This window comes from Aggregatibacter sp. HMT-949 (assembly GCF_041734645.1).
Classification (GTDB): domain Bacteria; phylum Pseudomonadota; class Gammaproteobacteria; order Enterobacterales; family Pasteurellaceae; genus Rodentibacter.
This window is the reverse complement of sequence record NZ_CP162010.1, coordinates 1,780,509-1,838,179: the sequence shown is the minus strand read 5'-3', so window position 1 is coordinate 1,838,179 and position 57,671 is coordinate 1,780,509. Positions and strand designations below refer to the sequence as shown.

The 57,671-nt window shown below is 44.6% G+C and carries 58 protein-coding genes and 1 pseudogene (2 of these 59 cut by a window edge); 21 read left to right on the top strand and 38 right to left on the bottom strand.

All coding sequences use genetic code 11. The annotated features are described in order from the left end of the window. The 10 genes from AB3F25_RS08735 to hslR all read right to left on the bottom strand — a co-directional run. A protein-coding gene (locus AB3F25_RS08735) for an acyl carrier protein (RefSeq protein WP_373603438.1) crosses the window boundary here: on the bottom strand, positions 1–254 show its 5' portion. The gene continues 37 nt to the left of window position 1, outside the view; 254 of the gene's 291 nt are visible here — the first part of the coding sequence; its start codon is at positions 252–254; its stop codon lies off the left edge, out of view. Then, positions 254–1,495 (bottom strand): ABC transporter permease, encoded by a 1,242-nt coding sequence (locus AB3F25_RS08730; RefSeq protein WP_373603437.1) that lies wholly within the window; start codon positions 1,493–1,495, stop codon positions 254–256. Before AB3F25_RS08730 ends, AB3F25_RS08735 begins: the two co-directional genes overlap by 1 nt. Next, positions 1,489–2,211, bottom strand: a complete 723-nt coding sequence (locus AB3F25_RS08725) for an ABC transporter ATP-binding protein (RefSeq protein ID WP_373603436.1) — start codon at positions 2,209–2,211, stop codon at positions 1,489–1,491. The genes AB3F25_RS08730 and AB3F25_RS08725 overlap by 7 nt, the downstream gene beginning before the upstream one ends. Positions 2,212–2,306: 95 nt before the next feature. Then, complete coding sequence (locus tag AB3F25_RS08720) at positions 2,307–2,834, bottom strand: transposase (protein WP_373603435.1); 528 nt, start codon at positions 2,832–2,834, stop codon at positions 2,307–2,309. After that, the gene (locus tag AB3F25_RS08715; protein WP_373603434.1) at positions 2,816–3,802 is read right to left on the bottom strand and encodes a BtrH N-terminal domain-containing protein; all 987 of its coding nucleotides are present in this window, start codon (positions 3,800–3,802) and stop codon (positions 2,816–2,818) included. The genes AB3F25_RS08720 and AB3F25_RS08715 overlap by 19 nt, the downstream gene beginning before the upstream one ends. 7 nt (positions 3,803–3,809) lie before the next feature. Continuing rightward, positions 3,810–4,802, bottom strand: coding sequence for a virulence RhuM family protein (locus AB3F25_RS08710; RefSeq protein ID WP_373603433.1), 993 nt, complete (start codon positions 4,800–4,802; stop codon positions 3,810–3,812). Further along, the gene (locus tag AB3F25_RS08705; protein WP_373603432.1) at positions 4,792–5,184 is read right to left on the bottom strand and encodes a hypothetical protein; all 393 of its coding nucleotides are present in this window, start codon (positions 5,182–5,184) and stop codon (positions 4,792–4,794) included. Before AB3F25_RS08705 ends, AB3F25_RS08710 begins: the two co-directional genes overlap by 11 nt. Then, a complete protein-coding gene (locus AB3F25_RS08700) occupies positions 5,174–6,334 on the bottom strand; it encodes a beta-ketoacyl-ACP synthase III (protein ID WP_373603431.1) in 1,161 nt (386 codons plus the stop codon). The genes AB3F25_RS08705 and AB3F25_RS08700 overlap by 11 nt, the downstream gene beginning before the upstream one ends. 2 nt (positions 6,335–6,336) lie before the next feature. Further along, positions 6,337–7,254, bottom strand: coding sequence for a dialkylrecorsinol condensing enzyme (locus AB3F25_RS08695; protein ID WP_373603430.1), 918 nt, complete (start codon positions 7,252–7,254; stop codon positions 6,337–6,339). A gap of 88 nt (positions 7,255–7,342) precedes the next feature. Next, the gene (hslR, locus tag AB3F25_RS08690) at positions 7,343–7,729 is read right to left on the bottom strand and encodes a ribosome-associated heat shock protein Hsp15 (protein WP_373603429.1); all 387 of its coding nucleotides are present in this window, start codon (positions 7,727–7,729) and stop codon (positions 7,343–7,345) included. Positions 7,730–7,795: 66 nt separating this feature from the next. Here hslR and nudE point away from each other — a divergent pair, with 66 nt between their 5' ends. Continuing rightward, entirely contained in the window at positions 7,796–8,347 is a 552-nt protein-coding gene (gene nudE / locus AB3F25_RS08685; protein ID WP_373603428.1) for an ADP compounds hydrolase NudE, read from the top strand. Positions 8,348–8,636: 289 nt separating this feature from the next. Here nudE and gpt read toward each other — a convergent pair whose 3' ends face one another. Next, the gene (gpt, locus tag AB3F25_RS08680; protein WP_373603427.1) at positions 8,637–9,104 is read right to left on the bottom strand and encodes a xanthine phosphoribosyltransferase; all 468 of its coding nucleotides are present in this window, start codon (positions 9,102–9,104) and stop codon (positions 8,637–8,639) included. 102 nt (positions 9,105–9,206) lie between these two features. On the opposite strand from gpt, the gene AB3F25_RS08675 reads away from it, so the two are divergent. Next, entirely contained in the window at positions 9,207–10,661 is a 1,455-nt protein-coding gene (locus tag AB3F25_RS08675; RefSeq protein ID WP_373603426.1) for an aminoacyl-histidine dipeptidase, read from the top strand. Between the two features lie 99 nt (positions 10,662–10,760). Here AB3F25_RS08675 and rpoC read toward each other — a convergent pair whose 3' ends face one another. The 16 genes from rpoC to AB3F25_RS08595 form a co-directional block, all read right to left on the bottom strand. Next, positions 10,761–15,029: a DNA-directed RNA polymerase subunit beta' gene (gene rpoC, locus AB3F25_RS08670; protein ID WP_373603425.1), complete on the bottom strand. Its 4,269-nt coding sequence runs from the start codon at positions 15,027–15,029 to the stop codon at positions 10,761–10,763. A gap of 152 nt (positions 15,030–15,181) precedes the next feature. Beyond that, on the bottom strand, positions 15,182–19,210 hold the full coding sequence (rpoB, locus tag AB3F25_RS08665) for a DNA-directed RNA polymerase subunit beta (protein WP_373603424.1): 4,029 nt from the start codon (positions 19,208–19,210) through the stop codon (positions 15,182–15,184). A gap of 325 nt (positions 19,211–19,535) precedes the next feature. Beyond that, positions 19,536–19,907, bottom strand: a complete 372-nt coding sequence (gene rplL / locus AB3F25_RS08660; RefSeq protein WP_373603423.1) for a 50S ribosomal protein L7/L12 — start codon at positions 19,905–19,907, stop codon at positions 19,536–19,538. Positions 19,908–19,961: 54 nt separating this feature from the next. Next, positions 19,962–20,453: a 50S ribosomal protein L10 gene (rplJ, locus tag AB3F25_RS08655; protein ID WP_373603422.1), complete on the bottom strand. Its 492-nt coding sequence runs from the start codon at positions 20,451–20,453 to the stop codon at positions 19,962–19,964. Positions 20,454–20,741: 288 nt separating this feature from the next. Then, positions 20,742–21,131: a RidA family protein gene (locus AB3F25_RS08650; protein ID WP_373603421.1), complete on the bottom strand. Its 390-nt coding sequence runs from the start codon at positions 21,129–21,131 to the stop codon at positions 20,742–20,744. 52 nt (positions 21,132–21,183) lie between these two features. Next, on the bottom strand, positions 21,184–21,930 hold the full coding sequence (locus tag AB3F25_RS08645) for a VacJ family lipoprotein (protein ID WP_373603420.1): 747 nt from the start codon (positions 21,928–21,930) through the stop codon (positions 21,184–21,186). 299 nt (positions 21,931–22,229) lie between these two features. Next, positions 22,230–23,870 (bottom strand): ABC transporter substrate-binding protein, encoded by a 1,641-nt coding sequence (locus AB3F25_RS08640; protein WP_373603419.1) that lies wholly within the window; start codon positions 23,868–23,870, stop codon positions 22,230–22,232. Between the two features lie 259 nt (positions 23,871–24,129). Next, positions 24,130–25,131, bottom strand: coding sequence for a TerC/Alx family metal homeostasis membrane protein (locus tag AB3F25_RS08635; RefSeq protein ID WP_373603418.1), 1,002 nt, complete (start codon positions 25,129–25,131; stop codon positions 24,130–24,132). 176 nt (positions 25,132–25,307) lie between these two features. Continuing rightward, the gene (locus AB3F25_RS08630; RefSeq protein WP_373603417.1) at positions 25,308–26,711 is read right to left on the bottom strand and encodes an MFS transporter; all 1,404 of its coding nucleotides are present in this window, start codon (positions 26,709–26,711) and stop codon (positions 25,308–25,310) included. Continuing rightward, positions 26,695–27,207 carry a molybdopterin-guanine dinucleotide biosynthesis protein MobB gene (mobB, locus tag AB3F25_RS08625; protein WP_373604360.1) on the bottom strand — a complete coding sequence of 171 codons (513 nt, stop codon included), beginning with the start codon at positions 27,205–27,207 and terminating at the stop codon, positions 26,695–26,697. Before mobB ends, AB3F25_RS08630 begins: the two co-directional genes overlap by 17 nt. A 70-nt stretch (positions 27,208–27,277) precedes the next feature. After that, positions 27,278–27,712 (bottom strand): SoxR reducing system RseC family protein, encoded by a 435-nt coding sequence (locus AB3F25_RS08620; protein ID WP_373603416.1) that lies wholly within the window; start codon positions 27,710–27,712, stop codon positions 27,278–27,280. Next, positions 27,713–28,480, bottom strand: coding sequence for a class I SAM-dependent methyltransferase (locus AB3F25_RS08615; protein WP_373603415.1), 768 nt, complete (start codon positions 28,478–28,480; stop codon positions 27,713–27,715). Then, positions 28,462–29,553, bottom strand: coding sequence for a tRNA (uridine(54)-C5)-methyltransferase TrmA (gene trmA, locus AB3F25_RS08610; RefSeq protein WP_373603414.1), 1,092 nt, complete (start codon positions 29,551–29,553; stop codon positions 28,462–28,464). The genes AB3F25_RS08615 and trmA overlap by 19 nt, the downstream gene beginning before the upstream one ends. A 223-nt stretch (positions 29,554–29,776) precedes the next feature. After that, on the bottom strand, positions 29,777–30,109 hold the full coding sequence (locus AB3F25_RS08605) for a DUF413 domain-containing protein (protein WP_373603413.1): 333 nt from the start codon (positions 30,107–30,109) through the stop codon (positions 29,777–29,779). Between the two features lie 54 nt (positions 30,110–30,163). Continuing rightward, entirely contained in the window at positions 30,164–30,781 is a 618-nt protein-coding gene (locus tag AB3F25_RS08600; protein ID WP_373603412.1) for a DsbA family protein, read from the bottom strand. A 15-nt stretch (positions 30,782–30,796) separates the two neighbouring features. Beyond that, the gene (locus tag AB3F25_RS08595) at positions 30,797–31,063 is read right to left on the bottom strand and encodes a YihD family protein (protein WP_373603411.1); all 267 of its coding nucleotides are present in this window, start codon (positions 31,061–31,063) and stop codon (positions 30,797–30,799) included. A gap of 64 nt (positions 31,064–31,127) precedes the next feature. Here AB3F25_RS08595 and mobA point away from each other — a divergent pair, with 64 nt between their 5' ends. The 3 genes from mobA to AB3F25_RS08580 are packed head-to-tail and all read left to right on the top strand — an operon-like array spanning position 31,128 to position 33,096. Next, positions 31,128–31,694 carry a molybdenum cofactor guanylyltransferase MobA gene (gene mobA, locus AB3F25_RS08590; protein ID WP_373603410.1) on the top strand — a complete coding sequence of 189 codons (567 nt, stop codon included), beginning with the start codon at positions 31,128–31,130 and terminating at the stop codon, positions 31,692–31,694. Positions 31,695–31,736: 42 nt separating this feature from the next. After that, positions 31,737–32,315, top strand: a complete 579-nt coding sequence (locus AB3F25_RS08585; protein WP_373603409.1) for a rhomboid family intramembrane serine protease — start codon at positions 31,737–31,739, stop codon at positions 32,313–32,315. Positions 32,316–32,340: 25 nt separating this feature from the next. Then, positions 32,341–33,096, top strand: coding sequence for a DeoR/GlpR family transcriptional regulator (locus AB3F25_RS08580; RefSeq protein ID WP_373603408.1), 756 nt, complete (start codon positions 32,341–32,343; stop codon positions 33,094–33,096). A gap of 216 nt (positions 33,097–33,312) precedes the next feature. On the opposite strand, the gene lptD is transcribed toward AB3F25_RS08580, so the two are convergent. The 7 genes from lptD to AB3F25_RS08545 form a co-directional block, all read right to left on the bottom strand. Beyond that, complete coding sequence (gene lptD, locus AB3F25_RS08575) at positions 33,313–35,661, bottom strand: LPS assembly protein LptD (protein WP_373603407.1); 2,349 nt, start codon at positions 35,659–35,661, stop codon at positions 33,313–33,315. Between the two features lie 48 nt (positions 35,662–35,709). Then, on the bottom strand, positions 35,710–36,258 hold the full coding sequence (locus AB3F25_RS08570) for a DNA-3-methyladenine glycosylase I (protein ID WP_373603406.1): 549 nt from the start codon (positions 36,256–36,258) through the stop codon (positions 35,710–35,712). After that, positions 36,255–37,085 carry a shikimate dehydrogenase gene (gene aroE, locus AB3F25_RS08565; protein WP_373603405.1) on the bottom strand — a complete coding sequence of 277 codons (831 nt, stop codon included), beginning with the start codon at positions 37,083–37,085 and terminating at the stop codon, positions 36,255–36,257. The genes AB3F25_RS08570 and aroE overlap by 4 nt, the downstream gene beginning before the upstream one ends. 3 nt (positions 37,086–37,088) lie before the next feature. Next, on the bottom strand, positions 37,089–37,640 hold the full coding sequence (locus AB3F25_RS08560; RefSeq protein WP_373603404.1) for a Sua5/YciO/YrdC/YwlC family protein: 552 nt from the start codon (positions 37,638–37,640) through the stop codon (positions 37,089–37,091). After that, complete coding sequence (locus AB3F25_RS08555; protein WP_373604359.1) at positions 37,640–38,179, bottom strand: topoisomerase DNA-binding C4 zinc finger domain-containing protein; 540 nt, start codon at positions 38,177–38,179, stop codon at positions 37,640–37,642. Before AB3F25_RS08555 ends, AB3F25_RS08560 begins: the two co-directional genes overlap by 1 nt. Before the next feature lie 11 nt (positions 38,180–38,190). Continuing rightward, the gene (locus AB3F25_RS08550) at positions 38,191–40,110 is read right to left on the bottom strand and encodes an ABC transporter ATP-binding protein (RefSeq protein WP_373603403.1); all 1,920 of its coding nucleotides are present in this window, start codon (positions 40,108–40,110) and stop codon (positions 38,191–38,193) included. Positions 40,111–40,210: 100 nt separating this feature from the next. Continuing rightward, a complete protein-coding gene (locus AB3F25_RS08545) occupies positions 40,211–40,576 on the bottom strand; it encodes a hypothetical protein (RefSeq protein ID WP_373603402.1) in 366 nt (121 codons plus the stop codon). Between the two features lie 146 nt (positions 40,577–40,722). Between AB3F25_RS08545 and AB3F25_RS08540 the strand changes: the two are divergent. The 3 genes and pseudogenes from AB3F25_RS08540 to dusA all read left to right on the top strand — a co-directional run. Beyond that, positions 40,723–40,875: pseudogene (locus AB3F25_RS08540) on the top strand (ATP-binding protein); the annotation flags it as partial. A 750-nt stretch (positions 40,876–41,625) separates the two neighbouring features. After that, positions 41,626–41,748 (top strand): hypothetical protein, encoded by a 123-nt coding sequence (locus AB3F25_RS08535; RefSeq protein ID WP_373603401.1) that lies wholly within the window; start codon positions 41,626–41,628, stop codon positions 41,746–41,748. A gap of 196 nt (positions 41,749–41,944) precedes the next feature. Further along, positions 41,945–42,931 (top strand): tRNA dihydrouridine(20/20a) synthase DusA, encoded by a 987-nt coding sequence (gene dusA, locus AB3F25_RS08530; protein WP_373603400.1) that lies wholly within the window; start codon positions 41,945–41,947, stop codon positions 42,929–42,931. 147 nt (positions 42,932–43,078) lie between these two features. On the opposite strand, the gene trmL is transcribed toward dusA, so the two are convergent. Together trmL and rsmD are read right to left on the bottom strand one after the other, a co-directional pair. Next, positions 43,079–43,561, bottom strand: coding sequence for a tRNA (uridine(34)/cytosine(34)/5-carboxymethylaminomethyluridine(34)-2'-O)-methyltransferase TrmL (gene trmL / locus AB3F25_RS08525; protein WP_373603399.1), 483 nt, complete (start codon positions 43,559–43,561; stop codon positions 43,079–43,081). A gap of 8 nt (positions 43,562–43,569) precedes the next feature. Continuing rightward, positions 43,570–44,151 (bottom strand): 16S rRNA (guanine(966)-N(2))-methyltransferase RsmD, encoded by a 582-nt coding sequence (gene rsmD / locus AB3F25_RS08520; RefSeq protein ID WP_373603398.1) that lies wholly within the window; start codon positions 44,149–44,151, stop codon positions 43,570–43,572. 98 nt (positions 44,152–44,249) lie between these two features. Between rsmD and ftsY the strand changes: the two genes are divergently transcribed. From ftsY to rplA, 10 genes are all read left to right on the top strand, one after another. Further along, the gene (gene ftsY, locus AB3F25_RS08515) at positions 44,250–45,458 is read left to right on the top strand and encodes a signal recognition particle-docking protein FtsY (RefSeq protein WP_373603397.1); all 1,209 of its coding nucleotides are present in this window, start codon (positions 44,250–44,252) and stop codon (positions 45,456–45,458) included. A gap of 9 nt (positions 45,459–45,467) precedes the next feature. Further along, the gene (ftsE, locus tag AB3F25_RS08510; RefSeq protein ID WP_373603396.1) at positions 45,468–46,124 is read left to right on the top strand and encodes a cell division ATP-binding protein FtsE; all 657 of its coding nucleotides are present in this window, start codon (positions 45,468–45,470) and stop codon (positions 46,122–46,124) included. Positions 46,125–46,134: 10 nt separating this feature from the next. Beyond that, a complete protein-coding gene (gene ftsX, locus AB3F25_RS08505; RefSeq protein ID WP_373603395.1) occupies positions 46,135–47,067 on the top strand; it encodes a permease-like cell division protein FtsX in 933 nt (310 codons plus the stop codon). Positions 47,068–47,249: 182 nt separating this feature from the next. Continuing rightward, the gene (gene tig / locus AB3F25_RS08500) at positions 47,250–48,548 is read left to right on the top strand and encodes a trigger factor (protein WP_373603394.1); all 1,299 of its coding nucleotides are present in this window, start codon (positions 47,250–47,252) and stop codon (positions 48,546–48,548) included. A gap of 110 nt (positions 48,549–48,658) precedes the next feature. Continuing rightward, the gene (clpP, locus tag AB3F25_RS08495; protein ID WP_373603393.1) at positions 48,659–49,240 is read left to right on the top strand and encodes an ATP-dependent Clp endopeptidase proteolytic subunit ClpP; all 582 of its coding nucleotides are present in this window, start codon (positions 48,659–48,661) and stop codon (positions 49,238–49,240) included. Positions 49,241–49,249: 9 nt separating this feature from the next. Further along, positions 49,250–50,500 carry an ATP-dependent protease ATP-binding subunit ClpX gene (gene clpX / locus AB3F25_RS08490; RefSeq protein ID WP_373603392.1) on the top strand — a complete coding sequence of 417 codons (1,251 nt, stop codon included), beginning with the start codon at positions 49,250–49,252 and terminating at the stop codon, positions 50,498–50,500. 140 nt (positions 50,501–50,640) lie between these two features. Then, positions 50,641–51,054, top strand: a complete 414-nt coding sequence (secE, locus tag AB3F25_RS08485; protein WP_373603391.1) for a preprotein translocase subunit SecE — start codon at positions 50,641–50,643, stop codon at positions 51,052–51,054. Between the two features lies 1 nt (position 51,055). Then, positions 51,056–51,613, top strand: a complete 558-nt coding sequence (gene nusG, locus AB3F25_RS08480; protein ID WP_373603390.1) for a transcription termination/antitermination protein NusG — start codon at positions 51,056–51,058, stop codon at positions 51,611–51,613. A 382-nt stretch (positions 51,614–51,995) separates the two neighbouring features. Continuing rightward, on the top strand, positions 51,996–52,424 hold the full coding sequence (rplK, locus tag AB3F25_RS08475) for a 50S ribosomal protein L11 (RefSeq protein ID WP_373603389.1): 429 nt from the start codon (positions 51,996–51,998) through the stop codon (positions 52,422–52,424). Positions 52,425–52,428: 4 nt separating this feature from the next. Then, positions 52,429–53,118 (top strand): 50S ribosomal protein L1, encoded by a 690-nt coding sequence (gene rplA, locus AB3F25_RS08470; RefSeq protein WP_373603388.1) that lies wholly within the window; start codon positions 52,429–52,431, stop codon positions 53,116–53,118. A gap of 69 nt (positions 53,119–53,187) precedes the next feature. On the opposite strand, the gene AB3F25_RS08465 is transcribed toward rplA, so the two are convergent. Further along, the gene (locus AB3F25_RS08465) at positions 53,188–53,994 is read right to left on the bottom strand and encodes a sulfite exporter TauE/SafE family protein (RefSeq protein ID WP_373604358.1); all 807 of its coding nucleotides are present in this window, start codon (positions 53,992–53,994) and stop codon (positions 53,188–53,190) included. 124 nt (positions 53,995–54,118) lie between these two features. On the opposite strand from AB3F25_RS08465, the gene AB3F25_RS08460 reads away from it, so the two are divergent. Then, the gene (locus AB3F25_RS08460; RefSeq protein ID WP_373603387.1) at positions 54,119–55,195 is read left to right on the top strand and encodes an anaerobic sulfatase maturase; all 1,077 of its coding nucleotides are present in this window, start codon (positions 54,119–54,121) and stop codon (positions 55,193–55,195) included. A 59-nt stretch (positions 55,196–55,254) separates the two neighbouring features. Here AB3F25_RS08460 and aspA read toward each other — a convergent pair whose 3' ends face one another. Further along, positions 55,255–56,673 carry an aspartate ammonia-lyase gene (gene aspA / locus AB3F25_RS08455; protein ID WP_373603386.1) on the bottom strand — a complete coding sequence of 473 codons (1,419 nt, stop codon included), beginning with the start codon at positions 56,671–56,673 and terminating at the stop codon, positions 55,255–55,257. Positions 56,674–56,898: 225 nt separating this feature from the next. Here aspA and AB3F25_RS08450 point away from each other — a divergent pair, with 225 nt between their 5' ends. Continuing rightward, positions 56,899–57,189 carry a co-chaperone GroES gene (locus AB3F25_RS08450; RefSeq protein ID WP_373603385.1) on the top strand — a complete coding sequence of 97 codons (291 nt, stop codon included), beginning with the start codon at positions 56,899–56,901 and terminating at the stop codon, positions 57,187–57,189. Between the two features lie 124 nt (positions 57,190–57,313). Beyond that, positions 57,314–57,671 carry the 5' portion of a chaperonin GroEL gene (groL, locus tag AB3F25_RS08445; protein ID WP_373603384.1) on the top strand. The gene runs 1,286 nt beyond the window's last position, so the window shows 358 of its 1,644 coding nt (coding positions 1–358); it begins with the start codon at positions 57,314–57,316; its stop codon lies off the right edge, out of view.

The following is a 57,671-nucleotide window of genomic DNA, read 5'->3' as shown; positions in this document are numbered from 1 at the left end:
AGATCGCGCACGTTCATCATGTGTTTACGCACCATGCGATCGCCCTGCAAACGCACGCCGAAATGGGCTTGCAACGCCACGACAATTTGCAAAGCATCTAAAGAATCCAACTGAATGCGGCTTTGTTCGCCAAATAACGGTTCTTCGTCGCTGATTTCTGTCGGGTCAAATTCATCTTTTTCCGTTTCTTGGATAATCAGTTTTTTGAGTTCCTGTTCTAATGCCGGATACTCCAGCGTGAAAAGATAAGCCATTAGAATCTCGCTTGTGTTGTCAATTGTCGTTGATAAATTAATGTGGCTAAAAGTAGCGTAACAATGCCGAAACCGCTTAACAAATAGAGCGGTTGCTGAATTTGGCTAAGCGCGTAATGATTCAGCAATAAATTCTGAAAACCGCTTAATGCCCAGCCCATCGGGGAAAATTGCGCTACAGTTTGCATGATCTCCGGCATGACATAAACGGGCACCATAATCCCCCCGATTGCTGCCATAATAATAATGCCGCCACCGCCTAATACTACGGCATGCTCGGTGGTACGCGCCAGCACGCTTACCAGCAAACCATAACCCAACGCGGCAAGGCTAACGGCGCCGGATAGCACAAAATAAGGCAACCAATCGCCCGTTAACCCAAATGCCGGCATATCCAGTGCAGGCAATACAAAATAACCGAGCGCCACCATGCCGACAAATTGCAGTTGGTTGATGAGGAAATACGGAATCAATTTAGCAACAATCTGACTCCATGCGGAGGCGCGCGCCATGCGCAGACGGGTAAGTGTGTTGGTTTGCCGTTCCATCGCCATCACATTGGACAGGGGAATCATGATAAAGAACATACCGAAAATCAGCCAGGCGGGCACACTGTGTTGCACGGAATTTGGCTTGGAAACTGCTTTCCCCTGCCGATTCACATAAATTTCCTGCCATAAATCTTTTGCCAGATAATCGTTAATTTGGGCGAATTTGTTATCCAGTTCTTTATTGACTTTATTTTGAATCTCTTTGATTGGCTTGCGTTTGTTATTTTCTAACGTAATGTGATTATCCGCCAAATAATCGTTTAAACGCAGTTGCGAATAATGTTTTTGCAACACGCCTTTCACACCCAACAACCAACTGCGATCTACGCTCGGATTGAGCCAAAGTTGCAGATTTTGTTCTTCGGAAAGTGCGGTCTGTTTTTTATTCGGATTGAAAATCAGCAAATCGAATTTCCCTGCTTGTAGCGCTTCTTGGTATTGCGCCAGCTCTTCCGGTGGCGCTTGACGAACGGCAAGTTTTTCATTTTTGAGCGCATCTAAAAAGGCATCGTTAAGCGCATTTTTTTCACTCAGTAGCACAATTTCCGAGCGATTGCTTAAGGCATTATCATTGCTCAACGCGGCCGACATAATCAGCATGAACAAAATCGGCATGATAAATAATACGGCGACACCGTGCAGATCGCGGCTTAATAGACGCATTTCTTTGGCAATCGAAGCAATTAGCACGTTTTTCCCGCCTTATTTAAAAAATCCAAATAAAAACGTTCAAGACTTTGCCCCTCTTTTAAAATGCCCTGCACCGATCCCTGATAAATTAATTCGCCTTCGTTCAGCAGCACCAATTTATCGCATAATTGTTCGATTTCCTGTAAATAATGGGAGGTATAAATTACGGTGACACCTTGCTGTTTCAACGCTGCTACGCTATCCAAAATAAACTGGCGGGATTGTGGGTCGATGCCTACCGTAATTTCATCTAAAAAAATCACTTTCGGGCGATTAATTAGACCGATGGCAAAATTCAAGCGGCGCTTTAAACCGCCGGATAAATGTTTAGCGAGTTTATTTTTATGCGCCGTTAAATCCACCTGTTCCAGCAAGGCTTGCAGATAATTTTTGTCTTTCACCTCATAAAGTGCGGCGAAAAATTTCAGATTTCCCCACACCGTCAGCAACGGATAAAAAGCAAAATCCTGTGGCACTAAGGAAATTTGATGGCGCTGTTTTTTGGTCAACTGTCCAAATGGCACCGCATTGAAATAAATCTGTCCCTGCTGCACGGACTGCAACCCGGCAAGCAGCGACATAAGTGTCGTTTTGCCCGCGCCGTTAGGGCCAAGCAAACCAATGGTGGATGCCGATTGAATATCAAAATTGACCGTATTTAAAGCATTCTTTTCGGCGTTGGGATAGCGGTGTTGGATGTTTTGGATTTTTATCATTATTTATTATTTTTCGGTTGGGCATAGGACCCGAGCATACGCATTATTTTAATCATTTTGTAGGGGACGGTCCTGTGCCGTCCCGTCTCTATCTATTATGGTTGAAATAATGTATCTTTCTGCCAATTATAAGGATTAAATTCAATATATTCTGCAATATTTAAATAATCTTTCTCATCTCGAATAATGTGTTCATAATAACTTCTTTGCCATAATTTTCTGTTAAATGGCCTCCAATCATTCATCTTTACATTCTTAATATATTCAACATTTGTAATAGACTTGAACCGTTGTATCACATCAAACAAAGAAAGAGACAGCTCACCATTATTCTCAATTTGTACTATAAAATGTACGTGATTTGGCATAATGACATAATCTAAACACTTTACAGAAGCATAGAAATTCTCTAATTCTAAATATATTTTTTCAATCATCTTTCCTGCATCATTAAGATGCATTTGGTTATCTAAAATTTGCCCTAATAAACATAGACGATCTTGAATACAAATTGTAACGAAATATAACCCATCTTGACTGTAATCATAATATTGCAGATGAATTCTCTTCCGTTTAGGATAACGGTCGGGCACAGGACCCGACCCTACAAAAGATTTTTCCATAAATGCTTTTCTTTACTGGAAATATCTCTAAGATAATCCGCCACCATTTTATAACCTTCCGCCGATGGCTTTTTGCATTGTTTTACACATAAGCCTGCAAATTGACGCCACATATCGCCGATTTCCGTCATCTGTTCGGATGCCTGTTTGTACTTCGGTTGTTGGCAAATATCAGCAGCTTGTTCGAGGAAATAGGCATACAAATAACGGAAACCTGCGCCGCCGGTGCCGATTTCTTCCTGCATACGCACGATATGCCCTAGGTATAGGCGTTTGTATTTTTCCGAAGGATGATTTGCCAGCTTCTCAATTTGTTTGGCGACGGTACGAATGCCTTTGATGCCGACGAAAAATAGAGGCGCCAGCATGTGCTTGGCATTCTTGCGAATGGCTTTATGAATTAAGGCAGGCAAATCTATTTGGGCTAAATTCGGTTGATTTTCAAAGTAATACATCAATCCTTTCGGCGCCAGTACACCTTTCACAAAACGCGCCCGTTGCAAATCTTCCGTTGCGCAACGTTGCACGCTTTCAAACACGGGATCACTAATCAGATAATCGTTTTGCTCTTTGCCATACACGATTAAATTATGCGCATTAAAATGAAAACGCATTTCCGGCGGAAAATAAGGTAACCAGAAAACGGACGTTTGCAAGCCCACTAATTTATTTTCAGCCAACGCCTTGTCAAGTGCTTGCTGCCCGATTTCCGGCGAGCGAAACTTCTGTATTTTTAACCGCACTTTCAGCCGTTTTGAGACTTTTTTGATAATCGAACGCGGCGGCATTCGATAAGAAATCAGCGGCATTCCGTTAATTTTCACTAACGGAATATAAACAAAGGTCAACGCCGATGCCAAGCCAAAAACCATGGCTTCGTTAAAATCCACGCCGTGCGATTTTAGCAAGGTGGACATGACGCCGCTTTCGCAGTGGGCAGTGTGTTGGTGGTGGAAGTTGTTGTTCATCGTTAAGTTATTTTTTTAATTTAAATAATTTTTCAACGTAAATTTCGCCTAACCGCTCTTTTTCTTGCCGACGATTTTTGGCAAATTTATCGTATTCTAAATAGGCTTTTTCGTCCGCTTGTTGTTTACTGATTGAGCCGGCGTTTTGTAATACTTGACGATCATTGAAAGCGAGAAATTCATCTAGCTTTTGCGTCCAATCTTTTAAGAAAAATTGTTTTTTGCGGGAAGCCTGATCTTCGGCGAAATCCAACCACATTGATATGATTCGGTTTAATGCGGTGATTTCTTTTTCATTCAAATAATTTTTCGCCACGGTTACATCTTTTTTTACCACATCTGTACCACGAAAATTTGTCAGCCCCATATTGGGCAAACTTGCGTTGGCTCTCTGAAATATGATTTCCGATGCGGTGCTGTTCGTGCAAGCAAAATGTAATTTGTTCTGGATTTTTTGGAAAAATTGCGTCGTTTCTTTAAGTGAAGGTTGATAGTCTGCTGCTAAAGTAAAAATTTCACGAACGCGTAAATACATTCTGCGCTCGCTTGCTCGAATATCCCGAATTTTTTCTAATAAAAGATCGAAATAATCCTCTGCTTGATTTGTTCCGATAGGTGGATTTTTTAAGCGTTCTTCATCTAACACAAAGCCTTTTTGAATATATTCCGTTAATGTTCGCGTTGCCCATTGTCGAAATTGCGTGCCTCGAGCAGAGCGGACGCGATAACCGATGGCTAAAATCATCGGTAACGCATAAATTTGAGTATTATATCGCTTGCCATCAGTGGCAGTTGTCAACTGAAAGTTGACAACTGAAGCTTCATCTAATTCATTTTCTGCCAAAATCGCTTTAATATGCTTGCTAATATTTTGCTTTGAGGTTTGATAAAGCTCTGCCAACTCTAGTTGATTCAACCAAAGTTGCTGCCCCAGTTCGCGCAAAGTAAATTGCGAAAGCCCATCATCGGTGGTGTAAATAATAATGTCATTATCTGCCATTTTTTATTTTCTCAAGACTTATCCCAAACACTTCCGCATATCTCTCCAACACTTTATCCGACAACTTCGCAAACACACTTGGTTTAAAGTGGCGTTTGATTTGCCATTGCCAGAAGCCGGTAGCTTGGGCGAGGCTGGGGAGGTCAAAGCGGTTGCGGTACATCAGGTAAAAGAGCGGTGACTTTTCGCCGAGTTTTACGGCGGTTAACGCTTCGGTGGTGAGTCGGTTGAGTTCTTCCACCGCCTGTTCGGTAGCGAATTCTTCCATTTCCCAACCGTTAGTGGTGGCGGTTTGGTAGTTGCCGTTTTGGGTGGCGTAGATGACTTTACGCTGTCCTTTGAAGATTTTGCTGTCGTCTTGCGGGATATCGTTAACGTCCATCGACGACCTCAAGCAGCATAAAACAAGAAGAAAAACGACCGCTTTCAGGAATATAACAGAGCACTTTTTGTCCGTTCACAAGCGGGTATTTTTCGAGAAACTCTTGCAAAATAATATAGATGGAAGCTGACCCCGTATTTCCTTTACTTTCAAGGTTGGTAAACCATTTTTCCTGCGGGATAACGAAATTGATGTTTTTCAATCCTTCCAATAATTTATCGCGGAAAAAGCCCGAAGAATAATGCGGCAGGAAATAATCAATTTCATCGACTTTTAAAGCGTATTTATCAATTAAACGCAACAATGCCTTTTCCACCGTGCAACGCACAATGTTTTCATTCAGCAATTTCACATCTTGTTTCACTGCCATAAAACTACGTGCATCGCGGGTCTGTTTATCCACATTTTTCCAACCGACAAATTTTCCTTGCTGTAACTCGGCACCGGCATACATACAAACCGGCATTTCGTTGGCGTAAGAAATCAGATCAATCCAATGAATTTTGAAACTAATTCCTTGCGGATTGGGCTTATTGCTTAAATGCACTGCGCCTGCACCATCGGAAAGCATCCAACGAAGAAAATCTTTTTCAAAACCGATTTCCGGGCGCGCATCCTCTAATTTTTTCTGATCGATTTCCGCTTCAAAATGTTCGCTACGCATAACGGCGGATGCACTTTCCGAAGCCACGGCAATGGCATCTTTATGTTCGCCGGTGAGAATCGCATTGTAAGCGTGTTTCATCGCCGCCATGCCGGCAACACAGACACCGGCGGTGGTGAGCACTTCATAAGGTGGCGCGTCAGGAATTAAACCGTGCACCATCACACCTTGCCCCGGCATAATTTGATCGGGGTAAGAAGTGCCGCACGCTAAACAGCTCACGTCATCTGCTTTTAAGCCTTGGGCAAATAAGCCTTTGATTGCTTCTACTGCAAGCTCCGTACCGCTGTGTGTGGTTTCTCGTGTGATCGGATCAATCGCATAATGGCGGGTTTTGATTGCGTTAGAACGCAAAATCATTTTTCGTACGCGGGACGGCAACTCGCCGATCTGCCCTAAAATCTGTTCGATTTGGTCATTTTCTACCGGTGCATTAGGCAAAAAAGCGGCAATGCGATTGATATAAACTGGATTTAAAACAGTCAAAATTATTCCCCTGAAGGTTCGGCAAAATAGCGTTTTTGGCGCGTTAATTTTTCTTTTAACAATGGCTTAAGTAAGCGTTTGATGAGCGCGGAAAGCGGCACTACGGTGAGAATTAACGCAATTAAAAAGAGAATGTAAAAATAGAGGACGACGCGACGAAAACGCGGTGAAATTTGACCGCACTTTAACAGCAATTTGCCCCATAAATAGAAACTGCGATGACCGACTTTTTCGCTCATCATCAATTTTTCATCAATTTTTACCGCGCCCATATTCTGAAATAGGGTTTGATCAAGCGGTATATTCTGTTTGAAAGTGTGCGAAAGTTTTTCACCGAAGCGTTGCATATCCTGTATTTCGACATCGCTGATACCCGCGCTCGGTAGCCATGAAAAATAACGTTTTTTTCCGCTAAACATCCACGCCGGCGTGGTAATAAAACTCACCCATGAATTGGATTGATCGGTTTTGACAATATTGCCGATTAAATTCGCGCCAAGTGCGGTCAACATTTTCTTCATTTTTTCCTGTGCCATCAGCCACATATTGCGGCAACCGATCAGCGTAATCACCGGCGTGTCTTTCAGGATATGTGCTTGTTCCGACTGTAAAAATGCGGTGATTGGTTGTGATGGTGAGAGAAACCAGACGCTGTAGGCGATGATTACCAGATCATAGTTTTTCCATTGTAATTGCAGGGGTTCAATAGGCGCCGGTCTTAAATGTACAGATTCCGGAAATTGGTTAAAAAACGTTGTGAATTTCCAAGGGAAGAGATAGGGTTTTTGCGGTTTGATAACACAATGTTCTACACAAATATTGGATTGATTTTGCAACGGTACGAGAAAATTTTCCGTCAAACGGGAGAGTTGCCCGGTTTGGGAGTAGGAAACAACGAGAATGTTTTTGGTTTTAAGCATGGTCGTTTTGAATACGAATTCGTTAAAAATAGAGCAATAGCTATCAAGCGCATCATAATCTTTATATGATTGAAAAGATAGATTCAATTTATTCTTGATGCTTAAATTTCAACAAATCCCGTCGTTCTTTTTTGTTAGGCCGGCGATCCGGATGCGGCATGGAAAGCATGTTATTTTTACGCGCCCAAGCTGTTTCTTCGCGTTTTTTTACGCTTTGTTCAGTTTCGCGATAAAGTAATTGAGCTTCCGGCGCGCCGCGTCGTTGATCACTGAGCGCCAATACTTCCACTTCCTTTTCCTCATTACCTTGACGCAGTTTTAGCACCGCACCCACATCGACAATTTTGCTGACTTTGGCGCGTTGTCCGTTGTAATGTACTTTACCGCCTTCAATCATTGCTTTGGCGATACTGCGGGTTTTATAAAAACGCGCGGCCCAAAGCCATTTGTCGAGTCTGACTTCTTTTTTGTCCATGTTAAATTTCTCAGTGTCATTTGTGATAGATTATGTGCGATGGTATCACAGAATAAAGGAAAGGTTATGTCGCAAAATCAACCGGAAATTTTGGCCGTTCGTACAGCCGCGAAATCCCGCTTGTTGGAAATCCAATCTGTCGATTTACGATTTTCTAACGGTGAACGGCGCACTTATGAACGCCTTAAACCTAGCGGGTATCAGGCCGTTATGATGCTGCCTATTGACGGCGATTGGCTTTTGCTAGTTCGCGAATATGCAGTCGGCACGGAGCGCTATGAACTAGGCTTTCCTAAAGGCGGCGTGGATGCGGGCGAAAAGCCGGAAGACGCGGCTAATCGTGAGCTGAAGGAAGAACTCGGTCTAGGCGCCAAACAAATTCATTTTCTTCGTACGGTCAATACAAATCCGAGTTATATGAGCAACATAATGCATATTTTCATTGCACGGGATTTCTATTCTTGCCGACTGGAAGGCGACGAACCGGAGCCGTTAGAAATCGTGCGTTTTCCATTGGCAAATATTGATGAGTTACTCGCCGATCCGAATTTTACAGAAGCGCGGAATTTAACTGCACTTTATGCGTTAAGGGATTATCTGAACAACTTAGCAAAATAAAAAACGGTTTAATTTTTAATAAATTCTAAAACTTGAAAAATTACTTATAAACATAGAACACACTTGTATCGCTTAGATTTTCACTACATTAATATCGGCGCGCAAAGGTTGTAATAATCTCGTGGGCTACTGAATATGCAAAACGACGCAGGAATTTTGTACTTAACAAACAGCACCGCATTGGAAGCGGCTCCAATGCGGTGCTATTTTGTGAGGCAATTTCCGTTTTGCGTAACTGCAATATCAGTTCAAAAATTCACCGCACTTTTCTGTAACTCTACAACTTGAATTATTTTCTGGCGAGAGGCGGCACAAAGGTTAAACCTAAATCCCAAGGCTGTTCGATCCAAGTGTTTTGCGGAATATCGACAATGTAATCATCTACTAATTGTGCACCGGCCGGTTTGGCGAATACGGTAACGAATTTCGCGTTCGGGTACATTTCGCGAATTGCACGCGCGGTATTGCCGGTGTCCACTAAATCGTCCACCACGATAAAACCTTCACCGCCGTTCGGCACTTCGGCAGCATGTAATACCTGCAACTCGCCCTGATTTTTGTGATCGTGATAACTGGCGATACAAACGGTTTGTACGTGGCGAATGCTTAATTCGCGCGCCAATACCGCGGCCGGAAATAGACCGCCGCGGCTCACCGCGATGATGCCTTTCCATTGAGAGGCCGGAAGTAAACGTTCTGATAATTTGCGGGCGTGCATTTGGAACATATCCCAAGTCACCACATATTTTTCGCTCATTTTGATACCTTATTTTGTCGATAAATAAAAATGGCGTAAGGATAACGCGAAACAGGGTTTTATGCTATTATTTCGTGCGATTTTACGCAAAAAGGAGCGAATATGTCTGAAATTACGACATTGCAACCGCAATTATTATGGCAATGGTTTGAGCAAATTTGTGCGATTCCCCACCCATCTCATCACGAAGACAAATTGGCGAATTTTATTGTGAATTGGGCGCAAGAAAAACGGTTTTTTGTGGAACGCGATGAAGTCGGTAACGTACTGATTCGTAAGCCGGCAAGTACCGGTATGGAGCACTGCATTCCGGTAGCGTTGCAGGCGCACTTGGATATGGTGCCGCAAGCCAATGAGGGCAATTCGCACGATTTCACCAAAGATCCGATTCGTCCTTACATTGACGGTGATTGGGTGAAAGCGCAAGGTACTACCTTGGGCGCCGACAACGGCATCGGTTTGGCCTCTTGCTTGGCGGTGTTGGAAAGTGACGATATCGCCCATCCGCCGCTCGAAGTATTACTCACTATGACAGAAGAAACCGGCATGGATGGTGCCTTAAATTTGCGTCGTAATTGGTTGCAATCAGAAATCTTGATTAATACGGATACCGAAGAAATCGGTGAAATTTATATCGGTTGCGCTGGCGGTATTAATGCTGAATTAGAGATTCCCGTACAACGCGAAGCCAATACATTTGCGCATAGCTTTCAGCTTGTGTTAAAAGGCTTGCGCGGTGGCCATTCCGGCGTGGATATTCATACCGGACGCGCCAATGCGATTAAAATGTTAGCCCGCGTGTTAGCCAAACTTTCACAGCATCAATCGCACTTCCGGCTTGCGGAAATCCGTGGCGGCTCCATTCGTAACGCGATTCCGCGCGAAGCAGCAGCGATTTTGGCGTTTGACGGCGAAGTAAACGCCTTTGCAAGTACAGTTCAAAATTTGCAGGTTTTATTAAAAGAAGAATTAGCGATTGCCGAGCCGAATTTGACCTTATTCTTAGAACCGATTGCCAAACCGCAAAGCGTGTTTGATGCGCAAAGCACACAAACCGTGATTAATTTATTGAACGCCTTACCAAACGGCGTGATTCGCAACAGCGATGTGATTAAAAACGTGGTAGAAAGCTCGCTCAGTATCGGCGTGTTAAAAACTGACAGCGCTCATGTGCAGGGTACAATTTTGGTGCGTTCATTAATTGAAAGCGGCAAGGCCTATGTCACCGAATTATTGGATTCGGTCGCTTCCCTCGCCGGCGCTAAAACCGAATTTTCTGCACCTTATCCGGGCTGGAAACCGGTAAACGACTCCGCAATTTTAAAACTTTCCATGAAACATTATGCCGATGTGTTAGGCAAGCAGCCGGACATTAAGGTCATCCACGCCGGTCTTGAATGCGGTCTTCTCAAAGAACATTATCCGAATATCGAAATGGTGTCTTTCGGTCCAACTATCCGCAACGCCCACTCGCCGGATGAAAAAGTTCAAATTTCCACGGTAGAAACCTATTGGGATTTGTTGACGAGAGTATTAGGGGATATTTCAACTAAGTAAAAATAAAAAAATAATCTATAAAAGTATTTTTACATTAATTGATTTCTGTTTAACAAAAAAGCCCCTTTCGGGGCTTTTTTATTTATCTATTTCACAATATTAATCTTCCATTTCGGAGTTTAATAATGCTGCTAAACTTTGCGTTGCGTCATCTGCAATGAATTCAAATTCTGCTTCAATATCAGCATCGTTTGCGAAGGTGGAGATTGGTTCTTCGATCGCTTCTACCGCTAATTCTGCTGCTTTTTGGCGGCTTTTAATGCGGTTTTGGTGATACGCGAAACCGGTACCGGCCGGAATTAAACGACCCACGATGACATTCTCTTTCAAGCCGCGTAATTCGTCACGTTTACCTGCCACTGCAGCTTCGGTAAGAACACGTGTAGTTTCTTGGAACGATGCCGCCGAGATGAAGGATTCAGTTGCAAGAGACGCTTTGGTGATCCCCAATAATTCACGCTCGAATTCAACCGGTGGTTTGCCTTCCGCTTCACGTTTACGGTTCACGATTTTCACGCGAGCCACTTCCACTTGTTCCCCTTCGAGGAATTCGGAGTCGTAAGCTTTGGTGATAATCGCTTTACGCAACATTTGACGTACGATAACTTCGATGTGCTTGTCGTTGATTTTTACCCCTTGTAAGCGGTAAACATCTTGCACTTCGTTGACGATGTACTCGGTGACTGCGCGCACGCCGCGTAAACGTAAGATATCGTGTGGCGTTTCCGCACCGTCAGAGATGATGTCACCACGTTGTACCATTTCACCTTCAAATACGTTGAGCTGACGCCATTTTGGAATCATTTCTTCGTAAGTTTCACCTTCAGTTGGGGTGATTAATAAACGACGTTTACCTTTAGTTTCTTTGCCGAAGGACACGATACCGGAGATTTCTGCCAAGATTGCAGGTTCTTTCGGTTTACGAGCTTCGAATAAGTCTGCTACGCGTGGAAGACCACCGGTAATATCTTTGGTACCCACGGATTCTTGTGGAATACGGGCTAATGGTTCACCCACTTTCACTGCCGCGCCATCGTCTAAACTGACGATTGCTTTACCCGGTAGGAAGTATTGGGCTAATACATCCGTTTCAGGTAAGAAAATATCGTTACCGTTTGCATCCACCAATTTGATGGTTGGACGTAAATCTTTACCTGCGGTTGCACGTTCACCCACGTCTTGTACCACGATAGATGAAAGACCGGTTAATTCATCGGTTTGACGTGTGACGGTTAAGCCGTCCACGATGTCGATGAATTTCACGAAACCCGCCACTTCAGACACAACCGGCATAGTATGCGGATCCCAGTTTGCTACGGTTTCGCCAGCAGTCACTTCTTGACCGTCACCTTTGCTTAACACCGCACCGTAAGGCACTTTATAGTGTTCTTTAGTACGACCGAATGCGTCGGTAATGGTTAATTCTGTGTTACGAGAAGTTAAAACTAATTTGCCTTCGTCATTAGTTACAAATTTCGCGTTCATTAAGTGTAATGTACCGGTATTTTTCACCTGTACGCTAGACTCTTTAGCTGCTGCAGATGCCGCACCACCAATGTGGAACGTACGCATGGTTAACTGTGTACCCGGTTCACCGATAGATTGTGCCGCGATAACGCCCACTGCTTCACCTTGGTTGATAAGGTGACCACGTGCAAGGTCACGACCGTAACATTTCGCACACACACCGAAGTCGGTATCACAGGTTACAACAGAACGTACTTTCACGCTGTCCACGGAGTTTTCATCTAACACATCACAGAGTTTTTCATCTAATAAGGTGTTACGTGGAATTAAAACTTCTTCTGTCCCCGGTTTTAAGATGTCTTCCGCTACCACACGACCTAACACCAATTCGCGAAGTGGTACTTTTTCATCACCACCTTCGATTAATGGGGTCATCACTAAGCCTTCGTGTGTACCACAGTCGTCTTCGATGATCACTAAGTCTTGCGCCACGTCAACTAAACGACGGGTTAAGTAACCGGAGTTTGCTGTTTTCAATGCGGTGTCCGCCAGACCTTTACGCGCACCATGGGTTGAAATAAAGTACTGTAATACGTTCAAACCTTCACGGAAGTTCGCGGTGATTGGGGTTTCGATGATTGAACCATCCGGACGCGCCATCAAACCACGCATACCCGCTAGCTGACGAATCTGTGCCGCGGAACCACGCGCACCGGAATCCGCCATCATAAAGATGCTGTTGAAAGACGCTTGTTTCTCCGGTTTACCTTCACGGTTGATCACTTCTTCTTGAGACAAGTTTTCCATCATGGCTTTCGCAACGCGTTCGTTCGCGGCCGCCCAGATATCGATCACTTTGTTATAGCGTTCGCCTGCAGTTACAAGACCGGATTGGAATTGTTCCTGAATTTCAGCCACTTCTTCTTCTGCTGCAGAAATAATTTCGTATTTCTTCGCCGGGATCACCATATCGTCGATACCAACAGATGAGCCGGAACGTGCCGCGTAAGCAAAACCGGTGTACATAATATGGTCAGCAAACATGACCGCTTCTTTCAAACCTAAACGACGATAGGCTTCGTTAATCAGTTTTGAAATGGCTTTTTTGCCTAATGTTTGGTTGAACAAGGAATATGGCATACCTTTTGGTGCGATCATCCATAAAATTGCACGACCGATTGTGGTATCGGTAAGTGTGGTTTTCGCATCAAATTCGCCGGCTTCATTTTTCACATATTCGGTAATACGCACTTTTACGCGAGAATGTAATTCTGCTTCACCGGTGCGATAGGCTTTTTCCGCTTCGCGTGGATCTTGCAATAACATGCCTTCGCCTTTACCGTTCACTTTTTCACGGGTCATATAGTAAAGACCCAACACCACGTCTTGTGATGGCACGATAATCGGATCACCGTTCGCCGGTGAAAGTACGTTGTTGGTAGACATCATCAACGCACGCGCTTCTAATTGCGCTTCTAACGTTAATGGAACGTGTACCGCCATTTGGTCACCATCGAAGTCCGCGTTAAACGCCGCACAAACGAGTGGGTGTAATTGAATTGCTTTACCTTCAATTAAGATTGGTTCAAAGGCTTGAATACCCAAACGGTGAAGTGTTGGCGCACGGTTCAACAGAATTGGGTGCTCGCGAATCACTTCTGCAAGAATATCCCAAACGATAGCGTCTTCACGTTCAACCATTTTCTTCGCGGCTTTAATGGTGGTGGCATAACCACGGCTTTCTAATTTTGCGTAGATAAACGGACGGAATAATTCCAATGCCATTTTCTTTGGCAAACCGCATTGGTGTAAGTGAAGGTATGGACCTACGGTGATTACAGAACGACCGGAGTAATCCACACGTTTACCAAGTAAGTTTTGACGGAAACGACCTTGTTTACCTTTAATCATATCCGCTAATGATTTTAACGGACGACGATTAGAACCGGTGATAGCACGACCGCGACGACCGTTATCTAATAAGGCATCCACGGATTCTTGTAACATCCGTTTTTCGTTACGTACGATAATATCCGGCGCAATTAAATCTAATAAACGTTTTAAACGGTTGTTACGGTTGATGACACGACGATATAAATCGTTCAAATCTGAAGTCGCAAAACGACCGCCATCAAGTGGTACTAATGGACGTAAATCCGGTGGAAGAACCGGTAATACGGTCATTACCATCCATTCAGGTTTATTGCCTGATTGAACGAATGCTTCTAATAATTTTAAGCGTTTAGTGATTTTTTTACGTTTGGTTTCAGAATTGGTTTCTTGTAATTCTTCACGTAATTTTTCGCATTCCACTTCAAGATCCATACCTTTTAATAAATCTTGAATGGCTTCCGCACCCATTTTCGCTTCAAATTCATCTTGCCAACGATCTTCAGCGTCAAGGTATTGTTCTTCAGTTAATAATTGACCGCGTTCTAAATCTGTCATACCCGGTTCGGTCACGATGTACATTTCAAAATAAAGTACACGTTCGATATCGCGCAATGGCATATCTAAAAGTAAACCGATACGGGATGGCAATGATTTTAAGAACCAAATGTGCGCCACAGGGGAAGCAAGTTCGATATGCCCCATACGTTCACGACGAACTTTAGTTTGGGTGACTTCAACGCCACATTTTTCACAAATCACACCACGGTGTTTCAAACGTTTATATTTACCACATAAACATTCGTAATCTTTTACCGGCCCGAAAATACGTGCACAGAAAAGACCGTCACGTTCAGGTTTGAACGTACGGTAGTTAATGGTTTCAGGTTTTTTCACTTCACCAAATGACCAAGAACGGATCATATCCGGTGAGGCTAACCCAATTTTAATCACATCAAAATCTTCACTGGTTTTTGACTGTGCTTTTAAAAACTTAACTAAGTCTTTCACAAATGTTCTCCTGTCGGAGTTAAAGGTTTAAAGTGCGGTTGAAAATCTCAGAGAATTTTGACCGCACTTCGGCGAATTTTATGTAGGGTGGGTATTCTTGCCCGCCTTAAATTTCAAACTCATTGGTGGGCAAGAATGCCCACCCTACGGTTTTACTCTTCATCTAACTCGATATTTAAACCAAGTGAACGGATTTCTTTCATAATTACGTTGAAAGATTCCGGCGTGCCCGGATCCATATGTTGGTTGCCGCTGACGATGTTTTTATACATCTTCGTACGACCATTCACATCATCGGATTTCACGGTTAACATTTCTTGTAAGGTATAAGCTGCACCATAAGCTTCAAGTGCCCAAACTTCCATCTCACCGAAACGTTGACCACCGAATTGCGCTTTACCGCCCAACGGTTGTTGGGTAACAAGGCTATAAGAACCGGTTGAACGTGCGTGCATTTTGTCATCCACCAAGTGGTTCAATTTGAGCATATACATATAACCTACGGTTACCGGACGCTCGAATTTCTCACCGGTACGGCCGTCATATAAGGTGATTTGACCGGAAGTCGGTAAGCCGCCGAGTTTTAATAACTCTTTGATTTCCGCTTCGTCCGCACCGTCGAACACCGGCGTTGCCACCGGTAAACCTTTGCGCAAGTTTTCCGCTAAACGTAAGATTTCTTCGTTGGTGAAAGTGCTTAAATCCACTTTTTGTGAACCGTTACCCAAGTCATACGCTTTTTGCATATAGCTGCGAAGTTTTTCCACTTCTTGTTTTTGTTTGAGCATCGCATTGATCTGATCACCAATACCTTTCGCCGCTAAACCTAAGTGGGTTTCTAAGATCTGGCCGATGTTCATACGAGACGGCACGCCCAACGGGTTCAATACGATTTCAACCGGCTGGCCATTTTCATCGTATGGCATATCTTCAACCGGGTTGATTTTCGAGATAACACCTTTGTTACCGTGACGACCCGCCATTTTATCACCCGGTTGGATTTGACGTTTCACCGCAAGATAAACTTTCACCACTTTCAACACGCCCGGCGCAAGATCATCGCCTTTGATGATTTTCTTACGTTTTACTTCAAGTTTGTGTTCAAACTCTTTGCGAAGTTCTTCGTATTGCTCGGCAAGTTGTTCTAATTGGTTTTGTTTTTCTTCGTCTGCGATGGTTTGTTCTAACCATTTGGTGCGCTCGAGGTTGTCCAACAGCACCGCATCCACGCCACTGTTGACAAGGAGATTGCGAACACGCGCGAATAAACCCGCTTCTAAGATTTCTAATTCGTCAGAAAGGTCTTTCTTCGCTTGTTTTAATTGCATTTCTTCAATTTCTAACGCACGTTTGTCTTTTTCCACGCCGTCGCGAGTGAAGACTTGTACGTCAATGACCGTACCGGTTACGCTGTTTGGCACACGTAATGAGGAATCTTTCACGTCTGATGCTTTTTCACCGAAGATGGCACGTAACAATTTTTCTTCCGGTGTTAATTGGGTTTCGCCTTTAGGGGTCACTTTACCCACTAAGATGTCACCACCTTTCACTTCCGCACCCACATAAACAATACCGGACTCATCAAGTTTGCTTAAGGCAGATTCACCCACGTTTGGAATATCCGCCGTGATTTCTTCCGCACCTAACTTGGTATCACGCGCCACACAAGATAATTCTTGAATGTGGATAGTGGTGAAACGATCTTGTTGAACGACGCGCTCAGACACTAACATGGAGTCTTCGAAGTTATAACCATTCCAAGGCATGAACGCTACGCGAATGTTTTGACCTAACGCCAATTCACCTAAATCCGTTGAAGGGCCATCTGCCAATACTTCACCACGATTAATCGGATCACCCAAGTTCACACAAGGAATTTGGTTGATACAGGTGTTTTGGTTGGAACGGGTGTATTTGATTAAATTATAGATATCAATACCCGCTTCGCCGGCTATGGTTTCGTCTTCGTTTACTTTAATCACGATACGTGACGCATCCACATATTGAACGGTACCACCACGTTTTGCGACCACCGCAACACCGGAGTCTAACGCGATTGGTTTTTCCATACCGGTACCGACTAATGGTTTATCCGCACGTAAAGTCGGCACGGCTTGACGTTGCATGTTCGCTCCCATCAATGCACGGTTCGCATCGTCGTGCTCAAGGAACGGAATTAACGCTGCCGCCACAGATACCACTTGTTGGGTTGAAACGTCCATATAGTGAATATCTTCAGGTTTGTATAAGCCTGATTCACCACGCTCACCACGTGCCGTTACGAAGGCATCAGTAAAGCGATTGTTTTCATCAAGATTTGAGTTTGCCTGTGCGATGATATAGTTGGCTTCATCGATGGCAGATAAGTATTCAATTTCTTCGGTTACTTGACCATCCACCACTTTACGATATGGGGTTTCTAAGAAACCGTAATCGTTTGTACGCGCGAACGCAGAAAGAGAGTTGATCAAACCGATGTTTGGACCTTCAGGGGTTTCGATTGGACACAAACGACCATAGTGGGTGTTGTGTACGTCACGCACTTCAAAGCCTGCACGTTCTCGTGTTAAACCGCCCGGACCTAATGCAGAAATACGACGCTTGTGCGTCACTTCTGACAATGGGTTGTTTTGGTCCATAAATTGCGAAAGTTGTGAAGAACCAAAGAATTCTTTCACTGCCGCAGAAATTGGTTTTGGGTTAATTAAATCTTGTGGGGTAATCGTATCTAAATCGCCTAAAGATAAGCGTTCTTTGACCGCTCTTTCTACTCGCACCAAACCGATGCGGAATTGGTTTTCCGCCATTTCGCCCACAGAACGGATACGACGGTTGCCCAAGTGGTCGATATCGTCCACTTCACCACGACCGTTACGGATATCGATAAGTTTACGCATGACCGCAATGATGTCTTCATTGCTTAAAATGCCGCTACCGACACCTTCCGGAATGTTTAAAGAGCGGTTGAATTTCATACGACCTACCGCAGATAAATCATAACGCTCCGGAGAGAAGAACAAGTTATGGAACAAGGCTTCGGAAGATTCCGGTGTCGGTGGTTCGCCTGGGCGCATCATGCGATAAATTTCATATAATGCGCTGACTTTATCGTAAGTCGGGTCAACCCGTAAGGTTTCAGAAATATACGGGCCGTAATCCAAGTCATTGGTAAAGAGGGTTTCAACGGTGGTGTAACCGGCTTGTGCAAGTTTCGCTAAGGTTTCCAAAGAAATCTCACCGTTTGCCGGGCAAACGATTTCGCCGGATTCTAAATCCACGTAATCTTTTGCCGCTACTTTGCCCACGATATATTCGGTAGGTACAACCACTTGAGTGATTTTATCTTTTTCTAACGCCTTGATGTGACGCGCAGTAATACGACGACCGCGTTCAACATACACTTTACCGTTTGCTTCAATATCAAAAATTGCTGTTTCGCCACGTAAACGTTCCGGTATTAGTGTCATTAACAATTTATTGTCGGTAATTTCAAAAGTGACTTTATCGAAGAATAAATTCAAGATTTCTTCGGTTGTGTAACCTAGTGCGCGAAGAATAATGGTTGCCGGCAATTTACGGCGGCGGTCGATACGTGCATACAAGTTATCTTTTGGGTCAAATTCAAAATCTAACCATGAACCGCGGTAAGGAATAATACGTGCGTTATAAAGCACTTTACCTGAAGAATGGGTTTTACCTTTGTCAGAATCAAAGAATACACCTGGGCTACGATGTAATTGTGAAACGATAACGCGCTCGGTACCGTTAATGACAAAAGTACCGTTGTTCGTCATTAACGGGATTTCGCCCATGTAAACTTCATTTTCTTTGATATCTTTAACGACGCGTGAGGAGGATTCTTTATCGTATGTCACTAGACGTAATTTCACGCGTAAACCCGCTGCGTAGGTTGAGCCGCGGATTTGACACTCACGTACATCAAATTCCGGCTCTTCAAGACGGTAATCTACGTACTGGAGTTCGGTGTAACCGTTGTTACTAACGATTGGAAATACTGAACGGAAAGCTGCTTCTAAACCTTGTTGGCCTTCCGGATCTTTCTGAATAAATTTGTCAAAAGAATCTAATTGAATGGTTAATAAATAAGGTACGTTTAAAACTTGCGGGCGTTTGCCGAAGTCTTTACGAATTCGTTTTTTCTCAGAATAGGAGAGACCCATTGGTTGGTTTTCCTCTATCAATTTTAGTGAGACCGAGTTGATACAAGCAAAAAAGAGCCGTCGAATTTTTTCGAGTTTTAACTTATACCAAAGTATGGACACCGTTTTCAGAAACCGCACTCTGAACCTTACTTCTGTAGCGGGCTACTCAAATTAACATGATTGGCGATTAATTCGAGTGGAAACAGATATTATTAAACGGAAAATAACTATCTGTTTTTATGGCTATCTTGAATTATTTTTATAAGACTTTGATAGCACAAAATGGCTGATGGAAAAACCACCAGCCATTGAGCCTGAAGAACAGGGCATAAAGAAATTAAAATTATTTAATTTCTACTTCTGCACCGGCTTCTTCTAATTCTTTCTTAAGTGCTTCAGCTTCTTCTTTAGAAACGCCTTCTTTTAAGTTAGCCGGAGCGGATTCAACTAAATCTTTAGCTTCTTTTAAGCCTAAACCTGTTGCGCCGCGCACTGCTTTGATTACTGCTACTTTGTTAGCACCTGCAGATTTAAGAACTACGTCGAATTCAGTTTTTTCTTCTGCTGCCGCTGCACCACCTGCTGCTGGAGCTGCCGCTACTGCTGCCGCTGCTGATACACCGAATTTCTCTTCCATCGCTGCGATTAATTCAACGATTTCTGTTACAGTTTTAGAAGCAATCGCTTCAATGATTTGTTCGTTAGTTAATGACATAACAATCAATTCCTAAAATAAATAAAGTTAAATGAAGTAAGAAACGCTTAATTATTAAGCTGCTTCTTGTAATTTGTCGCGTAATGCCGCAAAAGTGCGTACAAGTTTGCCTGCCGCTGCTTCTTTCATTGTGCCCATTAAACGTGCAATCGCTTCTTCGTAAGTTGGTAATGTTGCCAAGAATTCAACATCTTGGATTTTACCTTCAAAGGCTGCACCTTTAATTTCAAACTTATCGTTCGCTTTAGCAAACTCTTTGAATAAACGAGCTGCTGCACCCGGATGTTCGTTAGAGAATGCGATAAGTGTTGGACCTACAAACGTATCTTTCAAGCATTCGTAATCTGTGCCTTCAACTGCACGACGTAACAAGGTGTTACGTACAACGCGCATTGTCACGCCAGCTTCACGTGCTGATTTACGTAATTCAGTCATTTTTTCAACAGTTACGCCGCGTGAATCCGCGATAACTGCTGAAAGTGCACCTTTGGCTGCTTCATTTACTTCAGCAACAATTGCTTGTTTGTCTTGAAGATTTAATGCCATTGGCTTTTAGCTCCTGAATACACTCCGATTTCTCGGAATTAATTTACCTAATCCTAAGACCAGGACGACTTCGGTGCCCAGAAGCAAGAAAAATTCTTATTCTGTACACCATCTACGTAGGCTTATTAAGATTGCTCCCCTACGGTCTTGGACGGGGCTTGAATAGGTCAAGCACCAACCAGAAATTGGGTTATGGCTTAAAGCCATAACAAAGACGCGCAATTATAGAGTGAATCGATTTTCTTGTAAAGCCGCTTGTCTAAAAAAGATTCGAAAACAATGCTTTGGTTATTTTCGGCGTGCAATCGCTTCGATTTCTAATCCCACATCTTTCGGCAAACGCGCAACTTCCACACAAGAGCGCGCCGGGAAGTTCGGGTGATGGTTTTCTTTGAAGAAGCGCTCATATTCCGTATTCACTGCCGCAAAATCGTTCAAGTCTTTCACAAAAACCGTGGTTTTTACAATATCCGCCGCAGTCAAGCCCGCTTGCTCAATAATTGCTTTCACATTTTCCAATGACTGGCGCGTTTGCGCGACGATGCCTGACGGCACCGCATTGGTGGCAGGATTTACTGGAATTTGGCCGGAGGTGAAGACTAAATCGTCTAAATCCACCGCTTGCACGTAAGGACCGATCGCCGCCGGCGCCTTTTCGGTATGAATAACTTTTGTCATAGTAATTTCCTTGAGTAGTAAGAAATACGGCTATTTTTCCCGTACTTTTTCGTTAATCAATTTCTTTTAGCACATCGTCGGACAATTCCTTTTGCGAGTTGTCGGTTGCTTTACCGTCGTTTACTTTAAATTCTAAGTTTTGGAGATATGCTTCACGGAAGGTGACGTAAGGATCTTGCGCTTGGCGTAATAACTCGGTGTTATTCAAGTTTTTCGCACGCGTATCCAATGTTTGAACGCCGTATTTGACTAACGACCAAGGGCCGCCTACCCATTCCCAAAACGGATACATATAAGCCGCATCCACCACTGCACCGGTTAATTGGCGCGGTGTGGTCGCATTATAAATCGGCAACACCATGTAAGCGCCGGGTTCTAGGCCGTAACTCCCCAAGGTTTCGCCAAAACCGCGTTGGTCATACACTTGGAGTTCCTTGCTGGCAGCGGCGAAATCAAATAAACCGCCTATACCGAACACCGTATTAATCCAAAAGCGGTTAAAATGGACGAACGCCTTTTTCGGCTCGCCTTCAATTAAACGGTTCACGAAACTGACCGGCTCGTCCAAATTGTTCGCCATATTGGACAAGCCGCCACTTATCGGAGCCGGCACATAATCGTGCCAACCCTTTGCCGCCGGTTCCAATACATAGCGATCCATCACGTTATAATTGAATTTCCACATGGTGCGGTTAAAACCTTCTAGCGAATCTTTGCGTTCGCCCTCCGCTTGCTTATTTGCGCAACCGGTTAATATCATCGCCCCTAAAAGGGCGGTTAATATCGCTATTTTTTTCATTTGTATTTATCCGTAAGAAAAATCGGACGTATTCTAACGCGTAAAATCTATAACTCAAACGTAATCTAATAGATAAAACAATGTCGATTCTATTGTTTGCTTTTCGGTTTTAAATTTTGTCTGAGTTGCGCCGTCGGAAATTAGGTTCTCGGCGGATTAAGCCGATTCCACGCTTTTCAATGCGGTGCTGTTGAAGCAAGTGAAAAAAGTCGAGACAAAATAAAAAGGACAGCTCTTAAAAGTCTATCCTTTTCATGTAATGCATTATCTTTTAGCCGTAAAAATGTGGCAGATTTCGGTTATTTCCCATCGACGCTCACACCATAGAAGGCATCGTAGCCGAACGGACTTTGTACGTAACCTTTCACGCGTGGGCTTAATGGCGCGAAGCCGACGGAGTGCGCCACCGGAATCCAAGGCGCTTGCTCATGAACGATCACTTGCGCTTGCTTGTAAAGCTCAGTACGCGCTTGTTTGTCGGTTAAACCGATGGCTTTGTCTAACAAGGCGTCAAATTGTGCGTTTTTGAAACGCGCCAAGTTTGAGTTGCCTGCGTTAGCGCTCGCTAATAATGGGGATAAGAAGTTATCCGGGTCACCGTTATCGCCTGACCAACCGAAAATCCCCGCAGTGAGTTCGCCGGCTTTCGCGCGTTTTTGGTAATCCGCCCATTCATAGGTGACCGGATTGGCTTTCACACCGATTTTTGCCCAGTCCGCCATTATCAACTCCGCCATCCGTTTCGGATTTGGATTGGAGGCGCGAATCACCGGTTGAATCCAGAAATCCGTTTCAAAACCGTTCGGATAACCCGCTTCGGCTAACAGTTGTTTGGCTTTTTGCGGATCATAAGGATAATCTTGGATGTCGTCGTTATAGCTCCAAATGGTCGGTGGTAACGGATTTTTCGCCGGTGTACCGGCGCCTTGGTAAACGGCATCGATAATCGCTTTTTTATCCACCGCGTAGTTTAACGCTTGGCGTACTTTTACATTATCAAACGGTGCTTTTTCTGTATTGAATGCGATATAGGCTACATTCAAGCCTTTTTGTTCCAAAAGTTGGACTTTCGGATCCGTTTTCATTTTGGCTAAGTCCGCCACATTCGGGAATAGAATCAAATCGCAGGTACCCGCTTGTAATTTTGCGTAACGCGTAGTGGCGTCCGGTACGATGCTGATCACTAAGCGATCAAGCGGCGTTCTGCCTTTCCAGTAATTTTCGTTCGCCACATATTGTGCCGCTTGATCGGTTTTGTAATCCACGAAAATGAACGGGCCGGTACCTACCGGGCGATTGTCAACGGTTTCAGGCTTGCCCGCTTTCATCATCGCATCGGCATATTCCGCTGAATAAATGGAAATAAAGTCCATTCCCAAACTTGCCAAGAAAGTTGCATCTTTTTTGTTTAAAGTGATGCGAACCGTGTTGTCATCGATTTTTTCCACGGATTTCAATAACTCGGGAAATTTCATCGCGTTGAAATACGGATAAGTGCCTTTGGAGACGTTGTGATACGGGTGATTCGGATCAAGCTGACGTTGGAAGGAGAACAGCACATCATCCGCATTGAAATCGCGCGTCGGGGTAAATTCTTTAGTGCTGTGGAATTTCACGCCTTTGCGTAAATGAAAGGTGTAAGTTAAACCGTCATTGCTGATTTCCCAGCTTTCCGCCAAGGCCGGCTCAATTTCCGTCGAACCTTTTTTAAACTCCACCAAACGGTTATAAACCTGTTGTGAACTGGCGTTATAAGACGTGCCCTCCATCACTAATGCCGGGCTGAAGCCTAACGGCGCTTTAGCCGTACAGTAAACGAAAGTATTATTTGATGCAGTTTTATTGTCCGCGGGAGCTGCCGCTTTGTTTGCTGAGCCGGATTGATCGCAAGCGGCTAAAAATAGCGTAGCGGCAAGCGTTAAGGTGGCTTTTAATGTCATACGCGTTCCTCATTGTGATGGTTAAACGGCGGTGGATCCCGCCGACAGGAAAATGCTATTAAGATATAAGCAGGTTGGCTTTTTCTTAAATAAAAAAATCGTCTTGATTATAACAAATCGAACTAAGAGAACGCGATTTGTACCTCGACTTCGCGCCTTTTCAAATGTACTCGAAGCCCGCCGGAAGCGGCTTCAATGCGGTGCTCGTAGCAGAGTTCAAGATGTCGATGTGAAAGCGTAGCAAGCCGCTCTCGTTCAATTATTGCGTCGCTTTGGACGGAAAAATAAAAGACGCGACAATGCCGATGAATAACACGCCTAGCACGATAAATAAGCTTGCATTGGCGGAAATATGAATGCCTGTATCAAAAACGGCATGGTTCCAAGCTTGAATGCCCATTTTGATGCCGATAAAAAATAATAGAGCGATCACGGATTTTTCCAAGTGCGCTAAATATTTCGTTAAGGCCGCCAAAATAAAATAAAGGCTACGCAAGCCCAAAATAGCAAAAATCATTGCCGCATAAACCAATAGCGGCTCTTGCGTGACGGCAATAACCGCCGGTACGGAATCGAAAGCGAAAGCGAGATCGGAGGTTTCGATTGCGATTAGACATAAAAAGGCCGGCGTGGCGTAACGCAACCCTTGACGTGTGACGGAGGAAATTTGTTCGGCATTTAATTCGGCGTGGCGAACGAAAAATTTTTCTTGCAGCAATTTAGGGAAAATCGGCATGGCTTTACCGGCTAAGCGTATGCTCCAGTGGTGCGTATAGTCTTCGATTTCCGGATTGTCCTTGCCGCGGGCGGTTAACATTTTCCAACCGCTCCATAAAACGAAGGCGGCAAAAGCAAAGCCGACCCAAGGACTGGCGGCGAATAAACCGGTGCCCAATAACACGAAAACAGCACGGAAAATCAATGCACCTAAAATTCCCCAATAGAGAATGCGGTGCTGTAACCGCGCTTTAATACCGAAAGAGGCGAAAATAGCGACGAAAACCATTAAGTTATCGATAGATAAACTTTTTTCCAATACATAGCCTGCTAAGTAAAGATTCGCCCATTCCGGTTCGAAACGAAGATAAAGATAGACATAAAAAGCCAGTGCTAGGGATATCCAAAAAAGCGACCATGCCGCCGCATTTTTTACCGTAATTTCTTTCGTGTGGCGATGGGAAATTAAATCAATATAGATCGAAAATAAGACAACGCCGAAGAAAACGATAATGGTTTCTAGGGGAAAGCCGAAATGCTGCATAAATAAACCTTAAATAAAAAATGGGGCCGCTATTCTATAACAAGCGGGGTGATTGACAAACGCTATTTTCTTTCTTTTTTAGGGATTTATTTTTCGTCGTATAAGCCTGTTTGTTGGATGTTAATTGGCTGATTTAGAAGTGATTTTTTTATTAATGTTAAGCGACAGAGGTAAATTTATCTATTTTTACGTAAATTATCTCCGTCGCCGTTTTTTAAGCGCAATAGAATCCAAATTAATAGTAGAGCGAAGGCGGAAGAGGTGAGAAAAGTATAACTAAAGGCAGTTTGTAATGCGCCTTCTTGATTGCCGAGACGATGGCGATAAAACGCTAAAATAATGGATGACACCGCAATACCGAAACCGATGCCTACTTGTTGTACTATGCTTAACAGCGTTGAACCTGCGCCGGATTGGGCGCGGGACAAATCGCCCACCGTCAGGGTGTTAATCGCGGTGAAAATCATCGACATACAAGCACCGTACCACATTAAATTGAATAATATCCAGGCCGTCGCCGTAGATCGCTCTAAAAATGCCAGGCAGACAATCGATCCGGTCATGAAAAACGACGCGGCAATTAATGTATTTTTATAGCCGAAACGGTTCAAAATACGCCCGATAAAGGTTTTGAAGATGATCGACATTAAGGCAATCGGTGCCAGTAACCAACCTGAAAGTTCGGCGCTATAACCAAATGAAAGCTGGAACATTAACGGCAACAAAAAAGGTACGGCGGAGCTCGACAGACGAATGAGTAAATTGGCGGAAATGCCAAGGCGGAAGGTACGAGTATCAAATAAGGATAAGGGCAAAATCGCGTACGTGTTTTTTTTCGCGTAGCGATAGTAGCCGAGTAGTAATGCGGTGCCGATCAGCAATGCGCCGTAAGCGATAGCGGGATAACCGCGACTTTCTCCCATTAAATCCAGCCCGAGAGTGAGTCCGCTTAGACCGAGGGCAAACAGTAAAAAACCGCTCCAATCTAATTTACCGATGCTTGGATTTAAAAAATTACGCATCACTTTGCCGGCAAAGAACATACCCGCTATGCTAATCGGTAAATTGATCAAGAAAATCCAATGCCACGAGGCGTTAGTCACTAACCAACCGCCTAGAATCGGGCCGATGATTGGGCCGATTAAGCCGGCGGTTGCCATTAAATTCCATGCATTGACCAGGTGGTTTTTCGGCACGCTCTGCACAATCGCAAGTCTCGCCACCGGCATCATAAATGCGCCACCAACGCCTTGCAGAATGCGCGATAGTACTAATGCGTTTAAGCTCGTCGAAAGCGCGCAAAATAACGAACCAAGGGCGAAAACGCACACCGCTGCACGAAATACATTGAGCGTACCGAATTTATCCGCCACCCAAGCGGTGAGCGGAATAAACAAGGCGACTGCCAAGGAATAAGCAATGACCGCCATTTGCATTTCTACCGGCGATTCGTGTAAGTCCGCCGAAACGGCCGGCAATGCGGTGTTCAAAATGGTTGCGTCCAGGCTTTGCATAAACAGCGCCATTGCCGCAACTCGGGCTAAGCCGCGGTAGTCTTTTGTTTCAGGTGTGGGCTGCATTGTCGAGAAATTGTTCAATAAAATCGGCAATAGAAGAAATATGGTTAATATCCAGTAAAGTGCATTTGGTTTCGAGCGCATAATCAGTGGCTAATGCCAACACGTTTTCATCGATTTCCGGCAAAGGTTTGCTTATGCCTTGGCGATGTAAAAGAATTTTTGGAATCGGCTCTTGTTTAAAGCCTTCGACTAAAACCAAGTCGGTCAGTGTCGGATCGAATTGTGTCGCAAGATAATGCAAGGAAACCGGTGTTGGCGTTTCCGTCATCATCGCCCAGCGCTTATCGCAAGCCATAATGACTTGTGCCGAACCTGCTTCTTTCATCCGCCAGCTGTCTTTTCCTTCTTTATCCACTTGAGCGTTGTGATGGCTGTGTTTTATTACGGAAACGCGCAGTCCGCGCGCAATCAGTTCCGGGATTAATTTTTCCAATAAAGTGGTTTTGCCGCTACCACTGTAGCCGGTGATGCCGAGAAGAGGAATTTGTTTGTTCATCATTAAATAAAACGACCTAAAAAGTCATCGTGTTTTGCCTGTTGTAGAAAGTGTAAGAAAGTAAAAATTGTTAAGAAAGTATTCTTAACAATACCGGCTTAAATTCAGTCCGAGCAGCGAATTTTCTGTCGTAACGTTTTACCAATACAAAAGAACACGCGGTGAAAAGGAAAATAATGAGCGCACGCAACGGTTCATTATCGCTGATGCGGTCGGAAAATAAGGTGGCGAATAACAAAGCAGCAAGCGGCACGATATATGTCAACAAGGCGGAAAGCAGCATGGATTTTTCTTCTAAGCCGATTTCGACGATTTGTCCTGCGCGTAGCGGCATTAAAGATGCCACGCTGAAAATATGTTCGCCGCGCTTGCCGTTGAGTTCGGAAAGACTGTTCCCTCCGCAGCCGCTTTTCGCCGCGCATTGTCCGCAGGCGCTTTGCGATTGACATTTCACTTTGGCAATGCCATTTGCATAGTCGAGCACGACCGCATTTTCTCGTAACATTTAGGCTTCCCCCATATAGATATCAAAGCGGTGATTTTTTGTTTCGCGACTAAAGTGCGGCGGTTTCTTGCAAAGATATTCCGCATAGCCCGGACGTTTTACCACCACCCGTTTTTTGGCTAATTGTAAGGCGGGGGAAAGCAGCTTGTCCGCATCTGAATCCGCACCGACCAAGTATTGAAACACGCGCATTTCTTTTTTCACCAAGGCGGATTTTTGTTTGTGCGGATACATCGGATCGAGATACACCACATCGGCACAATCCGTTTGCGGATTGAGTTCGTTAATCTGTCGAACCTTCAATAAGCGTAAATTTTGCCGCAACATCGCGCCGATTTCTGCGTTTTGATAAGCGCGATTTAAACCGTCTTGCAACAGCAAATACACTACCGGATGACGTTCTACCAAACGCACTTGGCAACCGAGCACCGCCAACACGAAAGCGTCGCGTCCTAAGCCGGCTGTCGCATCAATCACACTCGGTAATTCTACGCCTTTAATGCCCACCGCTTTGGCCACCGCTTCACCGCGCCCGCCACCGAATTTACGGCGATGCGCCATGCTTCCGCCGACAAAATCCACGTAAACTGCGCCGAGTTTTGGCTCGTCCAGTTTGCGCAATTCTAAACGTTGATCCGTTTGAACAAGCGCCAGCGGGCTTTGTTCGTCGTGAACAATGTGTTGTTCTGCGCAAAGTGCGACTAATTCGGCGAGCGTTTTTTCGGTGGATTCCGAAATTAATTGAATCCCTACTTGCGAATTAGCCATACGCCGCTTTCCATGTGATCGGTGTAAGGGAATTGATCGAACAATGCCGCCCTTTCAATGCGGTGCGTTTTCGACAGTTCAACCAAGTTGTCGCACAATGTGCGCGGATTGCAAGAAATGTACAAAATGCGATCGTAATTTCGTACTAATTTTACCGTTTCCGAATCGAGCCCTGCGCGCGGTGGATCCACAAAAATTGTATTGCACTCGTAAGATTTCAAATCAATGCCTTTTAAACGATTAAATTCACGCACGCCGTTTATCGCTTGAGTGAATTCTTCCGCCGACATTCGAATGATTTGCAAATTTTCCACGCCGTTTTTCACGATATTAAATTGCGCGGCTGCCACCGACGGTTTGGCGATTTCCGTTGCCAAAACTTTGCGGAAATTTTGTGCCAGCGCAATGGAAAAATTGCCGTTGCCGCAATAAAGTTCGAGTAAATCGCCTTCACTGTTTTTCGTGCAATCAATTGCCCATTCCAACATTTTGCAGTTTACCACCGCGTTTGGCTGAGTGAAGCTGTTTTCCACTTGGCGATAGACATAATTACGTCCGGCTACCGACAAAATTTCGTCCGCATAATCGCGTTCCAAACAGATTTTTTGTTTACTGGCGCGACCGATAATCTGCAGGTTAAAACCAAGTGCGGTTAACTTTTCTTTTAAATTTTTTGCCGCCCGTTGCCATTCGTCTAAAAGCGGCTTGTGATACAACAGGCTGACGATGATTTGATTGCTCAAGGTGCTGAGATAATCAATTTGGAATAATTTTTGGTGCAGCACTTCTTGTTCTTTTAATAACGCGGGTAAGCTTTTCATCATGCGATTGATGAGTTCGCCGGCAATCGGAAATTCATCAATGCGATAGCGTTGTTTGGTCGTTTGATCAAACATAATGTGATAAAAATCGCCTTGTTCGTGCCAAATGCGAAATTCTGCCCGCATCCGATAATGGCTGGGCGGAGAGGCGAAAACTTGAATTTCCGGGGCGTTAAACGGGCGCAAAAGTGCGGTCAGTTTTTCGTATTTTTTTTGCAGTAGTTCGCTGTATCGGGATATGGGTAGTTGCATTGAAATGATATTTGAACGGTAAATATTGATATTCTTGTCTAACTTGAGCCGCTTTGGCATATTAATACGAGCATCAATGCGCTTGCGGCAAAACGCATATCGCGAAGTGTGTTTTCAGCACCGCATTGAAACCGCTCATCGCGTGTTTCCAATGCGGTGCTCATTCGGGATCCCGCCGCAGCCAAAACAAAAGGCAGGCTTTAGCCTGCCTCATTTGTTTGTCTTATTCGCCGGAATAATCTTCGCCGCCTGCCGCGTCACTTACATCGCCCGATAAGGTGTAAAGACGTTTGCTCGCACTGATGTGGGTGCGGTATTTGTGCCAGGTTTTTTCAAAGAAGGTTTCGGCCGCACGTTCGCCGCGACAAAAAGCGACAAACGCTTTTTCTTCTTTTGTCGCCGGTTTGCGCTCACCCAAGTCTAACGCTTTGAAGGCTTGGCCGTATTGTTCAAGCACTTGCGATTCTTTAATCGTGTAATCGCCATGACGCGAAAATCCGCGCGGATAATTTTTGTCGTCAAAAAAACGACGGGTTACGCTAAAACTTGCAGCCATAATCTTCTCTCTTTTTTCATGTGCAAAATGGGCTGGCATTAAACCAATTTTTCGTTATTTTTGCAATAAACCTTTTACGGTTTCCACGTAATCCTTAACGAAATCGTCGTAATTCAATCCTTCGGGATTCACGCGGAATTTGCCGTTCACGTAAAAATCAGGTACGCCGCGCACACCGAATTGATCCGCCGCGTTCACTTGTTTATTTACCAAGCCATTTACTGCGAAACTGTTAATGCCGCCGTCGAATTGTTCGGCGGTGACACCGTTATCCAAGAAAATCGCGCGGATGTCGTCCATCGAGCGCAACGCGTCTTTTTGCGCGGCTTCAAATAACGGCGCCTTCACTTTGCTTTCTGCGCCTAATGCCATCGCCAAGGCCCAAGCGCGAGTCAGGTTTTCTGATTGGCGGCCTAAAAAATTCACGTGATATTGCTTAAACGCCACACCTTCCGGCAAGCTGTTTTTCACTTGCTGCGGAATTTTGTATTCCATTTCAAAGGAATAACAATGCGGGCAGTAGAACGAGAAAAATTCAATCACTTCTTTTTGCGGTGCCGCTTGTTGGCTTACTTGAATGTATTGTTTGCCTTCTTGCAAATTGGCTGCGAACGCGTTGGCCGATATTAAAGTTGTTGCGCTTAAACCTAAGGCGAATAATATTTTTTTCATTTTGCTTTCCTTGTTTTATTTAATGATACCGCGCGCTCTTAAAAGCGCGCTTTTAAAATCTTCTTCGTAATCTTTTTTAATGCCGGGAATCGGTTCGTATTTGTCGGTACCGCGCATTTTCAATTGATAAATAATCACTTCATCGCTTAATTCCGCCAGCGGTTTATTGAAACCCGCTTCATCGGCGATTTTTTGCAAAATTTGCAGCAGATTTAAATCGGGCGCTTCAGCCCAATAAGGCTGTAAAAGTTCTAATACCTCGTTCAAACGCTTACATTTCATTGCTATTTCCTTTTGAATCGTAAAAAATAGCGTCATCTTACTTCAAACGCTGACGGAATAAAATATGGCAATCACAATAAGTGCAGTTATTTTGGCAGGCGGCAAGGCGCGCCGCATGGGCGGCTGCGACAAAGGGCTACAACTTTTGCACGGTAAGCCATTAATTGTCCGCGTTATTGAGCGTTTACGTCCGCAAGTCGGTGAGATTGCCATTAATGCTAATCGCAACCAAACGGAATATGCCCGGTTCGGTTTGCCGGTGTTTGCCGATGAATTGTCCGATTTTCAAGGACCACTAAGCGGTATGAGCACCGCATTGACGCGCGCAACCACGGATTTTGTGCTGTTCACGCCGTGCGACAGCCCGTTCTTTCCAGAAAATTTGCTCGTCAAATTAAAACACGCCGTGAAAACCGAACGTGCGTTGCTCGCCTATGCATGCGATGAAGAACGCGAGCATCCGACATTTTGTTTGATGTCCGTGTTGCTGAAAGACAAATTGCGCGATTATCTTGCTTCCGGCGAACGTCGCTTGTTGCAATTTATGCGTGAAAACGGTGGGGTTGCGGTGAGATTTACCGAAAATGAGGGGCGTTTTGTGAATTTTAATACGTTGGCGGATTTGCAATAATCTTTCGATGTTTTCTCGGTTGGAGATTTTTTAGAGACGCTTATGCAAAGAATAGATTTATCGCGTTATTTTACGCCTTTACACATCATTACCGCGCTTTGCGCAGCAGTTTACTTACTGCAACAAATCGGCTTTGAAGCACCGATTATGCAGGCTTTTCATTATCCGCTTGATTTTCAAGATTGGCAGCTTTGGCGTTATGTGACGCACTCGCTGGTTCATTTGTCAAACGTGCATATTGTGGCGAATTTAGCGTGGTTTTGGTTATTCGGCGGGTTGATTGAGCGTTATTTCGGTGGACTTAAGCTGTGTTTGATTTTTCTGGTGTCCGCAACAGTGAGCGGCGTCGTGCAAAATTATTTCTCCGGTCCGGATTTTTTCGGGCTGTCCGGCGTGGTATATGCGGTGTTGGGTTATGCGTTCGTGTTGGACAAACTACAGAATAATATTTTTGATTTGCCTAAAGGCTTTTTTACGATGTTATTGGCGGGATTAGCATTCGGTTTTGTGAGTCCGTTTTTTGATATTTATATTGGCAATGCGGCGCATATTGCAGGCTTGGCGGTTGGGCTTACGTGGGGATTTATCGATAGCCAAATTCGCTCCGATCGGGTAGAGTAGGCCGCTATTCATGGAGAATGCCTAGATGAAACAATCTCTTCGTCATCAAAAAATTATCGATCTGGTCAATCAATACGGCTATTTGAGCACGGAAGATTTGGTTAGCCGATTGGAAGTCAGCCCGCCAACCGTTCGTCGGGATTTGAATATTCTGGCGGAACTGGATTTGATCCGCCGTCATCATGGCGGCGCGGCTTCGCCTTCTTCGGCGGAAAATTCCGATTATATCCATCGCAAACAATTTTTCTCTTCGCAAAAAAACCGCATTGCACAAGAGGTGGTGAAATTTATTCCGAACGGTGCTTCCTTATTTATCGACATCGGCACTACGCCGGAAGCCGTGGCGAATGCATTGCTTAATCACGAACGTTTACGCATTGTTACCAATAACCTTAATGCCGCCCATTTGTTGCGTCAAAATGAAAGTTTTGACATTACGATGGCGGGTGGATCGTTGCGTATGGATGGCGGTATTATTGGTGAAGCAACGGTGAATTTTATTTCTCAGTTCCGTTTGGATTTCGGTATTCTCGGCATTAGCGCCATTGATGCTGACGGCTCGCTACTGGATTACGATTACCACGAGGTGCAAGTAAAACGCGCGATTATCGAGAGCTCGCGGCAAACCTTGTTGGTCACCGACCATTCCAAATTTACCCGCCAGGCTATCGTACGTTTAGGCGAATTAAGCGATGTAGAATATTTATTCACTGACGAAGAACCGCTTACGATTAGTCAATATTTACAAAACGTGCAAACCAAATTGGTGTTGTGCAAATAACGGCAGTGCATTGAACGAATGGCCTAGAATGAAGGGCGTAGAACGGTGTTTCAATGCGGTGCTATTTTGGTAGGACAATAATAACGAAAGCGGCTGAAAGGCCGTTTTTGTTTCTGTTTCTGTTTCTGATTAGCCAAATGAACCCGTCGCAGAGCACCGCATTGAAATCCCGAAAAATAAAACGCCGTCGAACGACGGCGTTTTGAACGCGATGATTTACAAGCTGAACGCTTTGATATAAGGCAATTTACCCTTTTTGAGCATTTCCTGAATGCCGCTTTGGTGGTCGTTATTGCCTAAGCCGCGCAATTCAAAGGTAATGCCGACGCTGTTATCGTAAACCACTTGATTTTGGCGTTGATTTTGATGACTGGTGACATAACGTCTTGCACCGACGCCGATAGCCCAACAACAGCTGTTATATTGTACGCCGACATATTGTTCCACCGGTTTCTTTAGCGCCAAGTCTTGGTAATATTTGCCGACCAGTGCCCAGTTATCCGTCACTTCCCAAGCCGCAACCAAGCCAAGCTGTTGAATATCCTGGTTATACGCGTTCGCCGAACGGCCTAAATTTTGGTCGATATAATCTCGGCTGGCGTAACGATAATTTAATTGAATTAAATTATTTTTTTTCGGATTGTATTCAATGCTACTGTTTGCCAGTGAAGTTTTCTTTAACTGCGTATCGTATTGATAGCCGGCGTGCCAGTGCCAATTATCATTAAACTTCCAGTTGGATTCCAGCGCCCAAGAGGACGACGAACGCGAGGTGCTGTTGGCCGGATTGTTATCAATACGCGAGGCGTTTAAATAATAAATTTGGCCGGCGGAAAGATTAAAACGTTCATTGGCGTGGCGATCGTAAAAACGCGTAGTGCCACCTACCGTGACTTGGTTTGCGGAGGCGATGCGGTCTAAACCGCTGTAACGGCGATCGCGAAACAATGAGTAGAAATCCTGTTGAACCAGCGCAGAATCGTAACCGTAGCCCAAGTAATCGTTGGTGCGGCTTGAACCAATGTCGCTTTGTGTGCGGTACGGGCGATACAAATACTGAATATGCGGCTCAAAGGTTTGGGTGTAATTTTTCAAGAACGTGGTATCGCGTGCGAGAACCGTTTGTAAATCTACTTTGAATTGCGGAATTACTCGATTGATGCGGCTTTTCACGTCTTCCGCGCGGCTGCTGTTGCCTTTTTTCTGTTGGTAATGGGTGGCGTAAAGTTTGCTTTCGATATTCAAACTGCCGTATTTATTCGACATGGAACTGGCTAAACTCGGTTCGATGTGGAAACGCCAGGCCGTCGGCATTAATGCGCTGTCATTGTCGAAGCGCACCGCTTGTGAGAAAAGTTTGAAATCCAGCCAGCCGTTCGCCAAATCGTTTTGGTAATAATTAAAATCGATTTGTGGCAAGGCGCGATAAGGGCCAATATCGACTTCGTCAAAAATTTGGAATTGGCGCACGGAAACGGCGAAATTGTAATTCGGTTGATAATAAGCAACGCGCGCATATTGGTTGGCGTAACCGTCGGTGCTATCACCGTAGTTAGAATCGAAATCGGTGAAATAGCGTTTATCGCTGACGCGCGTGTAATTGACGTTTAAACGCCAGTTTTTTAAGAAGGCGGAACTGTGATTCCAGTAAAATAAATGGCGTTTGCGGTTATCATTATAATATTCGTCGTAACGATCGTGGCCTAAATATTCAGCGGCGATTTTACCTTTTCCGACGGACGTTAAATAACGGAACTCGCTGTTTAACTGCCAACCGCGATGTGACATATACTTCGGCGTGAATGTGGCGTCGTAATTTGGTGCGATATTCCAATAAATTGGTTGGGCATACCAATAACCATCGCGGCTAGACGTCCCGGCGCTCGGGATTAATAAACCGGAACGGCGGCGATCACCGATAGGTAATTGCAAGTAAGGCGTATAAAAAACCGGTACATTGAGCACTTTAAAGCGCGCGTGCCACATTTCCGCGTATTCTTCCTGAATATGTTGGATTATTTCGGCCGCGTCCACTGCCCACGCATTATCGCCCGATAAACAAGACGTAAAGGTCGCATTTTTCATGACCCGCGTGTTGTTACGTAACGCAATGTCTTGGGCTTCACCGCGCCCTTGGCGACCAACTAATTGATAATTTGCTTCACGGATGTTGCCGTCTTTCGAATCTAAATCAAAATCGGCGCTTTGCCCACGCATCTGGATTTGCTCATCTTTATAATCAAATCCGCCACGCACGTAAGCAAGGCGTTTCAATGCGGTGCTCTGTGGAACATTCGTTTGTTTCACTTCCACGGAATCGGCGATTAAATGGCGATTGCCTTGTTTTAAATCCGCATTGCCTTTGTAAAGGGCGCTGTGCGGCTGATTAATTTCTGCTTCATCCGCGGCGATATAAACCGGCAACATATTCGGATCGCCCCGCACCGCTTCACCGCTAAATTTCGGCACGCCCGTCAAGCATTGCGCGCGTAAATCCGCCGAGCTCGTTTGGCTGTAAAGTGCGGCCAGCATCGAAAGGGAAACGAAAGTATATTTTTTATTCATAATTCAGAGCTTTTCATTAACCAAATTGGCGCCGATTATACTGGAATATCATTTGCAACAACAGCCATTTATATGGTCGTTGACCAGCCCCATGGCCTGCATAAACGCATAACAAGTCGTTTTTCCTACGAACACAAAACCGCGTTTTTTCAGCGCTTTTGACATGGCTTTGGAAATCTCGGTTTTGGCCGGCACAACAGATAAATCCGGCACATCGTTGATAATCGGTCGATGATTGACAAAAGACCAAATAAAATCGCTGAAATTTTCACCACGTTTTTCCATTTCTAAAAACGCGTTGGCATTTTTCACAATCGCCTCCAATTTGGCGCGATGGCGAATCAATCCGGCATTCTGCATAAGTTCGTCAATATCCGAGGCGGTCATTTTTGCCACGTTTTTCGGCTCAAAATCATGAAACGCCGCGCGGTAAGCGTCGCGTTTTTTCAGTACGGTAATCCACGAAAGCCCCGCCTGTTGTCCTTCCAAACAAATTTTTTCGAACAGCTTTTGGCTGTCAAATTGAGGCTTGCCCCATTCGTTGTCATGATAATCGATATAAATTGGCGAATCGCCCGCCCATGCGCATCTTGTCATGCCATGTCCTTTTTCAGTTGTTGATAAACCGCCATAAAGTTCGGCATTATGCCGCGCCATAAATAAAAGGAATGCGCAGCCTGCGCCACCAGCATGCCAAAGCCGTTGCTCAGATTGGAGAGTCCCAAACTTTTGCAATGGGCGATGAACGGCGTGTCGGCGCTTTTTGCGTATTGCATATCGTAAAAGGCGTTGCCGAGTTTGAGCGTGTCAGAAGCCACCGATGCGGTGCTCCCACGCAGTCCCGCGGAGGTGGCGTTAATGATCAAATCATAAGATTGCGCCGGCACGGCTGTCATCGCCACCGCTTGAATTTCGCCGTAACGCTTAAATTTTTCGACTAAGGCTTGCGCTTTTTCCAACGTGCGGTTCGCCAATACGATTTGTTGCCCGGCTTGCAATAACGGCAATAATACGCCTCTGGCCGCGCCGCCTGCGCCGAGTATTAAAATGCGTTGATGTGGGCGAATCCAGTTCAAGCGTTCCAAATCCGTGACCAAACCGATGCCGTCAGTGTTATCTGCATACAGTCGGCCGTCATCCCGTTTCTTCAAGGTATTGCAAGCCGCAGCAAGTTTTGCGCGTTCGCTTGATTCATCGGCGAGTCGAAATGCACGTTCTTTAAAGGGGGCGGTAATATTGCAGCCTTTGGCGCCGGCTGCAAAGAACTCGATAAGTTGTTGCTCGAACGTTTCAAGATCGCCTAATTTCGCCGCATATTCCATCTTTTGTTTCGTTTGTTCGGCAAATTTGCTTTGAATCAGCGGCGACTTGCTTTGTGCAATCGGGTTGCCCCACACGGCATATTGATCGACATAATCGGCCATAAATTATCCTTGTCTAAAAAGTCGGTTGGTCAGTAAATCGCGAATTTCCGACGGATTTTGCGCGTCACCTACCGATTCATCAAGCACCGGAAAATGCTCACCAAATTGTAACCGCACTTCGTCCGCCGTTTTACAGGGAGCGTCGCCCGTTAAATTTGCGCTGGTGGAAGTGAGTGCAAAACCGCACGCCTGACATAACGCGTTCACTGAAGGATGATCGCATAAACGTACGGCAATGGTATCAAACTTGCCCGTAAGAAAATGAGGCGTATCTGATTTTGCCGGTACAACCCAGGTGGTTGGGCGGTCGTATTTTTGTTGCAAACGTGAAAGTTGTTCTGCGTTGAGTTGTTCAAAAGCTATAAAAGGACGTAAAAAATCCCAATGCGGTGCGACCAAAATCAGCCCTTTTTCTATCGGACGTCGTTTTATATTAAGCAATTTTTTAACCGCATTTTCGCTTAACGGATTACAACCTAAACCGAAGACTGCTTCAGTGGGATAAGCAACGACTTGATCTTGGCGTAAAAGTGCGGCGATTTGTTGTAAATTCATTACAAACCCTCAAAAATATGACGACAAGTTTTGTTCGCGCATTGCATGATTTGATGTTCCTCGTTTTCACTTTTTAATAAGGCAAGCGGAAAATTGCATACCGGACAGGTCATTTGATAGGGTTTTGCCGGCAAGGAAAATTTGCAGTGGGGAAAGCGGGTGCAACCATAAAAGGCTTTGCCTTGCCGCCCGCGGCGCGCGACTAAATGCCCTGTTTGACAGGCCGGGCAAGGAATCGATACTTCTGTTTGCGGTTTTTCGTGCACCACGAAATTACAAGTTGGATAGGCGCTGCAACCGATAAACATGCCGAATGCGCCTTGTTTGAGTTGCAAAATAGCACCGCATTGGGGGCAGTGCTCGTCGAGTTCTTTTAACACCTTGTGCTCTGCGCGTTGCAACGGACGTAAATAATCACATTCAGGATACGCCGAACAGCCTAAAAACAGTCCTTTTTTGCCATTTTTGATCTGCAAAATAGCACCGCATTGAGGGCAATGTTCTTCGCGTTTGGTGTGATGAAACAGGGATTTTGTCATCATTACTCCCGCTATACTAACATTGCTTCTAGCGCCTCTTGCGCTTCCAGCCAATCCACTTCCAACTTTTCCAATGCCTTCTTCGCGTCCACTTGCTGTGCTAAAAGTACGGTCAATTTTTCTTTATTTTCTGCATTGTAAAGTTCCGAATCTGCAAGGCTGTTTTCAATTTCTGCAAGCTGTTCGGAGACGTTGTTCATTTTCTCTTCCAACTGCAAGATTTTTTTGCGCAACGGCGCGGTTTGTTGGCGTAATTCCGCTTCGCGGCGTTTTTGTTCCTTACGATTCTGGCTGGAATTGGCATTTTCTGTATCTGCTTTTTCTTCGGCGGATTTTGTTGTCGATTGACTATTTTGCTCTGTCAGCCATTTTTGATAATCGTCTAAATCGCCTTTAAATTCTTCCACTTGCTTGTCGTGAACCAAATAAAATGCTTCCACGGTATTGCGTAACAAATGACGATCGTGTGAAACCACCACAAGCGAGCCTTCGTAATCCACTAAGGCTTCCGTTAAGGCCTGACGCATATCCAAATCCAAGTGGTTGGTCGGTTCGTCAAGAAGCAGCAAATTCGGGCGTTGCCAGACAATTAACGCTAAAACCAAACGTGCTTTTTCGCCGCCCGAAAAGGATTTTACCGGTTGATTTACTTTATCGCCGTGGAAGGCAAAACTGCCGAGATAATCCCGTACTTGTTGCTCCGTTTGTTCCGGCGCAAGTTTTTGCATATGCCAAAGCGCCGATTCTTCCGCGCGCAAGGTATCTAACTGATGTTGCGCGAAATAGCCAAGCTGTACGCCTTTTGCAAGCTGAACTTTGCCTGACAAGGCGGTGAGTTCTCCGGCTAAAAGTTTAATCAGCGTGGATTTCCCTGCGCCGTTTTTGCCGAGTAAACCAATGCGCGAACCCGGTACGAGATTGAGCTTAATTTTACTCAAAATTTCGACCGCACTTTCCTTTGTTCCATAACCCGCGCTCGCTTGTTCAAGCATCATCAGTGGATTGGGTAAGGATGCCGGCGGGCGAAATGCAAAGGTGAACGGATTATCCGCATAAGCGGGCGCGATAAGCTCCATGCGCTCCAAAGCTTTTACCCGACTTTGCGCCTGTTTCGCCTTAGTCGCTTTGGCTTTAAAGCGATCAATATAACTTTGTAAATGGGCAATTTTTTGTTGCTGCTGACGATACATTGCCGCTTGTTGCGCTAATTTAGTTGCGCGTTGCGTTTCAAAGGAAGAGTAATCGCCGGTGTATTCGTTTAGTTTTTGGTGTTCGATATGCAGAATTTTATTTACGATGGGATCAAGAAAATCGCGATCGTGTGAAATCAGCACCAGCGTGCCTTGATAATTGATTAACCAGCGTTCTAGCCAAATCACTGCGTCTAAATCCAAGTGGTTGGTCGGTTCGTCCAGCAACAATAAATCCGACGGACAAAGCAACGCTTGCGCCAAATTTAACCGCATTCGCCAGCCGCCCGAGAAGGATTTTACCGCCTGTGCGGTTTCCGCTTGAGTAAAACCCAAACCGTGTAAAAGGGTTTCTGCGCGTGATTGAATCGTCCAGGCATTAATCGTATCAAGCCTATCGTGAATGCGTGCAATGGCATTGCCGTCATTGCGTTTGTTGGCTTGTGCCAGTTCGGCTTGCAAACGGCAATATTCGCGATCTCCTTGAATTACATAATCCAGCGCGGAAATTTCCAATGCCGGTGTTTCCTGATTAACCCAAGACAGCGCCCAGTTGGACGGGTACGTTACTTCGCCGCTTTCCGGCTGCAGTTGTTTTTTTAATAACGCAAAAAGCGATGATTTACCGCAACCGTTTTTACCCACCAAGCCAACTTTTTGTTTCGGGTTAATGGTGGCGTTAGCGTTTTCGAGCAGCTCGGTTTGGGCACGTTTTAGGCTGAGATTGTTAAATACGATCATGAGAGAGTTTGACGAGTGGTGGCGGCTTTTTAAAAGTCCTTGTAGCGCATCAATGCGGTGCTAATTTGAAGGCTCCCGCGAGTTTATTGCAAGAGCAAAGTTATTGCGGCGACATACAGCTTGCCGATGCCTGTTGCAATCGTTCAAGTAATTCCGGATCGTCTTTTTCCAGTTTAGGGATATCCTCTTCTTTAAGAACGGATACGGATTTGTCGGCGGCACAATCGCATATTTCTTGTGCTTCTTTGGTCGCCGATGGAAATGCACTTAAGCAACTTTGAACAAATGAACTGCGGAATTCTTTTTTAAATCCTTCCCAATAACCTTTGTCATAGGCTTTTTCCATTTTAGCCAGCGTGCTTTCTTCCGGCGCGGAAGGGGCCGAGGCGGCTTCTTGGCTTTTATCGCAAGCGGATAACAGGCCGAAAGCTAATAGCAATAAAAGGGTAAAAAACGATTTTTTCATAATGACTCCGTAAACAAAAATTTTTCCGACGAACGGTTTAAACGTTTCGAGCGCATAACGGCGTTTCACCGCCATAATGCTTCCGCTTGGAAGCCGCCGCATTATAACAGGATAAAAAGTGCTGTAAACGCGCGGTACTCGAACCGTTTTACCGCATACTCGGCACACAACAACAAGGTTCCGGTTTGGGCTTAGCGATTGCAGCGGAAATCGTAAAAAATTACGGCGGGACGATGGAGTTACAAGATAGCACCGCATTCGAACACGGATTATTGGTAACGGTTTACTTACCCCATTAATTTTGCTTGAAACTTAAGAGCGGCGTTGGGGGCTGATGCTTTTGCAATACAAATTTTGCTGTTTGAGCGAACTTTTCCTCATTTCTGTGAACTACATCAAAGTTTTTCTCGCCGAAAAAAATTAAGATGTCCACAAGATTTCATTCGGGGTGATGACAAATTTCGAGCTGATGTTTGAAAGGATCAAATAAATGTTCGTAGACATAGGATTTGTATTGTCGTTCCTGTCTCCTCATTCGTGTTGTAGATTCGCTTTCTAAGCGTTTAATCCGTTTCCCCAATAAGCCGTTCAGATTGTTATTACAGCGTTTGGCGGGTTGTTGTCCTACCTTTCCTAAACCGAAACGAATAAGAATATCAAGTTTTATCCGTTTTCGGCTCGGTGCGACAGCTTGCTCTGCTCGCGATGAAACTTAATCTCACGCTTGATTAAGTCCGTACTGCTCAGTACGGGGCGTCGCAGATTGTAGAGTTTGAAACCTTAACCGGTATGAAGAGTATGCGTAGATCTTGTTTGATCTTCTATTCTTCTATAGTGGCTATCGGTTATGGCGTTGCACCGTTCCTCATTTTGAGGTGAGGGGTGGCGTGGGACTTCAACTCGCCTCTTACCATATTTAATTCATCCATGTTTTTAAACCAACAGGAGCAAAAATGCAGTTTGTTCTGCATTGCTCATACCACCTCGAGTTCTATGCTTTGCTTAAGGCAAAAAATATCTTCTCTATTATCATGCCTAGATTAGGAACGATGCGTCTTTGGATGCGTGATTTTTATCAGAAAAAACTCCGCCAAACTTATCGTATTTCGCGCAAAACCTTAGATTTTGCCAGCCTCGTGTTGAGCACCGCATTGGCGGCGTTATTTTCCTGAGGGGCCAAACTCGCCGATATCGGCTTGGCGTTCGGCCGCAGCTGATTTGATCCTTGCTTTCCGGCATTATTGCCTCCATAATCTCGCGCCGATTTAGCCCGAAACCTTTTAATCATTTCGCAGCGGGATGTTTCCGTCCGCGCATGCAAAAACTACAAGCGCAAGATCAAGTTCGCGCCAAGCAAGAGAAATAAACATGCTCCAAAATCAACCGCACTTTTATCGCGGACGTTTTTCCGTCGCGCCGATGCTCGACTGGACAACGCGCCATTGCCGTTATTTTCATCGTCAATTTAGCAAGCACGCGTTACTTTATACGGAAATGGTGACTGCACTGGCGATTATTCACGCGAAGTACGATCACTTGGATTTTGATGCGCGCGAAGATCCATTGGCTTTGCAGTTGGGCGGCAGCGATCCGGCGCAACTGAAATATTGTGCCGAACTGGCTGCGCAACGTGGTTATCGGGAAATCAATTTGAATGTAGGATGCCCGTCCGATCGCGTACAAAACGGCGTGTTCGGCGCCTGTTTAATGGCGAAGGCGGACTTAGTGGCGCAATGCGTCGAACAAATGCAAAGTGCAGTTGATATACCGGTGACGGTGAAAACCCGCATTGGCATTGATGATCTTGATAGTTACGAATTTTTGTGCGATTTCATCGAAAAAGTGCAAGGCAAAGGTTGCCACGAATTTATCATTCACGCGCGCAAAGCTTGGCTTTCTGGTTTAAGCCCGAAAGAAAATCGCGAAATTCCGCCGTTGGATTACGAACGCGTTTATCAATTAAAACGCGATTTTCCGCACCTTAAGATTGTCATTAACGGCGGAATTAAAACTGTCGAGGAAATGAAACGCCACTTGCAATTTGTTGACGGCGTGATGGTGGGACGCGCGGCTTATCAAAATCCGAGTTTGCTTGGCAGTATCGATCGTGCCTTGTTTGCTGAGGATGCGCCGATTGTTACACCACGCGATGCGGTGCTCGCGATGTTGCCCTATATTGAGCAGCAACTCGTCCAAGGTGTTTATCTTAACCATATCGTGCGCCATATGCTTGGTGCTTTCCAAAATTGCAGAGGTGCGCGCCAATGGCGTCGCTATTTAAGCGAAAATGCCTTCAAGCAAGGCGCCGGGATCGAGGTGGTGGAAACCGCATTAGGCTTTGTGGAAGAAGCTTAGTCGAAGCATAAGTGTGATGCCAAAATAGCACCGCATTGGAACCGGCTCCAATGCGGTGCTATTTTACGTGTTCAATTTCGGTTTGGCACATCGGTGTGTCATTACAAAATGTGAGGCGCATGTTGTTATTTTGTCGTTATTTCGTTGTTATTTCATTTCGGGCAAATTCACCGCGCCTTCATAGCCTAACTGCCGCCAAGCCTCATAAACCGTCACCGCTACCGAATTAGATAAATTCATACTGCGGCTGTTTGCCGTCATCGGAATGCGGATTTTTTGTTCCATCGGCATTTTGTCTAAAATTGACATCGGAATACCGCGTGTTTCCGGGCCAAACATCAGATAATCGCCGCGCTCAAATTTTACTTGGCTGTGCGCCGGACCGCCTTTTGTGGTGAGCGCAAATAAGCGTTTCGGTTTTTCACTTGCTAAAAAGGCTTCAAAGGTTTTGTGCCGTTTGATTTCTGCGAATTCGTGGTAATCCAAACCGGAGCGGCGTAAGCGTTTATCGTCCCAAGTGAAACCGAGCGGCTCGATTAAATGCAAACGAAAGCCGGTGTTGGCGCAAAGGCGAATAATATTGCCGGTGTTTTGCGGAATTTCCGGCTCGTATAACACAATATCTAACATAACTTTTCTCAATTCCGGTATAAACGATAACTCACCATGCCCGCGTTTTTTTCTTTCAATAATGTCCAGTTTTTAGGCGTGACGAGCATTTTGTCGCGTTCCGTTTCTACATAAATTAGCGCGTTCGGACGCAGCCAGTTATTGCCGGCCAGTAATTCAATTGCCCGCTGTGCCAAGTCGAAATGAAACGGCGGATCGAGAAATACCACGTCAAATCGGGCTTGATTTTGCGGCAAGCTGAGAAAATCCAAACAGTTCTGATTGAAGACTTCCGCTTGTTCGGCTGAGCATTTCAGCATTTGCAGATTTTTTTTTAAGCGATTGGCAACGACGCGATCCGACTCCAAAAAAATCACATTTTTCGCTTGGCGCGAAAGTGCTTCAAAACCGAGCGAACCGCTGCCGGCAAAGCCGTCCAAACATTGCGCGTCATGAATGTAAGGCATTAACCAATTGAACAATGTTTCTTTCACACGGTCGCCGGTGGGGCGCAATCCCTCGGCGTTCAACACCGGCAATTTTCGCCCGCGCCAAAGTCCGGCGATAATGCGCACTTCGCCTTTAGCGTTTTGCACTTGCGTTTTTTTCATAAAGATGGGTGTTTTTAGTGAAAATCGTGCTTAGTTTAGACGATTTTTTGCTAGAATAAACGACATTTTTTATCGGATCCTCGTCAAGAGAAATTTTTATGGCAGAAGAAAAGAAAAAAAGCGGTTTTTGGACGTCTTTGTTCGGGCGTAATAAAAATCAGCAAGAAACCAAAATCGAGCCCATTATCGAAACCGTGACAGTCGAAAATAGCACCGCATCGGAGCCGCTTGCGGCGGCCGTTAAGCCCCCGGCAGCGGTGATTGAGCCTGAAGCGATGCAAAATATCGCCGTGGAAGAAACGGAAATCGAGCCGGAAATTGTTGAAGAAATTAAATGCGAATTGCAACCGACGACAAGCCCGGAACTCCGCGAAAAACCGAGCGAAGGCGGTTTTTTTAGTCGTTTAGTGAAGGGTTTACTCAAAACCAAACAAAATATCGGCGCGGGATTTCGTAGCTTTTTCTTAGGCAAAAAAATTGACGACGAACTGTTTGAAGAATTGGAAGAGCAGTTGTTAATTGCGGATATCGGCGTGCCGACGACAAGTAAAATTATCAAAAATCTGATCGAACATGCCGACCGTAAGCAATTGCAGGATGCCGAGCTTTTATATCAACAATTAAAAGCGGAAATGGCGGCTATTCTTGAGCCGGTAGCGCAGCCGCTTATCATTGATTCGAGTAAGAAACCTTATGTGATTTTAATGGTGGGCGTCAACGGTGTAGGTAAAACCACCACCATCGGCAAGCTTGCGCGCAAATTCCAAGCAGAAGACAAATCAGTGATGCTTGCGGCGGGGGATACCTTCCGTGCGGCGGCGGTAGAGCAGTTGCAAGTTTGGGGTGAGCGTAATCACATTCCGGTGGTGGCGCAAAGTACGGGGGCGGATTCTGCATCGGTGATTTTCGACGCTATGCAATCTGCAGCAGCGCGCAATATCGATATTTTGATTGCCGATACCGCCGGACGTTTGCAAAATAAAAATAATTTGATGGATGAGTTAAAGAAAATTGTGCGTGTGATGAAAAAATACGATGAAAGCGCACCGCACGAGATCATGCTTACGTTGGATGCGGGAACCGGACAAAACGCTATCAGTCAAGCCAAGTTGTTTAACGAAGCCGTCGGGTTAACCGGGATTACCTTGACAAAATTAGACGGTACGGCGAAAGGCGGGGTAATTTTTGCCATTGCCGATCAGTTCAAACTGCCGATTCGTTATATTGGTGTGGGCGAGAAAATTGAAGATTTACGCGAGTTTAACGCGAAAGAATTTATTGATGCGCTTTTCGTGCAGGAAGAATAAGGAAAAACGGTGATTAAGTTTTCTAATGTTTCTAAAGCCTATCACGGTGCGACGCAACCGGCCTTGCAAGGGGTGAATTTTCATTTGCCGGTGGGCAGTATGACTTATTTGGTCGGTCATTCCGGGGCGGGTAAAAGTACGCTGCTGAAATTGATTATGGGAATGGAAAAAGCCAATGCGGGGCAGATTTGGTTTAACGGCCATGAGATTACCCGTTTGTCGAAATATGAAATTCCGTTTTTGCGTCGCCAGATCGGTATGGTTCATCAAGATTATCGTTTATTGACGGATCGAAGCGCGCTGGAAAATGTCGCATTGCCCTTGATTATTGCCGGAATGCATCCTAAAGATGCGCATTCTCGTGCTATGGCATCGTTAGATCGGGTGGGGTTACGGAATAAGGCACACTATTTGCCAACGCAAATTTCCGGTGGGGAACAGCAACGCGTCGATATTGCGCGTGCAATTGTTCATAAACCGCAGCTTTTATTGGCGGATGAGCCGACCGGGAATTTGGATGACGAGCTTTCTTTGGGGATTTTTAATTTATTTGAAGAATTCAATCGATTGGGGATGACGGTATTAATCGCCACGCATGATATTGATTTGATTCGCCAAAAACCGAAACCTTGCTTGGTACTTGAGCAAGGCTATTTACGTTATTAAGGATAAAACGATGAGTCGACATACTGAAGCCTCATTTTTAGTGCAAACGATTTACCAGCTGTGTGCGGTATGGAAAGATTTACGGCGACGTAAATTCGGTACATTGCTCACGATTTTGGTGATCGCCGTTTCGCTTACCATTCCGACGGTCAGCTATTTAATGTGGAAAAATTTACATTTGGCGACCACACAATTTTATCCGGAAAGCGAATTGACGATTTATTTACACAAAAATTTGAGTGAAGAAGACGCGAATCTGGTGGTGGAAAAAATTCGCCAACAAGAAGGCGTGGAATCTCTTCATTACGTGTCGCGTCAAGAGAGTCTGAAGGAATTTAAAAGCTGGTCCGGTTTTGGCGAAGAATTAGACGTATTGGACGATAATCCATTGCCTGCGGTGGTGATGGTGAAACCGCTCAAAGAATTTAATGTGTCTGAAAAACGCGAAGAATTACGTGCCGCTTTAAATAAAATCAAAGGCGTGCAAGAAGTTCGTTTGGACAATGACTGGATGGAAAAATTGACGGCACTTTCGTGGTTAGTGGCGCATGTGGCGATTTTCTGCACGGTGCTGATGACTGTTGCGGTATTCCTGGTCATCGGCAACAGTATTCGTTCCGACGTTTACAGCAGTCGTGCCGGCATTGATGTAATGAAACTTCTGGGGGCGACGGATCAGTTCATTCTTCGTCCTTATCTTTATACCGGTATGATTTATGCACTACTCGGCGGGTTTGTTGCGGCGATTTTCAGCAGCTTTATCATCGGCTACTTCACCTCCGCGGTGAAGTATGTGACGGATATTTTCGCTGTGCAGTTCGATTTAAATGGTTTGACTGTCGGGGAACTGATTTTCTTGCTGACGAGCTGTTTGATTATGGGCTATGTTGGCGCTTGGATCGCAGCCAAACATCATATAGCCTTGTTGGATAATCGTAATTAAATTTTTTAGCGCCGAAAAATTGTTGATAAATTCGCCAAAACAAGCGCTTATAGTTTGATTTCTCGACTTTCTATCGACTGCCGGATTTTATTTCGCTATAATCTGGCAGTTTTTTATCACTTATTTTTAACAATGTGTTCGGGGGGAGTTTTTCCGAGCACAACATTAATTTGAGGTTACAAATGTCATTAAATATTGAAACGACCCAAGGCTTAGAGCGCCGTGTGGTCATCACTGTTCCGGCTGATACGGTTGAAAAAACAACGCGCGAAGAATTTAAACGTGCGGCGAAAAACGTGCGGGTTGACGGTTTCCGTAAAGGCCACGTACCGGCTCACATTATTGAGCAACGTTTCGGCGCATCAATCCGTCAAGACGCGTTAAATGATTTATTGCCGCAGCACTTTTTCAATGCGGTGCTCGCAGAGAAGATCAATATTGCAGGTCGTCCAACTTTCACCGTCGAAACCTTCGAACCGGGTAAGGATTTGGTTTTCACCGCCACTTTTGAAGTGTATCCGGACGTTCAATTGCAGGGTTTAGAAAACATCAAGGTTGAAAAACCGACTGTTCAAATTAGTGAAGCCGACATCGATAAAATGATCGACGTATTGCGCAAACAACAAGCGACATGGGTGGTTTCCGATGATGCAGCGAAAGCAGACGATCGCGTAACCATCGATTTCAGCGGTTCAATTGACGGTGCGGAATTTGAAGGTGGCAAAGCATCCGACTTCGTTTTATTCATGGGCCAAGGCCGTATGATCCCGGGCTTTGAAGATGGTATCGTTGGTCACAAAGCGGGCGAACAATTCGATATTGAGGTAACCTTCCCTGAAACATATCATGCGGAAAACTTAAAAGGTAAAAAAGCAAAATTCGCGATTACGTTGAAAAAAGTCGAAAATATGGTGTTGCCTGAATTAACCGATGAATTCGTGGCGAAATTCGGTCCGAACACTAAAACTGTAGCGGATTTGCGTGCGGAAATTCGTAAAAATATGGAACGCGAATTAAAAAATGCGTTGGTTTCTCGTGTGAAACAACAAGTGATTAACGGTTTGCTTGAACAAAACCCGATTGAAGTTCCGACTTCCGCCGTTGAAGAAGAAATCGATGTGTTGCGCAACCAAGCGGCGCAACGTTTCGGCGGTAACGCACAACAAGCAGCGCAATTACCGCGCGAATTATTTGAAGCTGAGGCCAAACGTCGTGTTCAAGTCGGTTTGTTGTTCTCCGAAGTGATTAAATCTCATCAATTGAAAGCTGACGAAGCGCGTGTGCAAGCGATGATTGCGGACATCGCTTCTGCTTACGAACAACCGGCCGAAGTTATTGAGTACTACAGCAAAAACGAAGAGTTAATGAACAATATTCGTAATGTAGTATTGGAAGAACAAGCGGTGGATGCGGTGCTTGCGAAGGCGCAGGTTACCGAAAAAGCGTCTTCGTTCGATGAGATCATGAATCCGCAAGCCTAATTTCGGTTTGATTGAAAGTGCGGTCGCTCAATAACAAAAGCGGCCGCATTTTTATTTGCCCATCATTTCAGGTAAAATAATCGACAATTTTATTCGTAGTAGGTGAGAAAATGAGTTTAATTCCAATGGTCGTAGAGCAAACTTCGCGCGGCGAACGTTCTTACGACATTTATTCCCGTTTATTAAAAGAACGCGTGATTTTTTTAACCGGTGAAGTTGAAGATCACATGGCAAACTTAATCGTGGCGCAACTTCTGTTTTTGGAATCGGAAGAGCCTAACAAAGACATTAATATTTATATCAATTCGCCGGGCGGTTCGGTCACGGCGGGTATGGCGATTTACGATACGATGCAATTTGTCAAGCCGGATATTCGTACGCTTTGCGTGGGGCAAGCCTGTTCCATGGGCGCGTTTTTATTGGCGGGCGGTACTGCGGGTAAACGTGCGGCGTTACCGCATGCGCGCGTAATGATTCACCAACCATTGGGTGGGTTCCGCGGTCAGGCATCGGATATTCAAATTCACGCACAAGAAATCTTAAAAATTAAACACACCTTAAATGAGCGTTTAGCCTTCCACACCGGGCAGCCTATGGAACGCATTGAAAAAGATACGGATCGCGACAATTTTATGTCAGCCGAAGAAGCTAAAGCCTATGGCCTTGTGGATGACGTGTTGATTAAACGTTAAGGGTAAAAAATGACAGACAAAGATAAAGATTTACACTGTTCTTTTTGTGGCAAAGAAAAAAGCGAAGTCGATAAATTAATCGCCGGTACCGACGGTTATATTTGTAACGAATGTATCGAACTTTGTCATTCAATGCTGGAAGAAAGTGCCGAAACCAATGATGCAGACGATGGTCAATGCGGTGCTGAGAAGGATGTTAAGTTGCCGACGCCGCATGAGATTCGCGCTCATTTGGATGATTATGTAATTGGCCAGGATTACGCGAAAAAAGTGCTGTCGGTCGCGGTGTACAATCATTACAAACGCCAACGTACTAACCATGAAAGCAATGATGTGGAATTGGGGAAAAGCAATATTTTATTAATCGGTCCGACGGGTAGCGGTAAAACGTTATTGGCACAAACGTTGGCGCGCCGTTTAAACGTACCTTTCGCCATGGCGGATGCGACAACCTTAACCGAGGCCGGTTATGTGGGCGAAGACGTGGAGAACGTATTGCAAAAATTATTGCAAAACTGTGAGTACGATACGGCAAAAGCGGAACAAGGCATTATTTACATCGATGAAATCGATAAAATCAGCCGCAAATCGGAAGGTGCTTCAATCACCCGAGACGTATCCGGTGAAGGCGTACAACAAGCGTTGCTGAAACTCATCGAAGGCACCGTGGCTTCCGTGCCACCGCAAGGCGGGCGCAAACATCCGCAGCAAGAAATGTTGAAGGTGGACACGTCAAAAATTCTGTTTATTTGCGGCGGAGCGTTTGCCGGCTTGGATAAAATTATCGGTAAGCGTACGCAAACTGGTACCGGTATCGGTTTTGATGCGAAAGTGGAAAAAGACGAAGAAGAGCAATCTTTATCCGAATTATTCCGTCAAGTGGAACCGGACGATTTAATGAAATTTGGTTTAATTCCGGAATTTATTGGTCGTTTGCCGATGATTGCGCCGTTAAGCGAATTGGATGAAGAGGCATTGGTGCAAATTTTGACCCAACCGAAAAATGCGCTTACTAAACAATATCAAGCTTTGTTCGGCTTGGAAAATGTTGAATTAGAATTTACTCAGGAAGCGTTAAAGGCTATGGCGAAAAAGGCGCTTGAACGTAAAACCGGTGCGCGTGGGCTTCGTTCTATCGTGGAAGCCGTGCTGTTAGACACGATGTATGATTTGCCGTCGATCGAGAATCTTGAAAAAGTCGTGGTGGATGAATCAACCATCGTTGAAAATGAGGCGCCGAAGTTAGTTTATCGTTCTTAGTGAACATTTCTATAAAGCGGAGTATTTGATTTTCCTTTGCGTTTTCTATTTTTCAATAGGAAACGCATAAAGAAAGTGTTACAATCGCGCGTTCTTAAATTTACCCTCCACTTCCCTTTTAAAATAAAACGGATTCAATTATGGCAACTGAAATTGTTGAGAAAAATAAAAAAACAGAAGAATCGGTAGAAGCTAAATCAAAAGGCCTAAATACGTTACTTTGGGTATTGGTTGTAGTTTTATTTGCTGCCGCCGCGATCGGAAATGTCTATTTTCAAAAAGATTTTTCTGCGCCCGTGCGCGTGATTGGGATGGCTGTCGCCCTTGTATTAGCATTTATTTTTGCAGCGATTACCAATGAAGGCAGTAAAGCGCGTAGTTTCTTTAAAGAAGCTCGTAACGAAGCCCGTAAAGTGGTATGGCCGACTCGTCAAGAAACCCGCCAAACTACATTTATCGTGATGGGTGTGACCGTTATTGCGTCTTTATTTTTCTGGGCGACAGATTCCATTATCGTGTCAATTATTAACTTTCTAACCGATTTGAGATTCTAAAATGACTGAAGAAACAACCGTATCGAAAAAGCGTTGGTACGTATTACAAGCGTTTTCCGGTTTTGAAAGCCGTGTTGCACTAACGTTGCGTGAATACATTAAACAATACCAAATGGAAGATCAGTTTGGTGAAGTGTTAGTGCCGACTGAAGAAGTGGTTGAAAATGTGGCTGGCAAACGCCGTAAAAGCGAGCGCAAATTTTTCCCGGGCTATGTGTTAGTCGAAATGGAAATGAACGATGATACATGGCATTTAGTGAAAAGCGTGCCGCGCGTAATGGGCTTCATCGGTGGTACCCCGGATAAACCGGCGCCGATTTCTAAACGTGAAGCGGATGCTATTTTAAATCGTTTGGAACAAAGTGCCGATAAACCGCGTCATCGTAACGAATACCATCCGGGCGAAGAGATTCGCGTCACGGAAGGTCCGTTTGCAGACTTTAACGGCACGGTGGAAGAAGTAGATTATGAAAAAGGCCGCTTAAAAGTGTCCGTCTCTATTTTCGGTCGTGCAACACCGGTTGAACTTGAGTTCAGTCAAGTGGAAAAAACACATTAATCTAAGAAAGCGTTCAATAACCGCACTGCCTAAAAGCGTGCGGTTATTTTTTTATCAGAAGCTAACTAACTCAAGAGGCTCGGCGAAGGTTTGATATGCTTACGGATAGAACCTTCTGAAAGGCAGATAATACCGTAGGTACCGCATTGAAAGGGGCTTCAATGCGGTGCTGTTTGGGGACTTCATTTATCTTCAGGTGTGTTCGGAGAGCATATTATAATTTCGTAAAATCGCTTGAAAATTCGTCGCGCTTTAACTATAATCCGCAGCCTGTTTATGAGCCGATCTCCGGCTCATATTTTTGTGTGGTGCAATATTGTGTTGCGCCGAACATCATCGGGGAGCTATTTATAGCGTTATCACCCATTCAGAGGAAACTAAAATGGCAAAAAAAGTTCAAGCCTACGTTAAGCTGCAAGTTGCAGCAGGTATGGCAAACCCATCACCGCCGGTTGGTCCTGCATTAGGTCAACAAGGGGTGAACATCATGGAATTCTGTAAAGCATTCAACGCGCGTACTGAGAGCTTAGAAAAAGGTTTACCGATTCCGGTTGTTATCACTGTATATGCAGACCGTTCATTTACTTTCGTAACTAAAACTCCGCCGGCAGCAGTTTTATTGAAAAAAGCTGCAGGCGTTAAATCCGGTTCCGGTAAACCGAACAAAGATAAAGTGGGTAAAGTCACTTTAGATCAAGTTCGTCAAATCGCTGAAACTAAAGCAGCAGATATGACCGGTGCGACTATCGAAACCAAAATGAAATCAATCGCCGGTACCGCTCGTTCAATGGGCTTAGTGGTGGAGGAATAATACGATGGCTAAATTGACGAAAAAAATGAAAGCAATCAAAGCTGGCGTAGATTCTACTAAAGCATACGAGATCAACGAGGCCATCGCCGTATTAAAACAATTCGCGACTGCTAAATTCGTTGAAAGCGTTGACGTTGCAGTAAACTTAGGTATTGACCCACGTAAATCCGATCAAAACGTACGTGGTGCAACTGTATTACCACATGGTACCGGTCGTGAAGTGCGTGTTGCCGTGTTCACTCAAGGTGCTAACGCCGAAGCTGCAAAAGCGGCAGGTGCCGATTTAGTGGGTATGGAAGATTTGGCTGAACAAGTTAAAAAAGGCGAAATGAACTTCGACGTAGTTATCGCTTCTCCTGACGCAATGCGCGTTGTTGGTCAGTTAGGTCAAGTATTAGGCCCGCGCGGTTTAATGCCGAATCCAAAAGTGGGTACCGTAACGCCAAACGTTGCTGAAGCAGTGAAAAACGCGAAATCCGGTCAGATCCGTTATCGTAATGATAAAAACGGTATCATCCACACCACTATCGGTAAAGCGAACTTCTCCGAAGTACAATTAAAAGAAAACCTTCAAGCGTTGTTAGCCGCTTTAACTAAAGCGAAGCCTACCACTTCCAAAGGTATCTTTATTAAGAAAGTTAGCCTTTCTACCACGATGGGTGCCGGTGTAGCAATCGATCAAGCTTCTTTATAGTTTAAACTGTCGTTTAAAAATTAAACCGCGCTTTGGGTGACCGAAGCGCGGTTTTTTGTTCAAGTTTATTTATAAAAATTCCAATGTGAACATATAGGCGGCAATTAATAATAAAATTGTTGCTAATAATTTTCGGGTTAATACAGGGGATATTAAGCCGCGTAAACGCATAGAAAAAAAACTCATTCCAAAAGAACCAATGGTAACCAGTCCGACAATCAGAAAATTCACATAACCGAATTGTCCGCTTAAAGTCACGTTAAATAAGACTTCGCGCGTAAGGTAAGCATATAAATTACCGATACCGCCGATGATCATCATGTAATTGGTATAAACCGCGATTTGTTGGGTTTTTACACCTTTGAGTTGGCCGATCAATGGAGCCAGAATCGAACCACCGCCGATGCCGGTAATACCGGCAACTAAACCACCTGCGCAACAACTGATGCCGCCTTTTAGGCGTTCCAATGCGGTGCTCTTGGAACAGTTCGGGCTTTCTTCGCGTGAAGACATAAAAAATGTTTTTAATGCCAGTGCACTGAGACTAACGGTAAATACCAAGCTAATCATCAAGCTGGAAAAATAGAAACTTAATTCAAATCCGATTTGTATGCCGATAATCATGGCTATTGACCAGAACAACATATTAAGGTAATCAATTTTGATTTTTTGCCGACGGAAAAAAAGCAAATTAATGGTTGCCGTACACATCACGATCGTAAGTGATGTGGCGGCAATCATTTGCAGCGGTAATTCGGGAAAAAGTGTCCGTAAGATCGGCACCATCAATACGCCTCCGCCGATGCCGAAAATCGCCGAGACCATATTGGTGAACAGACCGCAAATCAGTAAAATACAAATCGTGCTAATTGCCATCATTTACCTCCATTCAAGGCTCGGTTCTATTCTGGAGGTAACAAGCAAGGCGTGCTTATGATCGCTATCATATCTCGGACAAATTTTTCTTTGTATGATGCGGAATGTATCAAAAGGATGATTTATGAACGCATTTCAACTTATGGCAAAACCTACCGGTTCAATTTGTAATTTGGCTTGTCAATATTGTTTTTATTTGGAAAAGCCGCATTTGAATCAACGTGCCATGAGTGATGCGGTGCTAGAATGCTACGTCAAATCTTATCTTGAAAATGCGCCTCAGCAACAAGTGACATTTCTTTGGCAAGGCGGCGAACCGACCATGGCCGGGTTGGATTTTTATCAGAAAGTGATTGATTTTCAACATAAATATTCCGCCGGCAAACAAATCGAAAACGCGTTGCAAACTAACGGCATATTGCTGAATGCCGATTGGTGTCAATTTCTGCGCGATAATCAATTTTTAGTCGGTTTATCCATCGACGGCCCCGAACATTTGCATGACGCTTATCGCTTAACTAAAAACGACAAAGGAACTTTCCGGCAAGTCATGGATGCGCTGAATTTATTAATTCATTACCAGATCCCTTTCAACACGCTCACCGTGGTACATAACCTGAATGTACAATATGGTAAAGAAGTTTACCGTTTTCTCAAACGTATCGGCTCGCCATATATGCAATTTATTCCGCTAATGGGTGATTACCCACAACAGCCCTCTGCGAAAGATTACGGTCAATTTTTAGTGGATGTTTTTGATGAATGGTATGCCTATGATGTGGGAAAAATCGGTATTCAGTTTATTGAACAATGGTTTATGGCGTATTTGGGGTTGCAGCCCGGGCTTTGCATTTTTCGGGAAACCTGCGGTGATCAGCCGGTGATTGAGCAAAACGGCGATATTTACAGCTGCGATCACTATGTTTATCCCGCCTATAAACTCGGCAACTTGATTGAAACACCTTTGCGCTTGCTTATCGACTCGCCTCAACAAAAACGTTTCGGCGCGATGAAGTCCTTTCTTTCCGAGCGTTGCCAGGCCTGTAAGTTCCGTTTTGCTTGCCACGGAGGTTGCCCAAAGCACCGCATTGCAGAGGGGTTTGGCGCGCCGCATAATCGATTTTGTGAAGCCTATTATCGTGCGCTTTCTCATATGGATCCTTATTTGCGGCAGTTTGTCGCTTCATTTCGCGGGCAATAAAAAATACGGTCAAATTGACCGTATTTTTTGTTTAGCTTACAAATTATTTATTTATTTATTTATTTATTTAATTTCGCTTTGTAAGTTGGGTTCATCAAGTTTTCTACGGAAAGGATGTCGTCCAATTGTTCTTTGGTTAACAAGCCTTTTTCCAACACCACTTCACGCACACCTTTGCCGGTTTGGGCACAAATCTTACCCACTAAGTCGCCGTTGTGGTGACCGATGAATGGGTTCAAGTAAGTGACGATACCGATAGAATTGTAAACGTAGTTTTCGCAGGTTTCTTTGTTTACAGTGATGCCGTCTACGCATTTATCGCGTAAGTTCACGCAAGCGTTGCCTAAAATCTCAATGGATTCAAACATTGCTTGGACAATCACAGGTTCCATTACGTTTAATTGTAATTGACCGGCTTCAGCCGCGAAGGTCACGGTGGTGTCGTTACCGATGACTTTGAAGCAAACTTGGTTTACCACTTCTGGTACAACCGGGTTCACTTTGGCCGGCATGATAGAAGAACCGGCTTGTAATTCAGGTAAGTTAATTTCTTTGATACCTGCGCGAGGACCGGAAGAAAGTAAACGTAAGTCGTTACAGATTTTAGATAATTTCACCGCCGTGCGTTTTAATGCGCCATGCACGGAAACATAGTCGCCGCAGTCTGCAGTCGCTTCGATTAAATGCGCTGCGCCGCTGCAATGCAATCCGGTCACTTGTGATAAATATTTAATCACGGTCGGTACATAACCTTGCGGTGTATTTAAGCCGGTACCGATTGCGGTGGCGCCTAAATTCACTTCAAGCAATTCGGACGCAGCGGCTTTAAGATGTCTCACTTCTTCTGCCATTAATACGGCAAAGGCTTTGAATTCTTGACCGACGGTCATCGGCACTGCATCTTGTAATTGGGTACGGCCCATTTTTAACACTTTGTCGAATTCTTTTGCTTTATTTTCAAAGCCTTGTTGTAAATAAGAGACTTTTTCAAGCAGTTTAACGATGCTGTTATACACGGCGATATGGAAACCGGTAGGGTAAGCATCGTTAGTCGATTGGCTGGCGTTCACATGATCCATTGGGTCAAGGTATTTATATTCGCCTTTTTTGTGACCCAAAATTTCCAATGCAAGGTTGGCAATGACTTCATTAGTATTCATATTTACGGAAGTACCAGCACCACCTTGATAAATATCAGAAGGGAATTGATCCAAACATTTGCCGTTTACTAATACTTCGTCACAGGCTTTGACAATGGCTTCGGAAATATCTTTTGGAATGGCACCCAGTTCGCCGTTCGCCAATGCGGTGGCCTTTTTCACCATCACCATGCCGCGAACAAATTCCGGTACATCAGAAATCGTTACGTTAGAAATATTGAAATTTTCGACCGCTCTTAGAGTATGAATTCCCCAGTAAGCATCGGCCGGTACTTCACGTTCGCCAAGTAAATCTACTTCTGTTCTAAATTGAGTCATATTAATCACCTATATGGGTTAGTTAGCTTGTTTGCCATTATAGAAATTTACCGAAGAAAAAAATTGATGAAGATCACGTTTTAAATAGGGTATTCAAGAGATATTTTCATTTTTCGGATTAATTTTTTTAGGGCGATTTTTTTTATTTTTGCCCTTGAAAGGTAAATTTTTCGCCTCATATAGGGGACGCATTTAAACTTTAACTTTTTAAGAAGGAAATTAACAATGAATATTCGTCCATTACACGATAAAGTCATTTTAAAACGTGAAGAAGTAGAAACGAAATCTGCCGGCGGCATCGTGCTCACCGGTTCTGCTGCTACCAAATCCACCCGTGCCAAGGTGTTGGCAGTCGGTCCCGGACGCTTACTGGAAAACGGCAGCGTACACCCAATGCACGTGAAAGTCGGTGATATCGTGATTTTCAGCGATAGCTACGGTGTGAAAACTGAAAAAATCGACGGTGAGGAAGTACTTATTCTTTCTGAAGATGATATTTTAGCCATCGTGGAATAAGTAAAAGATACTTCAAAAAATAACTGGACTTTATATATGGTGAACTGACTGATTCACCGAGAAATAAACGTTTAAACTAAGGTGGGTGAACAAACCCGCTCTATGAAATAAAAGGAAATTAAATATGACAGCTAAAGACGTAAAATTCGGCAATGACGCACGTGTAAAAATGTTAAACGGTGTGAATATCTTAGCCGATGCAGTAAAAGTAACGTTAGGCCCAAAAGGTCGCAATGTGGTATTAGACAAATCCTTCGGTGCTCCAACCATCACTAAAGACGGCGTTTCCGTGGCGCGTGAAATTGAACTGGAAGATAAATTTGAAAACATGGGCGCACAAATGGTGAAAGAAGTGGCGTCCAAAGCAAATGACGCAGCAGGTGATGGCACCACAACTGCGACTGTGTTGGCACAAGCTATCGTAAACGAAGGCTTAAAAGCGGTCGCTGCCGGTATGAATCCGATGGATTTAAAACGCGGTA

Bases quoted from the DNA above. Each gene is read 5' to 3' on its own strand.
- AB3F25_RS08535 (WP_373603401.1), top strand. From the start codon at position 41,626: ATGCGTCTTTGGATGCGTGATTTTTATCAGAAAAAACTCCGCCAAACT.
- aspA (WP_373603386.1), bottom strand. From the start codon at position 56,673: ATGACTCAATTTAGAACAGAAGTAGATTTACTTGGCGAACGTGAAGTA.
- rplL (WP_373603423.1), bottom strand. From the start codon at position 19,907: ATGTCATTAACTAACGAACAAATCATTGAAGCGATTGCTTCTAAAACT.
- mobA (WP_373603410.1), top strand. From the start codon at position 31,128: ATGGCAATCACAATAAGTGCAGTTATTTTGGCAGGCGGCAAGGCGCGC.
- aroE (WP_373603405.1), bottom strand. From the start codon at position 37,085: ATGGCCGATTATGTCGATCAATATGCCGTGTGGGGCAACCCGATTGCA.
- gpt (WP_373603427.1), bottom strand. From the start codon at position 9,104: ATGAGCGAAAAATATGTGGTGACTTGGGATATGTTCCAAATGCACGCC.
- AB3F25_RS08560 (WP_373603404.1), bottom strand. From the start codon at position 37,640: ATGAATTTACAACAAATCGCCGCACTTTTACGCCAAGATCAAGTCGTT.
- AB3F25_RS08705 (WP_373603432.1), bottom strand. From the start codon at position 5,184: ATGGACGTTAACGATATCCCGCAAGACGACAGCAAAATCTTCAAAGGA.
- AB3F25_RS08645 (WP_373603420.1), bottom strand. From the start codon at position 21,930: ATGAAAAAAATAGCGATATTAACCGCCCTTTTAGGGGCGATGATATTA.
- rsmD (WP_373603398.1), bottom strand. From the start codon at position 44,151: ATGAAAAAAACGCAAGTGCAAAACGCTAAAGGCGAAGTGCGCATTATC.
- rplA (WP_373603388.1), top strand. From the start codon at position 52,429: ATGGCTAAATTGACGAAAAAAATGAAAGCAATCAAAGCTGGCGTAGAT.
- AB3F25_RS08580 (WP_373603408.1), top strand. From the start codon at position 32,341: ATGAAACAATCTCTTCGTCATCAAAAAATTATCGATCTGGTCAATCAA.
- AB3F25_RS08640 (WP_373603419.1), bottom strand. From the start codon at position 23,870: ATGACATTAAAAGCCACCTTAACGCTTGCCGCTACGCTATTTTTAGCC.
- mobB (WP_373604360.1), bottom strand. From the start codon at position 27,207: ATGAACAAACAAATTCCTCTTCTCGGCATCACCGGCTACAGTGGTAGC.
- AB3F25_RS08695 (WP_373603430.1), bottom strand. From the start codon at position 7,254: ATGCTTAAAACCAAAAACATTCTCGTTGTTTCCTACTCCCAAACCGGG.
- AB3F25_RS08545 (WP_373603402.1), bottom strand. From the start codon at position 40,576: ATGAAAAAATCGTTTTTTACCCTTTTATTGCTATTAGCTTTCGGCCTG.
- AB3F25_RS08635 (WP_373603418.1), bottom strand. From the start codon at position 25,131: ATGCAGCATTTCGGCTTTCCCCTAGAAACCATTATCGTTTTCTTCGGC.
- AB3F25_RS08550 (WP_373603403.1), bottom strand. From the start codon at position 40,110: ATGATCGTATTTAACAATCTCAGCCTAAAACGTGCCCAAACCGAGCTG.
- AB3F25_RS08465 (WP_373604358.1), bottom strand. From the start codon at position 53,994: ATGGCAATTAGCACGATTTGTATTTTACTGATTTGCGGTCTGTTCACC.
- AB3F25_RS08595 (WP_373603411.1), bottom strand. From the start codon at position 31,063: ATGAAATGTAAGCGTTTGAACGAGGTATTAGAACTTTTACAGCCTTAT.
- AB3F25_RS08570 (WP_373603406.1), bottom strand. From the start codon at position 36,258: ATGACAAGATGCGCATGGGCGGGCGATTCGCCAATTTATATCGATTAT.
- AB3F25_RS08710 (WP_373603433.1), bottom strand. From the start codon at position 4,802: ATGGCAGATAATGACATTATTATTTACACCACCGATGATGGGCTTTCG.
- lptD (WP_373603407.1), bottom strand. From the start codon at position 35,661: ATGAATAAAAAATATACTTTCGTTTCCCTTTCGATGCTGGCCGCACTT.
- trmL (WP_373603399.1), bottom strand. From the start codon at position 43,561: ATGTTAGATATTGTGTTATACGAGCCGGAAATTCCGCAAAACACCGGC.
- clpP (WP_373603393.1), top strand. From the start codon at position 48,659: ATGAGTTTAATTCCAATGGTCGTAGAGCAAACTTCGCGCGGCGAACGT.
- clpX (WP_373603392.1), top strand. From the start codon at position 49,250: ATGACAGACAAAGATAAAGATTTACACTGTTCTTTTTGTGGCAAAGAA.
- rplJ (WP_373603422.1), bottom strand. From the start codon at position 20,453: ATGGCATTAAATCTTCAAGACAAACAAGCAATTGTTGCTGAAGTAAAT.
- AB3F25_RS08630 (WP_373603417.1), bottom strand. From the start codon at position 26,711: ATGCAGCCCACACCTGAAACAAAAGACTACCGCGGCTTAGCCCGAGTT.
- AB3F25_RS08615 (WP_373603415.1), bottom strand. From the start codon at position 28,480: ATGGCTAATTCGCAAGTAGGGATTCAATTAATTTCGGAATCCACCGAA.
- AB3F25_RS08450 (WP_373603385.1), top strand. From the start codon at position 56,899: ATGAATATTCGTCCATTACACGATAAAGTCATTTTAAAACGTGAAGAA.
- rplK (WP_373603389.1), top strand. From the start codon at position 51,996: ATGGCAAAAAAAGTTCAAGCCTACGTTAAGCTGCAAGTTGCAGCAGGT.
- AB3F25_RS08600 (WP_373603412.1), bottom strand. From the start codon at position 30,781: ATGAAAAAAATATTATTCGCCTTAGGTTTAAGCGCAACAACTTTAATA.
- rpoB (WP_373603424.1), bottom strand. From the start codon at position 19,210: ATGGGTCTCTCCTATTCTGAGAAAAAACGAATTCGTAAAGACTTCGGC.
- AB3F25_RS08715 (WP_373603434.1), bottom strand. From the start codon at position 3,802: ATGAACAACAACTTCCACCACCAACACACTGCCCACTGCGAAAGCGGC.
- AB3F25_RS08460 (WP_373603387.1), top strand. From the start codon at position 54,119: ATGAACGCATTTCAACTTATGGCAAAACCTACCGGTTCAATTTGTAAT.
- AB3F25_RS08620 (WP_373603416.1), bottom strand. From the start codon at position 27,712: ATGTTACGAGAAAATGCGGTCGTGCTCGACTATGCAAATGGCATTGCC.
- nusG (WP_373603390.1), top strand. From the start codon at position 51,056: ATGACTGAAGAAACAACCGTATCGAAAAAGCGTTGGTACGTATTACAA.
- AB3F25_RS08605 (WP_373603413.1), bottom strand. From the start codon at position 30,109: ATGGCTGCAAGTTTTAGCGTAACCCGTCGTTTTTTTGACGACAAAAAT.
- AB3F25_RS08585 (WP_373603409.1), top strand. From the start codon at position 31,737: ATGCAAAGAATAGATTTATCGCGTTATTTTACGCCTTTACACATCATT.
- AB3F25_RS08675 (WP_373603426.1), top strand. From the start codon at position 9,207: ATGTCTGAAATTACGACATTGCAACCGCAATTATTATGGCAATGGTTT.
- nudE (WP_373603428.1), top strand. From the start codon at position 7,796: ATGTCGCAAAATCAACCGGAAATTTTGGCCGTTCGTACAGCCGCGAAA.
- tig (WP_373603394.1), top strand. From the start codon at position 47,250: ATGTCATTAAATATTGAAACGACCCAAGGCTTAGAGCGCCGTGTGGTC.
- dusA (WP_373603400.1), top strand. From the start codon at position 41,945: ATGCTCCAAAATCAACCGCACTTTTATCGCGGACGTTTTTCCGTCGCG.
- AB3F25_RS08650 (WP_373603421.1), bottom strand. From the start codon at position 21,131: ATGACAAAAGTTATTCATACCGAAAAGGCGCCGGCGGCGATCGGTCCT.
- AB3F25_RS08725 (WP_373603436.1), bottom strand. From the start codon at position 2,211: ATGATAAAAATCCAAAACATCCAACACCGCTATCCCAACGCCGAAAAG.
- hslR (WP_373603429.1), bottom strand. From the start codon at position 7,729: ATGGACAAAAAAGAAGTCAGACTCGACAAATGGCTTTGGGCCGCGCGT.
- ftsX (WP_373603395.1), top strand. From the start codon at position 46,135: ATGAGTCGACATACTGAAGCCTCATTTTTAGTGCAAACGATTTACCAG.
- AB3F25_RS08720 (WP_373603435.1), bottom strand. From the start codon at position 2,834: ATGGAAAAATCTTTTGTAGGGTCGGGTCCTGTGCCCGACCGTTATCCT.
- AB3F25_RS08555 (WP_373604359.1), bottom strand. From the start codon at position 38,179: ATGACAAAATCCCTGTTTCATCACACCAAACGCGAAGAACATTGCCCT.
- ftsY (WP_373603397.1), top strand. From the start codon at position 44,250: ATGGCAGAAGAAAAGAAAAAAAGCGGTTTTTGGACGTCTTTGTTCGGG.
- trmA (WP_373603414.1), bottom strand. From the start codon at position 29,553: ATGCAACTACCCATATCCCGATACAGCGAACTACTGCAAAAAAAATAC.
- secE (WP_373603391.1), top strand. From the start codon at position 50,641: ATGGCAACTGAAATTGTTGAGAAAAATAAAAAAACAGAAGAATCGGTA.